The organism is Pseudoalteromonas sp. P1-25, from assembly GCF_001401805.1.
Classification (GTDB): domain Bacteria; phylum Pseudomonadota; class Gammaproteobacteria; order Enterobacterales; family Alteromonadaceae; genus Pseudoalteromonas.
Window position 1 is genome coordinate 1 of sequence record NZ_LKDW01000018.1, and the last position, 57,671, is coordinate 57,671.

The following is a 57,671-nucleotide window of genomic DNA, read 5'->3' on the forward strand; positions in this document are numbered from 1 at the left end:
GGAGAGATAGGGATTTGAACCCTAGATAGGCTACAAACCTATGCCGGTTTTCAAGACCGGTGCATTCGACCACTCTGCCATCTCTCCGTGACGCAGAATAATACTTAGGTGATACCGTTGTGTAAATAGCAAATAAACTGTTTGCTTAAAAAGTAGACGTAATTGCGGTTTTTTTTGTAAATAGAGGGAAATTAGAAGGATTTAAACTAAAAATTAAAGGGTGGCAGTAAACTAAGGGAGCTAAAGAAGTGCTTTCAATAGTGGTTAGTTGTTTACTGCCCCTGCTTAATAATCATAACAAGGTTGATTATTTGTATTGCGCGGCACTGTTTAATGCTAATTTTTTGCCCATACGGTTTAATTTAGCCAGCATTTTAGCTTTACGGTTAGTTGGTTTTACGCCAACGTGGGCTGCTGCATTTTGGTTTAGGGTGTTTATTGGGTTCATGTCTTTGCTCCAAGGTGTATGTGTTTAAATCGCGAGCATTTTGACTCTTTTTTGTTTAAAAATACAACAATATAAACTAAGGCTTAGCTATTAGTTATTTTTATCTGAAATTGTTTTGTTTTGTTTTTATTTAAAGCTGATAAGAGGCGGATTTGCATAGTTATTTAACCGCGGGGTTTAATCTGTGAGTTGTTTTATAAGTGTTTTTTGTTTTTATAAAAGTTTGTAATAAATTTTTACTCACTATTGTGATTAATTATTCAGATAAATTAATTTTAACTTAATTTTTATTTACACTGGCGTGCCGACTAAAAGGGGATAAATTACTTGCAGTTGTTAATAATAGTTAAACCGAGCGTAAAAAAAGCGGTGTTAGAACACCTCGATTGGCTTAAAAAAACATGTCAGAAGAAAAATATTCTTTATATCACGGTCAAAACAACAGGTAATTATGAGTACGACTTAGCAAGCATTAAAGCGAATGCACAAAAAAGCCAAATAGCAGTGGCTATTGGTGGCGACGGTACGCTTAATTTGGCACTTAATGGCGTGATTAACAGTACCTGCAGTTTGGCAATATTACCTTGTGGTACGGGTAACGATTTTGCGCGAAGCTTTCATTGCACGGCTAAACAGTGGCAAAACGCTATTTTTAATGCCCCTACACACTTAATTGACATAGGTAAAATTAATACCCGTTACTTTATTAATGTGGCTGGTGTTGGTTTTGATGCTCATGTAATTAAGCAGTTAGGTCATTTACAAAGCATGCCTGCTTGGCGTTATAAGTGGACGAGTTTTAAGTCGCTCTTTACTTATAAAGCAAGCACACTACAGGGAGTATTTTTAAATAAACAAAGTGAGTACCCAAATTTAATAACTGTATTTGCGAACTCTCAGTATTTTGGCGGCGGAATTAAAATAGCACCTAGAGCTGAAATTGATGATGGCCTGCTTGATTGCTACCAAATGCAAGCGAGTAGTGTTGTTAATCACTTATTTAGCTTTATTAAACTTCTTTTTAAGCGCCATCACACCCTAAAAAGGCTCACTTATAGCCAATTAAAAGAAGCGCATATTACAACTAAAAATTTATTCGTTGAGGCGGATGGCGAGCTGGTAGGCGTCACGCCCGCGATTATTGCTATACATAAGCAGGCCATTAATTTTCATATACCAATAAAAAAGCGCCTACAGTAAAGTAGGCGCTTTTGTGTTAGTGCGTTAAAAACGCCTCTAACTGGGGACGGAACCATTTTTAGCAACGCAGCGGCTTGCTAAAAAGGCGTTAATTCTTTTTGTGGGGGTAAGTACAATTGCATTACCCAGTAGTACTAAACTAAAACCGGCAAAGGTGTTTGCGTGCCATTCAAAGCCTTCAAAAAAGCTACTTAATGTGACTGCCACCAACGGAAACAAAACGATGGCGTAACTTGCTTTTTCGGGGCCAATGTTTTTTAACAAAGCAAAATAGCAGCCAAACGCAATCACAGTGCCAAAAACTGATAAATACAACAGCGACAGCCAATAGCTGGTAGGGGCACTAAAACTGACCGTTATACCATTTATTAATACATAAACGGCTAAACCAACTGCGCTATATAACATGCCCCATGCGTTACCCTGCAATACACCTATTTGCCGATTAGAATTGCGTACACTGATCATATTGCCCAATGAAGCCACAAAGGTGCCCCCAAGGGCAAGTAGTAACCCGACCAACGCCCCATTACTCAAGTCGAATTGCTTTAAATGCGGCCAAAATAGACAAATAATACCTATCACACCGATTAGCGCGCCGCAGTAAATTCGTTTGGCTATAGGTTTTGCAAAAAATAAACGGGTGTTGATTATGTTCATTATTAATAGCATCGAAAAAGCAATAGAGGCCATTGCCGAAGAAAGGTAGTTTTGAGCCCAATACAAAAGCAAATAATTTAAGCCAAAGTTGCAAATGGCCAATAAAGCAAAAAAACCATGATCGACTAATGAAAATCGCATATTAGGTTTTTTGTAGGCCGCAAATAGCCACATACATACAGCTGCTATGGCAAAACGATAAAGCAAAGAAAGCTCCACAGCGATATCGCCTAGCTGAAATGAAATCGCCAGCCACGTAGAGCCCCAAATTAACACTGTTGTGAGATATAGCGCTGCGCTTTTCATGGCACACCTCTAAAAAACTGATTGAGTGGTTATTTTAAGGCCTATCTGTATACTTACCATATACAGAAAAGTATAAATGTAACCTATACAGATTTGAGCGAGATATGCAGCCAACAGCCAGTAAGCAAAAAGCCGAGTTTTTATATCAACAAGTTATTGAGCTAATCAAGGATATGCAAACGCAGAAGGTATTATTACCAGGGGAAAAACTTCCATCACTTCGTAAAATGGCCAATAACTTAAATATTAGCGTTCCAACTGTTAAGCAAGCGTATCAAGCGTTAGAAGATCAAGGAGTAGTGGAGGCGCGTGAAAAATCGGGCTACTTTTTAACGGTGCTTAATACGGTTTATAGTTTACCTAAGCGCGTAAAATTAAGCCGTGAACCTGTCACTGTAAATAAACAAGCGTTAATAGAGCAAGTATATAGTGCTATTCATCAGCCTAATATTATAGCTTTTGGTATCGCGAATCCCGTTGCTGCTGCCCCTACCGATAAAGCACTTGCGAGAAATATGCGCCGAGTTATGACAATTGCTGGACCGAGTGTTATAAATTATGGCCCTATTGATGGTTTTGGTGCGCTTAAAAAGCAATTAGTGCATAGATACTTAGGCTTTGGTATTGGCGTAAATATAGATGAACTGGTGATCACTAATGGTGCGCAAGAGGCGCTGGCTATCGCACTTAAGTGTGTTACTAAGCCCGGCGATGTAGTGGCTATTGAAACCCCGTGCTATCACGGCATTATTGAATTAATAGAGAGCTTAGGCTTAAAAGCGCTTGAAATCCCGCTATGCCCCGACAACGGTATTTGGCTTAATGACCTAGCTCAAGCGCTTGAGCAACATGATATAAAAGCATGCTTATTTTCGACCGCAATCAATAACCCGGTTGGCAGCTTTATGAGCGATGAAAGCCGTAAGCAAATGGTGGACTTAATAGAGTCACATAATGTTGTTCTTATAGAAGATGATGTGTACGGCGATTTGCACTTTACTGCCAAGCGCGGCACGCCCGCTTTAGCGTATTCAAAAAAGGGGCTTGTGATCAGCTGCGCCTCGTTTTCAAAAACGGCGGCACCCAGTTATCGAGTAGGTTGGTTAATAGCAGGCAAGTTTGCTGGTCAAGCGCGCCGGCATAAGCGTGCATTAAGTTGCTCTGCCTCACTTATAAATCAGTGGACGCTTTCTGAGTTTATAGCCAGTGGTGAATATGACCGTAATTTAAAAGTACTTAGGCAGCGCTTACGTAATAACAAAGAGCGCATGCGGTGGTGCTTATTAAACGCAATGCCTAAAAATACACGTATTAGTGACCCTAAAGGTGGGTGTGTTATTTGGCTAGATTTAGGCCAAGGGGTAGACAGTCAAAAGTTATTTTTACTGGCTTTAGAAGCTGGTATTAGCATAACCCCAGGTCTTATTTTTTCAGCAAGTAATAAATATAAAAGCTGTATTAGGTTAAGCTACGGGGTGCAGTGGAGCGAAAAAATTGAGCAGGCTATTACCACGTTAGGTGCGCTGGCTCACACGCTAAAAGAATGAAAAAAGCAGCACCTAATATACAAGTGCTGCTAAAGGGATGTTAAATACGGTTTTGTGTATTAGTTTTGTTTAATGGTAAATAACTCGTAACCTTTTAGTTGCGGTAACTGCGCTACTAATTGCTCTTCTTGCTGTGCAATGCTGGCAAAGCTGTCGCATAAAGAGTTAGCACGCTTTTCAAGTGCACTGGCATGTAGCTCTACTTTTTCTTCTATTTGCGCGCCCATATTTTCCATGCGTTGCTCAAATGCATCCATATCACCACCCGAACCAAGTAGCTCAGAGCCTAAAGCAACTAAAATACTGCCCATTGATTGCATAACGGCAGACTCAACCACGGTTTCTATTTGCTCCTCAAACTGGTGTTCAAAGTTTTCACCAAATTGATTAAAGCTTTGCTGGCCCATTACAAACGTACCTTTTTGGTAAAAGCTGTTTTCTACTTCCAGTTTTATATCGTCCATTAGGCCAGACAAGTCGTCAAGCCCATCAATATTAAATGCGTTGGCTACTTCCTCTAGTGCTACACCGGCTATTTTCACTCCGTCTAGGGCAATATTAGCAACCTCCGGTAGCTGCGTACGTAAGTTATCCGAATATTGGGCAAGCGCTTGGCGCTGCTCGCTGCTAATGGATACTTGTTCGCCATTTATAGTTAATTTGCCATTGCTGTTAAAGCGCATGAATTGATTAGATGCGGTAAAAATTTCTAATTCGCTAGGCTTAATGCGTACATCGTTTTTAAACTCTACATTGCACTGTTCGTTGCTAAACGAAATACCCGCATTGTTATCGTTATGTGCCATTGCAGCGGGTGTACAAATTAAAGCGCTTACTAATAGTAAATTTTTCATGTTTATTCTCTAATAATTGTTGATGACAGTTAAGTATTAACAAGTTTGATGCCATTATTTATTTTTATTTTAAAACAATTGGTTATGAAAATTTGTGTATTTGTAATGATTTTTAATTTTGATAAATAAACTACTTTTTAGTCAAAAACACTAAAAATAAATAAATGATAAATTTTATTTGTCGAAACGATAAAAAACTCTCACTTTCCACTTTCTTAATTTAGCGCTATTTATTCACAATATTGACATGAAGGCTATTTACGATAGTCACGTGGCTTTATTTTGGTGCTAATTTGTTCGTATTTTAGCGCTAAACTTTTTTAATTTACCAAGTGCAGGAATCAACCTGAGTTGGTCTTAAGCACTTTATGGAGTGGGTTGTGGGTAAGACATTTAGTTACGATGCGCTAGATGATGATTTTGTTGAAGACGAGTACGAAATGGTCGGGCGTAATCAGCATGATAAAAAAAAGCAAAAGGTAAAAAAGAAGTTGGAAGATTACCTTGAGCAAAAACGTTTGCGTAAAAACCTAGGTGAAGACGACTTAAACGATTACATAGACTAAATTGTGCTAGTTAAAATAATGCGCCTGTTTTAAGGTTTGAATGTGCGTATACGCATGTTTGAAAGCTAAATACTGGCAATAAAGAGGCTTTATGCCTCTTTATTACTTTTATGTACTTACTTTTTAGCGAGTGCTTGTTGAATGGTGCTTTCTAACTTTTCTGGTTTTGTAAAAGGGGCATAACGTTTAATAGGCGTACCGTCGGGTGCGATTAAAAACTTAGTGAAGTTCCACTTTATTTTTCGTGTTAAAAAGCCGGGCAAGGCCGATTTTAAATACCTAAATACAGGGTGTGCGTGACGGCCATTTACATCCACCTTTGCGGCCATTAAAAAGCTTACCCCATAGTTAATTAAACAGCCTTGTTGTATTTGCGTCGCGTCGCCTGGCTCTTGCTGACCAAATTGATTACATGGAAAACCAATTATAACCAAGCCAGCTTGCGCGTATTTAGTATGTAGCGCTTGTAGAGATTCATATTGCTTTGTAAATCCACACTCACTGGCGGTATTAACAATAAGTACAACCTTTCCTTCAAAGTCGCTAAAGTTAATTGTTTTTCCGTTTAACGCAGTAGCCGTTAATTGATGAAATTCATGCATGATGGGCGCTTTTTTATTGTTGTTTGCTACATTCTACCCGCTGTAGCGCGTTACTAAAAGTATAAACTTTAGACATTGTTAATGGGTTGGCTGTTATTTAGGGCGTGTTGAACTTTGCGGATTGAAATTTGTTCAACCTAGGAGCGATCAAATCGCGGCACGAGGTTTGTAACCTAGTAGGCTAAGTAAAAACCGAGCAGAGCTTCCGCGTCCTGCTCACGCCCCTTACCTACATCCATGTAGACAACAAAGAGTTTATCGCCCCTAGGCAGAACCCAAAGGGCAGCGCATGTTTGGCATTTATGCTACGTTATCGCCTATTTATGGGGAATAACCACACTTCATAGGCTCTGCCTTGCCTAAAAACCAAACATACTGCTGTAAATTCAAACGCCAAAGGTCAACACGCCCTAATTTAAAATTAAAAATAACCCCATACTGGCAAGCGTTGTGTAATAAATATTATGTGTTTTATAGGCAACAATAATCGCAACGATAGCTGCGCTTAAATAAGGGTTGTGCCAGTTTAGGTTGATCCCCTCTTCATTTATAAAAATAATGGGTACCCAAATAGCGGTTAGTACAGCGGGTGCGCTAAAGCTTAAAAACTGCTGCATTTTAGGGCCCACCTTAAAACCAAGGCGTTGATGTAAAAATAAGTAACGAGTAAAAAAGGTAATACACGCCATTAATAATATAGTGAGCATCATAATGGGCAGTCCTTTTTTTGAGTAAGCCTTGCAGTAAAGTAGCCTGCACTCATTGCAAGTAGAGCAGCACAAACTAACCACAATTCAAATCCCGTGCTTTTTAAAAGTGTGGCGCTAATACCCGCAACAATCACTGTAACCAGCGAGGCTAAATTTTTTATGCCCGGTACCACAAGTGCAATAAATGTAGCTGCAATAGCAAAGTCGAGCCCTAAATTTGTTAAATCAGGGAGCACACTTCCTGCAACTATGCCTATGAGTGTCCAAAGGTTCCATGCAATATAAAAACTAAAACCCGCACTTAAAGCGTATATTAGGCGCGCTTTTGTTTTATAGGCTTTGCGGTGATGCGAAAAGGCAAACAGCTCGTCGGTTAGTACAAAACTGATTGGTAAGCGCCACCGTAATGGTTGTGAAATAACTTTATGGCGTACGGCTAAACCGTATAAAAAATGCCGAGAGCTAATAATAAATGTGGTAAATAGAATAGTCAGTAAAGGGGTGTTACCGGCCATTAGTTCAATGGCAACTAATTGTGCAGAACCCGCGAATACAAGTAGTGACATTGCTTGTGTTTCTAAGGCGCTAAAGCCATTTTGAATCGCTAAAGAGCCACATAATATCCCCCAAGGAACAACCGCTAAGCAAAGCGGGAGCATGTCAAAAAAACCTTTTAATACTGCGCGTTTAGTTATATTCATTAATACAAGTAGCTAATATGTGTGTGCGTTTAGTGTGCCATAAATAGGGCTTTATGTAATATCATTAATGCAGCACTAGTAAAACTTTGGAATAATAGTTTTAGTATCAAAATAATGCGCCAAAGACTGGCAACAAGTTGAGGATTTATATGCAAAGTATAAAAGTATGGGATGGCTTTATAAGAAGCTTCCATTGGTTATTAGTGATTAATATAGCTGTGCTTTACTTTAGCATTGACGAGGGCATGATTGAGCTACATTTTGTAGCTGGCTTTTTCGCAATCGCATTAATAGTGACTCGTTTAGTGTGGGGGCTGGTGGGCAGTAAAACGGCAAAATTAAGTGCGTTACTGCACTCGCCAATAGCAGTACTTAAAGAGTTTAAAAATCCTAGTAAAGGGGTGGGTCATTCGGCGCCAGGTAGCTACATGGTTTTGTTGTTTTTTGTGCTTATTATAGTGCAGTTAGTAACTGGGCTAATGAGCAGTGATGGCATTTTGACTGATGGTCCTTTGGTTGAGTACGTGTCGAGCTCAACAGTTGATTTTGCAAATTGGCTGCACCGCCTTAACTTCGATATTTTATTTTATGCTATATGCCTGCATGTTACTGCCATAGTTGTGTATAAAATAAAAGGAAAGCCACTTGTCAAAGCAATGATCACCGGTAAACAGGCTAACAGCGAGCAAGCCACTCAAACTAATGTAGATAACACCCAGGCACCTTGGTTAGCGTGGGCTATTTTTGTTGGATTACTCGTGCTACTGGCTGTTACATGGGGCAAAGAACCACTTAATTACTTGCTAAGTTAATAGCTAACAAAAAACAAAACGGCGCATAAAGCGCCGTTTTAGTGTGCGTTGTTTTAATTGTAATTAGTCTTTAAATTGCTTGTGGCAATCTTTACAGCCTTTGGCCCAAGCGCCAAATGCTTTACCAATTACCGCCTTATCGCCAGATTGAGCTGCTAAAGCTAGCTTATCTGCATTGGCAGCGAAGGCATTGGCTTTTTTAACAAAGGTTGCATTGTCTGACCATACATCAGCTAAGGCTGCTGTATCACCTTTATCTGTGCCTTCGTAAAACGCTTCCCATGGCATTTTAGAAAGGGCGGCTGCGTTATTGGCGCGCATTTTAAATTGTTCTGCCTCAAAAGGAATTTTACCTTTTAGCATTGCGCCCATATCGCTAATTTGCACTGAAATCATAGAAAATGCAGCTTGACGGTATTCAATAGCATCACTTGGTTCTTTAAATGCAGTATTTGCAGATACGCTAAGTGTACATGTTGCTAAAGCAACCCCTGCTAAAAATTGTTTAAATTTCATGTTTTGCCCCTGTAAGAAATTATATCTACTAATTAGACATCTTGAATCGATTACTTATTTTATTCAAGTGAAACTTTAATGTCTCATAGCTTGTTTTCTGAATATATCATTACACCTTGTCATTTTATTGTTAACGACTGTAAACAGTGCGTTGTTATTAAGTGCCCTGTTGTGTACCTTGAGTCATCATAAAAATAAATAACGAAGGAAGTTTATGAAGCATAATATCTTTAAAATGTCGGCGCTTTCTGCCGCAGTAGTTATGACGCTAGCAGGGTGTGGTGGTAGCGACAATGACAATAATAGCCAAGTTGCTGTAGTAACTGATGTTGCACCAAAAGCAAGCGATGTAGCCGTTGCCGGTTTAAAGCAATGGGTACCTGTAACAGCTGAGTTTAATGCAAGTGATAACGATGGCGATACACTAAGTTATACATTTACTGAAAATGGTGAAGCGGTTGAAGCACAAGATGGCGTATATACTTTTAGCCACGGCTTACTCACTGTTGAAGGCGATACCTTTACCTATGTGTCTGTTACCGGTGAAGATGCGGTAATTGATTACACCGCTAATGCAAATGGTAAATCGGCGTCTGCGCAATTAGTTATTAGTGATATTGCAACTGATCCGTTAGCTAATCAGCAATGGCATCTGCGTAACACAGGTCAAAAGTCGTACGCTCTAAGCGATGAAATGAAGCAAGGCCTAATTGATTTATATGTTAACCAATTAGGTTACAGCGAAGAAGAAGCGCAAACTATTTTTGACGAGGATTTTGCTGAATCAGAAGCAGAAGAATTGGTTGTTGGCGAGGATATGAACGTAGCAGCAGCTTATGCTCAAGGTGTTACAGGTGCTGGCGTAACGGCGGTTGTTGTTGATTCTGGTATGGAAATTCGTCACGAAGATTTAGTTGATAACGTTTTACCTAATCGCTCTCTAAACTTAGATGCAGAGGCGCTTGACCGTACCGACCCTACAAGTTCGTCAAACAGTGGTGACCACGGTACTAGTGTTGCAGGCTTAATTGCAGCAAAAGGCTGGAATGGTAAAGGCGGGCGCGGTGTTGCACCAGATGCTGGTCTCATTGGCATGAACTACCTAGGTGGCGATAAAATTGAGCAAACCGATTTACTCGCTCATGGTTTCCCTGGAAGCGGCATTAGCACATCAGAAAACATTTCTGCTTTTAACCGCAGCTACGGTATTACCTTCCCAACGTTTATTGGTTACTCAGAGCTAGATGAAGCTATCGAGTCATACCCTAACCTTAGTCTTCGTGGTGGTAAAGGTGCGCTAAACATGAAATCAAGCGGTAACTCGTTTGTAGATGGTGGCGATGAAGGGTCATTATGTGCTGATAATGGCGCAAATGAGTTAGGTCTTACTTGTTATAACGGCGCGTTTGAGCCAAGCCAGGGTCATCCATATTACTTAAGCGTTGCAGCTGTAAATGCTGATGGTACACATACAAGCTACTCAAGTGGTGGTGCTAACCTAATGGTTTCAGCCCCTGCGGGTGAATACGGGCGCTGGGCGCCTGCCATGGTAACAACTGATCAAATGACCTGTATTAACGGGTACTCAGGCTTTAATGGTAGCTCGATTACAGCATGGGCTGCAGCATATGGCGAAGACTTTGCGGCATCGCAATACCCATTCAATTACCCAGGCCATGAAGATAACGCTAGCTGTAACTATACCTCAACGTTTAATGGTACTTCTTCGGCAGCACCTAATGCGTCAGGTGTAGTATCACTGATTTTATCAGCTAATCCGGAGCTAACATGGCGCGATGTTCGTCATATCTTAGCTACTACCAGCACAGTCAACGATACAGAAGATGAAGTTATAACGCTTAGCGTTGGTGAAGGTGAATTTGTAGCGCATGACGGCTGGGTTGAAAATGCAGCAGGTTATAACTTTAATAACTTATATGGTTTTGGGCGTGTAGATGCTGGTGCTGCCGTTGAGATGGCAAAAGAGTACGACGTAGTATTAGGCGAGCAAGTTATTACAGATTGGAGTGGTGTTGGCTCTGTTGTTGAAGAAGATGCCCTTACGCTAGAAATTCCAGACAACAGTGCTGCGGGTGTTACACAGCAAATCATTGTTGAAGAAGAGTTAAACATTGAAGCTATGCAGTTCAAGTTTGATGTGAGCAACACTGAAATGGGCTTTGGTTTAGCGGATGGTACGCAAACCTCTGCTGGTACCGATTTAGCAATCGAAGTAACGTCTCCATCAGGCACGCGTAGTGTATTACTAGCGTCTAAGCAAGCTCTATTCTACCCAGCTTATAGTTTTACTAATGGTTGGAACACAGGTTATGTTTTAAAGGATGCGGTACTTATGTCTAATGCCTTCTATGGCGAGACAACAAAAGGTACGTGGACTATTCGTGTTCTTGATGCTGCAGCAGATAGTTTTGCTTTTACTGATGGTACTGACAATGGTCTTGGAGTTACTGGTATTTCAAATAACCGTGCAGCAAGCGTTTTAGAAGGCGTTTCGTTAAGAGCATTTGGTCACGCAGGTCAAGAGTAAGGAATATAGATATGAAAATGAATAAATTAGTTATTTTAGGTGCTGCTGCGTGTATTTCTCTAAGTGCAACAGCGAGTTCAGTAGCAGATAAAGAGCTGCAACTTCCAAAAAAGCCGGTAAATAGTGTGAAATACAGCAAAACCGACTTTGGCTCTTACGTTGTAGAAAAAAACTTACGTTTAGTACCAGCAAGTGTTGCTGCAGATGAGTATGTTGTTTCTACTAAAGGTGAGATGGCGGTTGTTGAATCTTCTGAGGCTTCATCGTTAGTAACAAAAGGGACGCTGGTACGTAATGTACTAACAAATAACTTAACGTCGCTTTCTGGCAATATCACTATTTTGCTTAAAGATGACATGAACGCAACAGAGGTAGCTCAGCTATCTGGCTTGAAGGTAGTGTCTGTTTTCCCAGGCACTAAAATAGCGGTATTAGCTGTTAATGATGGTCAAGATATTTTAGCTGCTGCAGAGCAGTTAAAGTCATCTGACTATACAAAAGAAGCACGAATTGAAGTGTTAGAGACTATTTATACTGCACAATAAAATTAAAATGTTGTGATAAAAGCCCGAGTAAAGCCTCGGGCTTTTTTATTGCTAATCATTAATATCAGCAAAAATCATCCCTCGGCGCATACTACGTGTGGCCAAAAATACTTCACCAAGTAACGACATAAAACCACATATTAATAAGGCCATTGCAGCCACAAAGCAGCTTGCAATGGTTACCCCTAAATTAATAGATTGAATATGCGATAAAAACAACTGCATTACCACGGCACATACTAGCAAAGCACTTAAAACGCTCATACTAAAAGCAATGTGAATACATCGCGAGCGCTTTAACAGGGCGCGTAGCTCTGTGGCCAAGGTTTTATTAAAGTCTTCATCGGTGCTTACTTTAAGTTTTCGCTCAAGTTGCCTCGCACGATCAGTAATGCGCGCTAAACGATTAGATAAAACTCCGAGTGTGGCTGCAATTCCTGTAATTAAAAAGACAGGGGCGACTGCAGTCTGAATTACTTTAGCCATGGTTAAAATATTTATAACGTCGTTACTCATTCATTTTCCATAGAGAAGTTAGGGTTTGTTTACAGTGATTTACAAATGCCGGTTAGCTAAAAACTTGTTTTTTATTAATCATTTATGATTTTTGCGAAGGGCTTTTTTTGCACCTTTGTAATCTAGTTGTAATTGAGTTGTTGCTAGCTTAAGGGCTGAAGTTCTATATTAAAATCACAATTCTAATAATATCGAATTGAGTAAATACAATAATATAAAACACACTCCAGGGGAAATAATGTCTAATATAACACTGAAAAGAACCGCTATTTCATCAGCTATAGGTTTAGCTATGATGTCATACGGCGTAGCAGCTACACCTGATTTATCTAAAGGATACGTCCCAGAAACATCAAGTGTAAAAACATACTCTCAAGATAAAACCATCTCTACTAAAGCACGCTATATTATCCAGCTTGAAGATGAGCCGCTAGCAACCTACAAAGGCGGTATCGCAGGGCTTGAAGCAACCTCTGCCGCCGTTACTGGTGATAGTAAAATTAAACTTAGTTCAGCACCCGCTTTAAAATACAGCAGTTACTTAAAAGCCAAGCAAAAAAGCGTAGCACAAGTAGCCGCGTCTGTTAGTGGGGGCGCTGTATCACACTCATTCAGCACCCTTTTTAATGGTATCGTAGTAGAGGGTGAGCAAGGACAGCGTGAAAAACTCGCTAAACTTGCGGGTGTTAAAAAAGTATTTTTAGATACTGAGTACCACACATTAATGGATGCTTCTATTGATGTAATTAGAGGCGTAGAGGCTTGGCAGGCGCTTGGTGGCCAATCTGAAGCGGGTAAAGGCGTTAAAGTTGCGATCATTGACTCGGGTATTCGCCCAGAAAACCCAATGTTTTCAGATGTGGGTTTCGCAGCTGCAGAGTTTAGTGAAGAAGAGGCTGCTTACATCGCAGAAAACCCTGATTACTGTCGTATAGAGGGCGGTGAAGCCGATTTTTGTAACAACAAATTAATTGTTGCACGTGCATTTGGCCCAACACCAAGTGATGTTCATCCTGATGAATATATTGGCTCTCCACTAGGATACGACGGTCACGGAACGCATGTTGCGGGTACCGCTGTAGGTAACCCAATTGAAATTACTTACCAAGACAATAACGTGTCAATCTCAGGTGTAGCACCAGCAGCACAATTAATGGCTTACAAAGCGCTTTGGCACACAGCCGATGGGCGAGGCAGCGGTACAACTGTAGCGCTCATGGCTGCATTAGAAGCAGCCATTAAAGATGGCGCAGACGTAATTAACAACTCGTGGGGCGGTGGTCCAGGTGGCAACCCTTCTGGTAGTGCGTATAGTGATTTATTCACCGCTGCAGAAGAAGCCGGTGTAGTGGTTGTAACCGCAGCAGGTAACGATGGTAACGGCGCCCAAACTATTGGTTGTCCTAGCTGTATAGAGTCGGGTCTCACAGTGGCCAATACGCAAACAGGGCGTTTTTTCTCTCAGCAAGTTGAAGTGGCAGGCGAAACTTATTTAAGTATTGAAGGAAGCAACGGTTTATTAACAGACCCTATCTCGCTCCCTATAATTTCTGCGCAGGTTGTAGCGCCTGATAACTTTGAAGGGTGTGAAGAGTTCGCTGAGGATATCTCATTTGCGGATTCTGTTGCACTTATCTCTCGTGGTAGCTGCGCATTTACAGCTAAAGCTGAAAATGCAGCAAAAGCAGGTGCAACAGCGGTAATTATCCACAACAATGTTGCAGGCGGTGCAATGGGCATGTCTATGGATGATGCTACAATTCCAGCCTCAGCAATCAGCCAAGAAGATGGTTTAAGCTTAGTTGAGCTTTTAACAGCAGCTGAAGAGCCGGTTATTGCATCACTCGATCCTAGTGTTAAAAGAACAATTCAAGAGAAATTTACTGATGCAGTCAATTCTTCAAGTTCGCGTGGCCCTAATGGTGAGCCTAGCTTCTTAAAACCTGATATTGCAGCACCAGGTACTGATATTTTATCTGCGTATTCGCCAGATGAAGGAAATGGCATTACCTTTAACGCTATTTCAGGTACAAGTATGGCGAGCCCACATGTTGCAGGTGCAGCAGCGCTTATGAAGCAAGCTCACCCAGAATGGAATGCGGTACAGATTAAAACCGCACTTATGAGTTCATCTAAAATGGATGGTCTACATAAAGAAGACTTAGTGACAAAAGCTGATGCCTTTGATGTAGGTGCTGGTCGATTAGATGTACCTAATGCGCTAGAAGCTGCGCTTACGTTTGAACATGGCTCTTACGCCGATCCGAGCTGTTTAAGCGTTTGTAGTTTCTCAAATACCGTGCAAAACATGACAGATACAGCTGGCGAGTGGACGGCAAAAGTAGTAACAGATATGCAAGGCGCAGAAATCTCTGTGTCTCCTAATACAGTTACACTGGGTGCACATGGTTCTACTTCTACTGATTCAGAGGGTGCTGAAACAAGCACAGACATGGCTGAGTTTAACCTAGATATTGATTCAACGTTTAATGATGTTAAAGGTTGGAACTTTGGTCACGTTGTATGGACTCATACTGAAACAGGCCAAGTCGCGCATTTACCATTTGCTATTTATGATAACGAAGCAACCAATAGCAGTGTGTTTAGCGCAACAGTCGATGCCGATTCTTTAAACTCTTCTACTCCAGCAAAAATAGGGGTGCAATTTAACAATACTTTATTTACTGAAGAACTATCTGTAAATGTAAAACTTGATGAGAATGCGGAGCTTTTAAAAGGTGCAGCGCCTGTTGTTGAAGTGACTAATGGTGCAGGCGAAGTAACATTAAGTGAAGACAACAAAGAGCTTACCTGGACGGGTACATTAGGACCAAAAGAGTTTGCTATTAACAGCAGTGATTTCTTAGGTACCTTCTCATTGGCTGATGATGACTTTGAGCCTCAAGCGTGTCCTGACGGGTGTGATGAAATAACCATTACGGTTGAAGCTGACTTTATTTTTGATGGGAAAGAGTACTCAGCATTTACCATCTCAGATAATGGCTTTATTGCTGTTGGTGCAGATGTAAACACCACTAACTCTTGGAGCCCTCAAGCAATGCCTAATGCACGTACACCTAACGGTGTTATAGCGCCGCTTTGGGCTGACTTTGATTTAGCGGGTGGTACGTCCGGTGGCGGTGAGATCTATGTTGCTAAATTTGATAGCGGTTATGTTGTTGTAGAATGGCATGATGTTGAGCTTTGGGGTAGCGCTTCAGGTGATAAGTACACGTTCCAAGTGATCTTAAAAGAAGGCACTGATGAAATACGTATGAATTACATTGATGTACCCACATTGCCTGCTCCTTACTCTGCGGGTGTAGAGTCTGCCGATGGTAACGTAGGAGCTATGCTAGACACCGTTCCAACGGGTAATGGTATTGGTAGTGGCTATTTGGTTGATCAAATTAAAGGCGGTGTGGTTGATATTCAATATCAGGCTTTTGCAAAAGATCGCAGCCATTACACAGCAGCAGATTCTGTAGAAGTTGATGAAGAGCAAACAGTGACTATTGATGTATTAGCTAATGATATGGCTGAGTCGCGTTTTGTATTTGACGCAGTAGCTTCTTCAGAAACAGAAAATGCAGAATTCTCTGCCCATAAAGGCGTAAGAATTAAAGGCAGCCTAGTCGCATCAACTGTTGAGGTGGCTTCTGCACCTGCAAATGGTTCAACTACAGTGAATGAAGATGGCACAATTGATTATACGCCAAATGCGCAGTTCTCTGGTGAAGATAGCTTCACATACACAGTGCGTGAAGCATCAGGCACGACTGCTGAAGAAACCATGGTATCAATTGTTGTTAACGATACCATTGCAGACCCTCAGCCTGTGACCCCAACTCCAGAGCCTGAAAGCAATGGTTCATCGGGCTCACTCGCTTGGTTAACGTTACTTGCTGCGCCGTTTGCATTTATGCGTCGTCGTAAACAAAAGTAATTTTATAACTACTTAGTTATTTTAAAGGGAGCCTCGGCTCCCTTTTTACATAGCTTCACAAACTAAATTACATCACGCTTTATTATTAGGTATATTTAATATCATCAATAATAAAAAACATAGAGATTTAATAATGATTCGTTCTTCATTTACGCTAGCGGCGTTATCACTCGCGGTGCTAGCAGGGTGTGATAATGCGCCAAAAAGTACACCTTCAGAGACAGCAACAACGATGCAAACTCAACAAACAGAAAAACCAGTGAGCGCCGTGGCGCCGATTGCTAAAAAAGTACCGCATGAAATGACGATTCATGGCGATACGCGTATTGATGATTACTACTGGCTACGTGATGACGAGCGTAAAGCGCCAGAAGTTATAAGTTACTTAAATGCAGAAAACGCCTATACCGATGCAATGCTTGCGCACACTAAAACGCTGCAAGATACGTTATTTGAAGAGCTAAAAGGGCGTATTAAAAAAGACGATGACTCGGTGCCAGTAAAAAGAGGTGATTATTTTTATTCATCGCAAACCCGTGGCGAAAACGAATACCCTACTTATGTTCGCAGTAGCGACTTTAAAGGCAGTGATCAGCAAGTTATTTTAGATGTAAATGCGTTGGCCAAAGATCACGACTACTTTGCTGTCAGTGGCTTATCTGTAAGCACTAACGGAAATTTAATGGCGTACGGGGAAGATACTGTTAGCCGTAGAATTTACACCATAAAGGTAAAAGATTTAACCACAGGACAGTTGCTCGAAGACACGCTTGAGGGAACAAATGGCGGCGTTATTTGGGCAAACGATAATAAAACCTTTTATTACATTAAAAAAGATGCACAAACCTTACTTGGCTATCAAGTTTACCGCCACACATTAGGTACACCGCAAAGTGATGATGAGCTTATCTACGAAGAAACTGATACAAGCTATTACACAGGTATTAGTAAGAGCAAAGATGGCTCAGAAATATATATTTGGCACAGCAGCACCAATGCCTCTGGTATGTCGGTACTCAGTGCAGATGATATTAAAGCAAAACCTAAGCGCTTAATTGAGCGTGAGGACGACCTTGAATACAGTATTTCAAAGCTTGGCAATACGTACTACATCGTTACTAACTTAAATGCGGTTAACTTTCAGCTTATGAAAGTGGATGTAGATAAAGCGCATGATAAAGCAAATTGGCAAACGGTGATTGCCCCGCGCGATGATATTAAGCTTGAAGGCGTTGATTTATTTAAAGACTACCTTGTGTACCAAGAACGAGAGCAGGGTCAGTCACGCCTTATTGTACGCCATTTAACTACTGGAGATGAGCATACGCTAAGCTTTAACGACAGTGCGTATACCATTGCAAGCTATGGCAATAACGATATAAACAGCGACAAATTACGTGTTTACTATACGAGTATGACTACGCCAGGTACCTCGTACGATATTGACCTTAAATCGGGTGATAAAACGCAACTTAAACAGCAAACTGTGTTAGGTGATTTTAACGCAGATAACTATGCCTCTGAGCGTATTTTCGTAAAGGCTCGCGACGGTATTAAAGTGCCGGTAAGCTTAGTGTACCGTAAAGATGCATTTAAAAAGGATGGCACAAACCCATTACTTCAATACGGCTATGGCTCGTACGGCGCAACAATGGACCCTACTTTTTCAAGCTCCCGCTTAAGCTTATTAGACCGTGGGTTTGTGTTTGCTATAGCGCATGTGCGTGGCTCGCAAATGTTAGGTCGCCCATGGTATGAAGATGGCAAATTATTAACTAAAAAGAACACGTTTAACGACTTTGTTGATGTAACTAAGTCATTAGTGACACAAGGTTATGGTGCAAAAGACGAAATATTTGCCTACGGAGGGAGTGCTGGTGGTTTATTAATGGGCGCGGTGGTTAACCAAGCACCTGAGTTGTATAAAGGGGTGGTTGCAGCAGTGCCTTTTGTTGATGTGGTTACCACCATGCTTGATGAAAGCATACCGCTGACAACCAATGAGTATGGCGAGTGGGGTAACCCAAATGAAAAAGAGTACTATGACTATATGCTGTCGTACTCACCGTATGACCAAGTGGCTAAACAAGCGTACCCAAATATGCTAGTGACTACGGGCTTACATGACTCGCAAGTTCAATACTTTGAACCAGCTAAGTGGGTTGCAAAGCTACGTGACTTTAAGACAGATGATAATAAACTGCTATTTAAAATAGATATGGAAGCCGGCCACGGCGGTGCGTCTGGTCGCTTTAAGCGCCTAGAAGATACAGCGCTTAATTACGCCTTTATGCTGGATTTAGCTGGTATTAAAAACTAAGTCAGCATGCCCTAATGGGAATAAAAATTAAGTAATGTTTTAAAGGTATAGCCAATGGCTATACCTTTATTTTTTGTGGCAAGTTAAAGCTAAACATGGTGCCTTTACCTAATTCGCTCTGCACGTTTATTTCGCTATCCATCAAGGCAAGTAAACCTTTACAAATAGCCAGCCCTAAACCGCCTTGTTGGCGGCCTTCGTTATTAGAATTAGATGCTTGGTAGTGTGGATTAAAAATAGCATCTAGCTCATCATGTTTTATACCTACACCTGTATCAGAAACCTGCACAAATAACTGTGCATTATCTATATGCTTAACGTGGACAGCTATATTGCCGCCGTTAGGTGTATGCCTAATGGCGTTATCAATTAAATTACTCAGCACACGCTCAAGCTTTGCAATATCCGCTACAACAGGAAAATCGCAAATAGCAGGCTCCACGCTTAACTTAATGCCTTTGCTGTCAGCAGCCAGACTAAATTTGGCAATACAATCGTAAATTAACTCCCCTAAATTAAAGGTTTCTTTGTGTATGCTTATTTCGCCGTTTTCTAAGTGAGCGAGTTCAAAAATTTGCTCAATAAGTTGTTTAAGTTGTGCGCAATTGTTGAGCGAAACGTGTAAGTACTCTTGTTGCTCATTAGCGCTTAGTTGCGAACCTGATTGATTAAGTACCTCTAAAAAGCCTTGTAAAGAAGCAAGCGGTGTACGTAGGTCGTGAGATAAATGCGTCAGTAGTTCTTTGCGTTGTTTATCGCTTTGCTCAAGTGCTTTAAATTGCTCATTAATACGGGTCACCATGGCTTGTATGCTTCGCCCTAGGCTATGCACCTCGTTACTTTTTTGGGTCGAAAAGTTACTCAGTTTTGTGTCTGTTAAGCTGTAATTGGCCGCTTCTATATTACTTACATCTTGAGCTAAACGTTGAATTGGGTTGGTAAAAAAGCGCAGTAAAATAAGCATTGCAATCAGTAAAAATGCCAAGGCCGATGTTAGCCATAATGCTGCAAGCCATAGTCGGTCGTTACTTTTTATATTATTAAGTGAAGTGTCGTAAGCTTCTCCACCAATTATGACATACAGGTATCCTTGCAATGTGTCGTTATTAAACACAGGAGCGACAGAAAATATTTTTTGTTGAGTTTGGTCGCGCGGGTTATCTCCATATATAGGGGCTGCATCAGGGTTATTAATCAATGTTTTAAGGGGCGCTAAATTAATGTGTGTACGTTTTACCTTGCCGGGCTCAGCTGAATAAGTAAGGATTTTGCCGTTTTCATCAACAAAATAAAACTCAAATGCGGGACCTAATAACATTAAAGTATGAAACAGGTTTTCAAGGGCTTTGTAATCGTAAACACCTTCTTTAATAAGTGGGTTATCTTGAACTAAGTGTTCGGCCAGTGCTAGATGTAGGTTTTGCTCGCCATGGTGTTTGGAATTCAGTTCTAGCTGTTTACTCCAGCTATAAACAAGTGCGCAAATAAAACAAAAAATAATTACCAAAGAGATAGCTAGTTTTTGATATAAAGACAAATTGAACATAAAAGTTACCCAAGTTGGCTAGGGTTGAGTTTATAGCCTACACCCCATACGGTTTCTATAAAGGGAGCTTGATGATGCTGCTCAAGCTTGGCGCGTAAACGGTTGATATGTGAGTTAACCGTGTGCTCGTAGCCACTATGTTGGTAGCCCCACACTTTATCTAAGAGTTGCTGGCGACTAAATACGTGGTTAGGGTGACGAGCAAAATACACCAACAAATCAAATTCAGTGGCGGTGAGGTTAAGGGCTTGTTCGTCTAAATAAACTTGATGTGAGCTAAATTCAATGTTGAGCGAGCCTATATTTAGTGTTTGTTCGTTGCACGGGATGTCGTTTTCATTATTTTGAATCGCCAGAAGTTGAGAGCGGTGGCGTAACTGTGTTTTTACGCGCGCTTGTAATTCGCGAGCAAAAAAGGGTTTACAAATATAATCATCTGCGCCCATTTCAAGCCCAATTACACGGTCCATATCGCTACTGAGCGCAGTAAGTAAAATAACGGAAATGGTAGGGTAGTGCTCTTTAATTTTACGGCATAGGCTTAAACCATCCATTTGTGGCAGGTTTATATCCAGTAAAATAAGCCCGTAAGGTTGTTTTGCTATTCTTTTAAGTGCAAGTTCGGCGCTTATAACATGATCAACATGTAGATTTAGCGTAGTGAGTTGAGTTGTTATTAATTGACCGATTTCTCTGTCGTCTTCTACTATCAGTATTTTTTCGTGACGCATGTATTAACCTCGTAAAAAAGGGACCTCCATGTCTCCTCACATCCCCATTACAAGCTGGTTATTACTGTGTGCGCTCAATCATTATTTTAGAGACAGGGTTATCAAATTTTTGCCCTGCACCGAGTGCAGAAGTTGATAGCCCATCTTGATTAGACACAACACCTGGATGCATTGTTATTAAATCAATAATATCGTCGCGTATTTCGTTAAACCCTTCGCCATTTGCAGCCGGGCCAGGCACAGTTTCAGCCGTTTCGGTATTTGCCTCTGTACCTGCATCATAAGCTAAGGTGGTGCGCGTTAGCGTATCGCCTACTGCGAATGTAGATACATCTACAGAACTAAGACCGGTAAAAGCATCATTTGTATTCCCAAGCATGGCAGCAAAAGACAAATTAAGTACATCTTGCGCTTCAACAGATAGCGTTACAGTCGTTGTTTCTCCAGGGCCAATAGGGCCTTCTGCTGAGGCCGAAGCGAGTGCATTTTCGTCACTAAGGTACGCTTCGTTAGCGCCGCTTTCTGCAATCATTTCTAAGCCTATGGAGGCTGTTTCACCAAATTGCCATGGTGCGGTTTCATCAAATGCAATAACAGAAAGTGGCGATAGGGGCTGTCCAGCCGTTAAGTTACTAAAGGTAATAGTAAACTCATACACTACAGGTTCCGGCTCAACCACCACCACAGGTTCTTGATCTTCAATAGGGTCGTTATTATCGTTATCGCCACATGCGGCTAGTGAGCTGGCTAACAGTAAAATAAGCGCACTTTTTTTAAAATTAGAAAGAGATGACATAATTAACTCTCCTATTTAACCGTCACAGTTAATTTTGCAACGGGGTTTAACCATCTGTGTACGGTGTTACTTAAATCACTGCTACCGGCATTTAAGTCGTCGTCACCTAAATTACCAGGATGAATATGTACATTCACATTGCTATCTGTACTGGTTAAACCTGCGCCACCTGTACCTGCATCACCCCCAGGTGCTGCTGGGATCCCCAGCGTACCAGGCGCACCTGAACCTTCAACTACTAACTCATTGTTCTGCTCAGTACCTGTATCGTAGGCATTAAGATACACTGTATAGGTACCTGCTTCGGTTGGGATTTTCCAGCTATTAAGTCCAACAAAGCCATCATTGGTAGGTAATAACATGGCAGTAAGTGAAAGGTATTCGTTAGTGTCTGCCGTCATAAGGGTGGCAGAGACAGAAGCCGTTGGGGCAAGTAACCCTTCAGCTGGGTTTGCTACCATATCACTTCCTGCCGCACTTGCTTGAGCCATTAGCTCGGCAATATTGCCGCCTTCAGCCATTGTTTGTAGCGCTGTTGAAGCCTCTGTCGCTACTTCAAACAATTTACCTTCAGCGTCGTGCGCTGTTATTAACACAGGTGTAAAGTGAATACCTTGGGTTAAATTTGTCAATTCTAAATCAAGCTCTGCAGCTTGTGTTGTTTGGCTTGCTACGGCTAAAAGAGTGGCAAGTGTAAGTGCTGATGTTTTCATTATTATTTCCTGTAAGTGATGATTCAGGTTAAGTATTGAATAACCACCTCAAGAAACTCTCACAAAGTTATCACTTTTTTATCACAGCGGGTTAGGATGTGATATTTAACAATACAGCTATGATTTATGGACACCTGCTCAATAAAAAGGCAGTATGTATTAACTAAAAAGGAGAGCGTAATGGAAGAAAATCAACAGCTTGAGCCGTTATCAAAAGACGAAAAAACATGGGCAATGCTTTGTCACTTAAGTGCTGTAGCCGGTTTTGTTATTCCGTTTGGATCGATACTTGGGCCATTAGTGGTATGGCTTATTAAAAAAGATGAAATGCCAATTGTCGATTTACACGGTAAAAAATCGTTAAACTTTCAAATCACTATGGCTATTGCCTACTTTGTGTGTTTTTTACTTGTGTTTGCTGTAATAGGCTTGGTTTTGTTGCCTCTTGTGGCTATTTTTTCGTTTGTCATGGTGGTTTTAGCCAGTATTAAAGCCAACGAAGGCAAAGAGTTTAATTACCCGCTGAGTTTAAATTTGGTAAAATAAACAGCCACTTTTTAATAAACCCAGCTGTATGCTGGGTTTTTACTTTAAGTACTTAATGCTTTATATCACCTTATTTTTTAGTGCGTTTGTGTCCGCTACTTTATTGCCAAGCTCCTCAGAGGTGGTACTTGCGACGATGATAAGCCAAGCTAAAGCTAATCTATGGCTGCTGTGGTTAGCCGCTACGTCAGGCAATGTACTTGGAAGTTGTGTTAATTATTGGCTGGGTACCCATGTGCTGCGCTTTAAGCACAAAAAGTGGTTTCCTGTCTCTGAGCAGGGAATTGTTAAAGCACAATCTCAGTTTAAAAAATATGGCGTGTACAGCTTACTGTTTGCTTGGCTACCGATTATTGGCGATCCGCTAACGGTTATTGGTGGTATATTTAAAGTACGTTTTAGTGTATTTTTATTGCTAGTAACACTTGGCAAAGGCGTGCGGTATTTAGTCGTTATTGCCCTTGCCATAGGCTTAGATAAAATAATTTAATATTATTTAACCCAATCAAGTGTAAGTGATACCGAGTCGGCAAAACGCAGTGCATGTGGTTTATCCACACGTGCTTTGGCGTAATGCACGCTGGGGTGTTTATGGCATACAGCAAGTATTTCAGCAACCAGCTTTTCAAGTAACAAAAAGTGACCTTGTTCTACTAGGTTTATCACCTCTTTGGTGATCACTTTATAATTAAGGGCTTGTTCTACTTCGTCTGTTTTACAGGCTTCATCAGCAGGATAGTGAATTTCTAAATTAATCACTACATCTTGCTTTTTTTCCCGCTCTTCAGGGTTAAAGCCAATAAACGTACGTAAGCGTAAGTTGGTTACGTTAATAATTGCGTTGGCCATTATTACCCCTTAATAAGTTGTAAAAACTCGTTACGCGTTTTAGAGTCTGATCTAAAGTTACCTAGCATTACCGAGGTACGCATGCTTGAATTTTGCTTTTCTACACCGCGCATCATCATACACATGTGTTTAGCTTCAACAATAACCCCCACGCCTTTAGCACCGGTTACTTCCTCAACGGCTTTTGCAATTTGATGTGTTAATTGCTCTTGTATCTGAAAACGGCGTGCGAACATATCAACAATACGTGCAAATTTAGATAAGCCCAGTACTTTACCATCGGGAATATAGGCAATATGACAACGACCAATAAAAGGTAATAGGTGATGCTCACACATAGAGTAAAGCTCTATATCTTGCACAAGAACCATATCGTCTGCGTCTGAGGTAAATACTGCATTATTGGTAATTTCATCGAGCGTTTGACGATACCCTTTTGTTAAATACTCCATGGCTTTAGCTGCACGTTTTGGCGTGTCGAGCAGACCTTCACGATTAGCGTCTTCACCTACAGCAGTAATTATATTTTGATAACTTTGTTTTAATTCGTCATGCATAAATTTCTCAGTTTTAATGTGTGTTTTACTTTAAATGGCGACCGCCATCCACAGGCAAAGCGCGGCCTGTGATGTAGTGGCTGCGCAGCAATAAATCAATACTATTAATAATTTCTTGGCAACCAGGCTCTATACCCATCAATGATTTTTTAAGGGTTTTGGCGCGATAAGCCTCGTCATCATGTTCGTTAAAAATAATCAACGATGGCGCTACCGAATTCACCTTTATATTTGGTGCGTACTTAGCGCTAAATGACTTGGTTAAGTTATCAAGCGCAGCCTTACTTGCGGCATAGGCAATGTGTTTTGGGCTACCTGTCTCAACAACATAATCGGTAAGGTGAATGATGTCAGCAGGAGTGCAAGCCTCGGCTTGATACGTCATTAATAGCTCTGCACAGGCATTATTAATTAAATACGGCGTTTTGGCATGAATGCGCATCATGTTGTCAAACAAGTTCGAAAAATCAGGGTTACTGGCTTCGCAGTCCCAACTGGAGGCATTGTGCACTATGGCACGTAAGGAGTGCGTATGCTGTTTAAGTATTTCAATAAAACTGGCAATACCAGCATCGCTGCTAAAGTCGGCGTGTAAGCATACAGCGCCTTGTTGTTCTAACTCATCGACTGCACGGTGGCGCGTACGATAGGTAATAATAATAGCTTGGCCTTGCGATAAAAAGTGCTTGGCAAGTGCAAGGCCAATACGTTGACCAGCACCTGTTATTAAAATAGGAGATGTCATGTAATGCAGTTTTCTCTTTGGCAGGCGTTAAAATTAACTATAAATTAGTTTTTTTCTACGTAACATTACGGCAAATAGATCAGCTAGTGCTTATGCAGCACTAGCTGTTTGAGCCGTTACAACTCATCGTAAATAGTCGGAATGGGTTGGCGCTTATGCTGAGTGCGTACATAAATCTCAGTTAGCTTTTGCTCAACCTCTGCAGCCACTGGCTTACCTTCTAAAAAGTCGTCAATTTGCTCATAGCTTAGCCCTAACGCTTCTTCATCAGTGAGGCCTGGGCGGTCACTTTCTAAATCAGCGGTAGGGGCTTTTGTTACTAATAGCTCTGGCGCACCTAAGGCAGTTGCAAGTGCACGAACTTGACGTTTTGATAAGCCAAATAATGGGGCTAAATCGCATGCGCCGTCACCAAATTTGGTATAAAAACCAGTAATGTTTTCAGCGCTGTGATCGGTACCTACCACTAAGCCTTGGCAAAAACCTGCTATTTCATACTGCGCTACCATGCGTTGGCGTGCTTTTACATTACCCTTAACAAAATCTATTTTAGCTTGGTCGGGCAAGCTTTCGCCACTACCAACAACCGCCGCCATAGCTTGTTCGTGTAATGCGTCGGCAGCAGGCTTTACGTTTACGGTCATACGTTTGCTTGGCTTAATGAAGTCAACGGCCATTTGCGCTTCGTCTTCATCTGCTTGTACACCGTATGGCAAACGAACTGCAATAAATTGGTACTTATTCGTGTTTTGTTCAGCGTTTAGTTCATCTACGGCTAATTGACATAAACGTCCACAGGTCGATGAGTCAACACCACCGCTAATGCCAAGTACTAGCGATACACTGTGGGCTGCCACCAAGCGTGCTTTTATAAAGTTAACTCGACGGGTAATTTCGGCATTTACATCAATAGTTGGCTGAACTTTCATTTCAGCCATAATTTCGGCGCGCATGGCCAGCTCCTTGTCATTTAATAAGTCGTTTTTAAATAGGCTTACATTATCTGGTTTAGTGGTGATTAATTAAAGTCCTAAATGTGCTTTTATACGGCTAAGCTCGGCTTTTAGTTCCTCAATTTCTGCAAGTAACTCGTTAATTTCATCGTTTTTAACTTCTGCGACTTCTGCAGCTGGCGCTGGGCTTGGCACTATTGCTGGGTCAGCAAAAAGGTGCATGTAGCGATTTTCTCGTTTGCCGGGCTCACGCTCAAGCTTTGTAACGTAGTCATCTTTTGCCAGTGCGCTCAGAGCTGTTTCTACTTCGCTCACGTTTGTAAACTCAGTTAGACGCGCGCTGCGCGTTCTCAGCTCTCCGGGTGTTTGTGCGCCGCGCAGTAACAGTAAACATAGTATTGCCCGTTGCTGCGAGCTTAGCTGTAAACTACTAAATTCTGTATTACAAAAACGGTGGTCGTATTTATTAACTCGCCCCGATAGCCCTTCGTCTAGCGTTACAAGGCGCTGGCTTATAAGCTCATCAAGTGTTTGTTGAACCTCACTTTCGCTCAAGTTTACAACCGGATCTCGGTTGGATTTTTGGTTACACGCATTCGTTAGTGCGTTCAACGACAGTGGATAGTGCTCGGGTGTAGTGCTTTGCTTTTCTAAAAGGCAGCCAATAACGCGCTGCTGATTTGCTGATAAATGCATGGCTTTTCTTTATTAGTAAACAGTATTTTTAGCTTACACCTTTATTGTGTACCAAGCCATTGTTGCAATTTAGGCTCTAGTGCAGCAGAGTCTAAAGGTTTGGTTAAATAATCATTCATTCCGGCATCTAGGCACTTTTCTTTGTCGCCTTGCATTGCATTTGCCGTTAACGCAATGATTGTAATATGTTTATTATGCTGGCCCGCTTTACCTTCGCGTATAGCTTGCGTGGCTTGGTAGCCATCCATCACGGGCATTTGGCAATCCATTAAAACTAACTGGTATTTTTTGTCTTGGCTGCTGTTTAGCTTATCTAGTGCATCTTGGCCGTTTTGTGCAATATCAAAGGTAAGGCCAATTTGTTTTAACAAAGCAGAGGCAACCACCTGATTTACTTTGTTATCTTCTACTAAAAGCACTTGCGCGTGCGCTGAGATTTCTTTAGGTTTTTCGGTCAACTCATTTTGCAGTTGCGCTTGGCGCTGTTGTTGCTCTATGAATTTATCGTTAGTCAGAGAATCAAATAAATCTGACGGGGTGAGCGGTTTAAATATCAGGCAATCTATATTTATACCAATGTTATTATGCTCTTGGGAGTAACTCATCGGTGCCATAACGACCAGCTTACTTTGCTTGGTTGTTACCCTGTTTTTTAATGCGTTGATTTGTAAGTGTGCAGCATGCTCAAAAAAATAATAATCGACTAGCAGTGCATCTGGCTGGGTATCGCAGTTATCAAAATAATTAATAATGTCGCTATAGTCATTTAAAATAGTAACGTGTGCGCCCCATACACGTAATTGTTTAGCGGCAATATTGGCGTTAAGTGTACAGGTATCAACAATTAAAATATGTTTGTTATTAATTAAATGGCTGGGTAAATCTTGGGCTTTAGTTAAACGCGGCTGTATTTTTATAGAAAACGAAAAAGTACTGCCCTCATTAAGCATGCTGGTTACGTTTACTTCGCCTTCCATTAGTTCACAAAGTTGCTTAACGATAGCTAGGCCAAGGCCTGTACCACCAAATTGACGAGTAGTAGAAGCGTCGGCTTGGGTGAATGAGTCAAATAAGGTCTTTTGTTTTTCTGCGTCTATGCCTATGCCGGTATCAATAATAGAGCAGTGTAAAAAGCTGCCATCAGTGGTTTCTTCTATCTGCGCAGTTACCAAAATTTGCCCATCAATCGTAAACTTAACGGCATTGCCAATCAGGTTATTTAAAATTTGACGCAATCTATTCGGATCGCTAATTATTTCGCTAATTGTAATTTGGGTGGCATCTAAAATAAGGTGGGTATTATTTTGCTCCACTTTAAGCGCAAACGACTCAACCACTTCGCCCAGTAGTTTAGGCAAGTTAAATTGCACATTTTCTATGTCGAGCTTGCCCGCTTCAATTTTAGAAAAGTCTAAAATATCGTTAATTATATTTAAAAGCGATTGTGCCGAAGATTGAGCAAGCTCAATATGGTGCTCTTGCTGCTGGTTAAGTTGGGTACGCTTGATAATATTTAGCATGCCCAATACGCCGTTCATTGGGGTTCTTATTTCGTGGCTCATACTGGCTAAAAACTCGCTTTTAGCCATAACAGCTTGCTCTGCGGCCTCTTTGGCGGTGACTAGCTGTTGTTCGGTTTCAATGCGTTGCTGGCTTGAGTGTAGGCTGCCTACTAGTGCGGCTATAGCTATTAAAAAGCTTTCTTCGTTACGTGACCACGGACGCATTGAGGCGCATTGCTCAGCGCAAACGATGCCAATGGTGCCATTTCCCGCGGGTATGATTACGCACAGCATGGCATTAATATTGAGCGGCGCTAGGTAATGCTTTTTAAGTGGTTTTAATAGCGGGTGTTTTTGAGCATCACTGGTGCTAAAAACAGCGTGTTTTTCGATGGCTTCAAAAAAATCAGGGGCCTCACTTTTAAGCCACACTGCATTATTATTGCCCATTCTGTTTTCAATATTGTGAGAGGCGATAGGGCTTAACGAGGTCTTTGAGCTATTAAAAAACCAGATACTGGCTTGCTCAATGTTTAATGCATGGCAAATAGATTCAGTAATGACTTGTTTGGATTGGCTTAGCTGGCCACTTAAAATAAGCTCGTTAGCAGTAAGCGATGCTAAAATTTCGTTATGTAGAGCTATTTTGCTGTTCTCAAGTTCAATACGTTTACGGGTATCAATATTTTGTAGTGAGCCAAATATTCTTACGCAACGTTCATTTTTTCGCTCGGCCTCACCATGAATAAGCACCCACATTTCACGCCCTTGTGAGTCGATAACTTCAAGCTCGGCTTCGTAACTTTTGCCTTCTTTAATTGCAGATTCAACCAGCTGAGTAATGCGTTCTCTGCTTTCGCCGGCTTTAAAATAATTTAAGTTTGTTGGCCATGAGGGCTCTTTATTTAGGGGGTATTTAAATATTTTTTTGGTCATATCTGACCAATACACTTGTTTGGTTTCTAAATTAAATGACCATGCCCCAATTTGCGCAAGGTCACTCATTGCCTCGAGCATTTTTTCGTTTTGTTGTTGGCGGTTTAGCATTTTTAAAAAGAATAAAAATGCCCATATTAGTAATCCGCAAATAATTATAATGGCAATTCTAAGCGGCCATATAGTTGAAGGAGCAGGGCTCCACCCCTCTTTAGGCGCTACGTATAATTGCCAGCTTCCCCCTTGAAAATTAAGCGTAAAATCCAGCGGATCTTGTGTGGTTATATTGCTATTACCGTAAAAAAACTCGCCTTTTTTGCCTAAACCATGACGCCCTTGAATGGCAATGTTGTAGTTTTTTTCAAGCTCCTTTATGCCTGAGTTTTTATAGACTTTTTCAATGTCGAGCACCACTGATAACAGCCCCCAAAAGCGGTTTTCGGGCGGAATATAAACCGGCACTCTGGCAATAAGGGCAATGTCGCCTTGAACAAGCTTAAGTGGTCCAGCCATAACAATTGTATTGGTATCACGGGCTCTAATGGCATCTTGGCGTTGGTTTTTTTGTTCTAAAAAGTTTAAGCCAATGGCTTTTTCGTTACCTTTTAGTGGGTAAGACATACGAATTATCATGTCGGGTGCGCCACCAATATGGCGTAGCTCACTGGAGGTTTTAAATAAAGGCGCGGCAATTTGTTCAAACCGTGCTTGCTGTAATTCAGGTTCAGCCGATACTGCAACTGCTAAACCACGAACTAGCTGAATGTTTGATACTAACGTTGCTTCTAGCTGTGCACGATATGTACTTACCTGGGATAAAATTTGTAAGCGGTGGGCATCTTTTGCGCGATTATAGTTAATTCTATCAAGTACAATGCTCACTACTACAATTAGCGTAAGCGATAACCAAAAGGTCAGCTTATAGTTGCTGGTAGTGTTTTTTTTGTTGTTATTTTTTGGCGGCATTGGCTAAGTCATGCTGTTATTTTAGGCAATTTAACTATAGCTAATTTATTGCATAAATAAAAACGGCGCTGATAAATAAGCGCCGTTTTATTTTTATAATTAGTAGTTTAACTATTAAGCATCCGTTACTTCACGCGCCCAGTGGTTTTGCTTAGCGACATGTAATTTACGGTAGCCATCAAGTAGAGCCGCATGCTTTTTAAAGCCTTCAAGCGATAAACCCGGGAAGGTTAAACCATTGAATAATTTACGGCCTTCTGCAATTTCAATAGCAAGCGTTACGTTGTCGTTGCCAAACATTAAACCAAGAGCTTCTTGGTAGTCAGCGTACTCACGTTCGTCATCGTACTTAATTTCAAGAATGGCTTTCAAGCAACGGAAATGGCGCATTGCCTCTTCGCTTACTTGGCCTGTGTGCAGTATCCAGTCTACCCAATCAATGGCTTCTTCGTTGCCTGCAGCTAAGCATAGGTGCGCTTTAAGCTCACCAATACGCAGTGTATGCCATGGTGTGTCGGCGTCGGTGGCAAGGCCAATAAATTCTGCAGCACGAATAATATCGCTGTGGCCTGCTTCTTCTAGGCTGTCGTAAATGTCCATCCACTGCTGCGTATCGTACTGATCAAGCGATAAGAATGCTTCACGGAATTTAGCGCCTTCGTTGTTGTTACGCCAAATTAGTTCATCAACTGGGTAAATGTCTGACATCCCTGGCACTAAAATACGACACGCATACACGTTTAAGTGTGTGTAATCCATGATGTAAATATCGTGGCCCATGCTGTGAATTAAGTCAGTACAGAAGTTGTATTCTTGCTCTGTTGTACCGCTAAAGTCCCAATGCACAAAATCAAAGTCAGGTGTTGCGCGGAAAAAATCATGCGAGATTAAACCGCTTGAATCGATAAAGTGCAGTTCAATGTTTTCAGGTGTTGCAACTTCATCGTTATCAAACGTAGCCGGTTGAAACACATCAAGTTGGTCAAGGCGACGACCTTGCAGTAGCTCTGTAACCGTACGCTCAAGGGCAACTTCAAATGACGGGTGAGCACCAAACGAGGCAAACACAGAGCCATCAACAGGGTTAATAAGCGTTACGCTCATTACAGGGTATTTACCGCCAAGTGATGCATCGGCAATACGTAAATGAAAACCATGACTGCGAAGCTCTTCACACGCTTCATGAATTTTAGGGTATTGCTTTACAACGTCTTCAGGGACAATTGGCAAACAAAGACCTTCTGTGATAATACGATTTTTAATAGCGCGCTCAAATACTTCTGATAGCCCTTGTACGCGAGCTTCAAATTTAGTGTTGCCTGCGCTCATGCCGTTAGAAACAAAAATATTACCAATCACGTTTACCGGAATGTATACGTCTTGGTTATCGCGTTGGCGTGTGTATGGCAGTGCACAAATGCCGCGCTCGTTATTACCTGAGTTAAAATCAAATAGGTGTGAGGCATTAAGCTCGCGCTCTGGGTCAAAGTAATCCCACAGGCTTTCGTCCATTATGCCCTCTGGCACTTCATTGCCTTCAACTTTAAACCACTTCTCATTTGGATAATGAGTAAAGTCACCGTTTGCAAATTCTTCACCTAAATAAAAGTCGGCAAAAAAGTAATTGCAGCTTAATCGTTCAAAGTATTCACCGAGCGCAGAGGCGATAGACGCTTTATCGGTTGCGCCTTTACCGTTGGTAAACATAACACCGCAGTCGCTGTCTTTTATATGAACTGAATAACAGTTAGCTACAGGGTTAAGCCAAAGTGCTTCTTCAATATTGATGTTTAGCGCTTTTAGCTTGTTTTGCATGGTAGAGATAGACGACTCTAGGTCGCGGTCTTTACCTTTGATAAATGTTTTTTCAGTCATATGAGTCTCAACTAGATCTGCACAAAATGTGGAATAGCTATTATCGTGGATTTTGATGTTTATTTCACCCTTTGCGAGTAAGAACATTATTATTTAATAAAACTATGGTTATTATATGTGCAACAAATAGTGTAAAGGACATATTAATGTTTAAAGTAATCAAATGGCTAGTATTGCTCATTGTGGTTTTAGGATTAGCAGGTACGGCGCTGGTTTACGGCGTATTAAGTTTAAGTATGCCCACACTGGATGGTAAAGGGCAAAGTACAGCAATTAATAAACCGGTTACTATTTCGCGTGATGCACTAGGCCAAGCAGTTATAAATGCGCAAAGCCGCAATAACGCCGCATATGGGTTAGGTTATGCGCACGGGCAAGACCGTTTTTTTCAAATGGATTTATTAAGACGTAACGCCGCAGGCGAGCTTAGTGAGTTATTTGGTAAAGCGGCCCTTGGGCTTGATAAAAAAATGCGCTTTCATCAATTACGTAAACGCAGCCGCGCTATATTAAACACCTTACCCGAAAGCGATAAACAACTATTAAATAGCTACGCCCAAGGTGTAAACGAAGGACTAGCACAAGTTGGCTTTGCAAGCTTTGAGTATTTACTAACAGGCGCAGCGCAAAAACCATGGCAAAGTGAAGACAGCCTATTAGTTATATTTAGCATGTACCTTGATTTACAAAGTGCCACCTTTGAGCGCGATAAAGCACTTATACACATTGAGCAAGCATACGGACAACACATGGTTGATTTTTTAACACAACCTAGCCAATACCAAGCAGCGCTTGATGGCAGTAAGCTCGCCCCGTTTACAGGCACCATTCCTCAGCTACCAGCGCAAGCGCAGCACACGGTTAAAAATATTCAGGTAAATCAAGAGCGTGGTAGCAATAACTGGGCAGTAACTGGTGCATATACACAAACAGGCGCAGCCATGCTCTCGGATGATATGCATTTATCGATGGCGGTGCCTGTTATTTGGTACAGGGCGCAGCTTAATTACCAACAAAATGGCGAGCAAGCTCAGATAACTGGCGTATCACTGCCTGGCGCACCCGCTATTGTGGTGGGTAGCAATAATAAAATAGCGTGGGGCTTTACTAATGGCTACATAGATACCGCCGACTGGATAGCACTAAATGATGAAAGTAAAACATGGCAAGTTAATGAGCCTATTGTAATGGCTGATGGCGAACGGGAAGATTACTCACTCACTTTAAGCGAATACGGCCCAGTAAAATATATTAATAAAAAGCCTTATGCACTTAGTTGGGCGGCGCATCAGCCTTATGCCGTTGATATGGAATTGGTAAAGCTTGAACAAGCAAATACGGTTGATGATGCATTAGCAATAGCGAGTAATGTGGGTATTCCGGTACAAAATTTAATGGTGGTAGATAGCCAAGGCAGTGCTGCATGGCAACATATTGGCGCTATACCGGCACGTAAAACACCGAGTGAGCTAAGCGTGAATGAAAATGAGTACTCACCCGACTGGAAGCAAAATGAGCATCAGCGCCCTCATGTTAAAAACCCAAAAAATGGACGATTATGGACAGGTAATTCACGCGTTGTATCGGCCACTGATAATACTCGTTTTGGTAACGGTGGTTATGCACTAGGCGCTCGTTCGAGCCAAATACGCGATAGATTATTTGAAAAACAAGCGTTTGCCGAGAGCGACTTTTACGCGTTACAGCTCGATAATCAAGCCCGTTTTTTAACGCCTTGGCACACATTTCTACTTAATCAACTTAAAAAAGACAAAACCCAAAACGCACAGTACATAAGTGCACTTGAAAACTGGCAGCAGTGTGCATGTGCAAGCTCGGTAGGTTATACCTTAGTTAAACACTACCGCAGCACATTAATAAATACTGTTTTTGCAAGCATGGAGCACACACTCAATGAGCAAGACGCCACGCTTAAATATGTAAAACGCGATTTAGAACCAGCTATATGGCAGCTTATTAAGGAGAAGCCGAGCTCATGGGTAAACCCAGAATATAAAAATTGGGACGAGCAGTTATTAGGTGCATTTAGCGATACAGTGACAGCACTTAGGGCTGAGTATGGGGATAACGTGCAAAATTGGCAGTGGGGTAAAGTAAATGCGCTTAATATTGAGCACCCGTTTGCTAAACAAATGCCCATACTGGCTAAGCTTTTAAATATGCCTGTGACGCTAGGTTTTGGCGATAGCTACATGCCCGCCGTACAAGGCAAAAGCTTTGGTGCATCGCAGCGCTTTATTGCTCAACCTGGGCATTTAGAAAACGCCATTATGGCAGTGCCTGGTGGGCAGTCGGGGCATCCGCTATCCGCGTTTTACCGTGCAGGCTTTAGTGACTATATTGAAGGTAAGCACACGCCTTTACTACCACAAACGCTAATACATCAAATAGTGATAGAGCCAGCACGATGAACTAAATGACAGTTAATCACGTTCTATATAATCATTAATAAATCAACAGAGAACTAAAATGAAAAAAATACTACCGGCATTAATAACAGGCTTATTACTTAGCAGTGCAACACATGCAGATGAAAACCCGGTAACGGCCAAAAAACTAAGTGACAGTGTGTATGTACTATTTGGTCAAGGCGGTAATATTGCGGCAAGTGTAGGGGAAGATGGTATTTACATTATTGATGATCAGTTTGCTAAGCTTTCAAACGACATTAAAAAAACCATTAGTGATTTAAAACCAGGTAGTGCAGAGTTTGTTATTAATACGCATCATCATGGTGACCACACCGGTGGCAACGAAAACTTTGCCAAAGCCGGCGCGCATGTCATTGCGCACCACAACGTTCATAAGCGATTAAAAGAAAAACACGGCGCAAACTCAGATTACCTGCCACGCATTAGCTTTGGCCACGATTTAAAGCTGCATTTTAATAACGAACACGCGCATGTAGTGCATTACGCCCATGCACATACTGATGGTGATGCGGTGATATTTTTTAATAACGATAACATAGTGCACATGGGTGACATTTACTTTAACTTTGGTAGCTTACCGTTTGTTGATGTAGATAGTGGCGGCAGTGTTGATGGAATATTAGCGGCCGTAGATGACGTTATTAAACAAATAGATGAGCGCACCATAGTGATACCCGGGCATGGGCCGGTAAGTGACCGTTCAGGGCTGGTAACGTATGCTAAACTTGTTAAAAAAGCCAAAGATTTAATGCTAAAAGCAATGCAAAATGGCGCAAGTTTAGAGCAAGTACTAAAAGCCGATCCGTTAGCCACGCTTAATCTTAAGTACGCAGGTTGGCTGCCAAAAGGGAAAGTGACTACACTTTTTTATCGCAGTTTAAAGTAGTACGTGTAACGTAAAAAACATGATACAAAGCTGAGTGTACTTAAGCCTACATTCGGCTTTTATTTTCTTATGCCCAAAGGAGTTGTGTATGTCGGCAGAAAAAACCCACCTAGAAATTTGTAACTTAACAAAAGAGCAGTATCCGCAAATTAAGACCTTAATGGATCAGGCTTACCCTGATTTAGGTGGCGCGTGGCCAAGCCATACTATTTTTAGATTGATAGATCAGTTTCCTGAAGGGCAAATAGGCATAGTGGATGATGGCGTGCTGGTGGGCATAGCACTGAGCGTGCAAGTTGATTACACGCGTTTTTCAAACCCGCATACGTACGAAGACATAGCCGATGGCCACGACCGTGTATTTAGTGACTCCGACGGCGATGCGCTATACGGTTTAGATGTAGCCATTAGCGAAACCCACCGAGGCATGCGCTTAGGGCGCAGGTTATACGATGCTCGTAAAGAATTGTGCCGCCAATATAACCTACGGGCAATTTTAGCCGGTGGGCGTATTCCGCGTTATTACAATCACAGCAGTGAAATGACGCCAATGGAATACATTGAAAAAGTTGACCAAAAAGAGCTTTACGACCCAATTTTAAGTTTTCAACTCTCTAACGATTTTCAGGTAAAGCGGTTACTTAAAAAATACCTGCCAGAGGATCAAGAGTCTGTAGGTTACGCCACGTTACTTGAGTGGAATAACATAATGTATGAACCAACCGATACAGTACTCGAATCGACTAAATCGATTGTGCGGGTAGGTGCGGTGCAATGGCAAATGCGTTGTGTTGAGTCGGTTGAAGAGCTACTTAAACAAGTGGAATACTTTGTCGATACAGTCTCTGATTATAAAAGTGACTTTATTTTATTTCCGGAATTTTTTAATGCGCCACTTATGGGGCTTACCGAACAAAGTAATCAAACTGAGGCTATTCGCTATTTAGCTGAGTACACCGAAACGTTTAAAAACGCCATGTCGCGCATGGCAATAGAGTACAACGCTAATATTATTACTGGCTCTATGCCCCTTGCCGAAGACGATAAAATTTATAACGTCAGTTACTTATGCCACCGAAGCGGTAAAATAGACGAGCAGCGCAAAATACACATCACCCCGCATGAGCAAAATGACTGGGTGATTCAAGGCGGCGACAAAATTGCCGTGTTCGATACCGATGCTGGGCGTGTGGGTATTCAAATTTGTTATGATGTAGAGTTTCCTGAGCTTTCGCGTATTTTAGCCAAGCAGGGGCTTGATATACTTTTTGTACCATTTTGGACCGATACTAAAAATAGTTATTTACGGGTTCGTCACTGTGCGCAAGCGCGCGCAATCGAAAACGAATGTTACGTGGTTATTGCAGGTTCAGTGGGTAACTTACCTGAGGTAGAAAGCTTAGACGTACAGTACTCACAATCAGCTGTACTAACACCATCAGACTTTTCGTTTCCGCACGATGCAACATTAAATGAAGCCACACCTAATACCGAAATGTTATTATTTAGCGACCTTGATATGGATAAGCTAAAAATTCTTCATAGCGAAGGGACAGTGCGCAATTTAAAAGATCGCCGCGAAGATTTATACGACGTAATTTTGAAAAAGAGAGATGTTTAATGGCATGGGTTTATTTAGTCATTGCAGGCCTGCTTGAAATAGGCTGGCCAATTGGTTTAAAGGTATCGCAAAACCCGGATACTCGTTGGCAAGGTATTGCAATGGCAATTGCATTTATGGTGGCCAGTGGCTTTATGCTATGGCTTGCACAAAAGCAAATATCAATGGGGACGTCTTATGCCGTATGGACTGGAATAGGTGCTGCGGGGACGTTTTTAGTGGGTATATTATTTTACGGGGATGCAGCCACGTTTGGCCGCATTGCAGGTGTGCTGATGATTATTTGCGGTGTGATAACGCTAAAAATCAGCTCTTAAAAAGAGCGCTTAACACTTGCTTTAAAAGTTATAAGCAGCTTTACAGTAGCGCAGGTTTATAAGCCTGCGCTTTTTTATGTTCTCAATTTGGTAGCATCACCAAAATAGCGGCAATGGCTATTAAAATTAAGCCCGCGGTATCTTGCTTTTTAAGTGGCTGTTTTAACCAAAGTACGGCTATTAGCATGGTAAAAAATACCTCTACCTGACCAAGCGTTTTAACATACGCCACGTGCTGTAAACTCATTGCGCTAAACCAGCCAATAGAGCCTACACAACTAAAAATACTAATTGCTGTTGTAATGCCTTTATATTGCCAAAGTTTACTAAGAGTTTGTGGCTCTTTTAGTAATAAATAGCCAAGTAATATAAGCGTTTGTAGGCTTATTACAAACAGTAAAACCCATGCAGCCGAGTGCGGAAATAACAACCCTGAATTTAAACTTGCTTCGCGTACCCACAGCGATGTAAGGGCAAAGCTGGTACCACAGGCAAGGCCAAGTAATGCTGTTTTAGCATCAAAGCGTTTTACGCTGGTTATACCGCTAAGTAAAAGCACCGCAATAGCGCCTAAAAATACCCCAAGCCAACCAAGTAGGCTAAGCGCAGAGCCAAAAAACAACACTCCTAAAATAGCCGCGACTAACGCCTCACTTTTAGCAAGGCCTGCACCTATGGCGTAATTGTTCATTTTAAACAGCTTTACCATTAAACCCGTGGCGAGTATTTGCATAACGCTTGCGCCAATAATAAAACCCCAAAAGGCATTATTAAAGGTAGGCATGGTCGTGTCTTGATATTGATATAAGCCATACAAATACACTGCAGCAATAGGGCCGGCTAAAATAAAACGCGAAAGGGTTACGCCAGCTACACTTGCATGTGTGCTTAATTTACTTTGCAGGGCATTTCGCCATGCTTGCATAAAGGCGGCTAAAAAAGTGAAAAAGATCCAGGTCATGGGGGTCGTCGGTAAAAAAATAAGGTCTATAAATTAACAATCTTTAGTTATTAAAGCGATGCATTAAGGGTGATAGTGAATATTCCTCACCTGCGACATTATGCCGCACTGCTTTATAGGTAAACTTAGCTATAGTAAGAGTGATGTTATTGTTTAGCCGCCTGCGTATGTCATAAAACGTATAGGCGGCTTTTTTGTGTATGTGTGTTATATGTATTGGTTAAATAACTAGGTTCTAAAATAAGAGAATACATTATGACGACATTAGTAGTATGCGCATTACTTGCTGTATTAATGCCTTATTTTGCAAAAATACCTGTAGCCGTTGCGATGGCAAAGCTCGGTCGGTATGACAATAAACATCCGCGTTCGCAACAAGCAAAACTAACAGGCTTTGGTGCGCGGGCGCTCGCGGCACATCAAAATTGTTTTGAATCACTTGCAGTGTTTGCCGTTGCTATTGCGGTGGTATTGGAAACTAACTCGGTAAATGCCGTAACCGAAACCTTGGCGGTGACCCATATAGTTTCGCGTACTTTATATTGCATTTTTTATTGGCTGAACCTAGATATTATACGTTCACTCGTATGGTTTATTGGTTTAGGCACTGCCATTGCCATGATTGTAATGAGTATCTAATTTTATTGTTAAAACCACAAAGCAAGCGGCCTAAAAGGGCGCTTGCTTTGTGCTCTTGTATTACTCAATAGCATTAATGGGATACTTTAATTCGCTCTATTAAATCAGTATTAGCAACCTTGTTGTTTATGGCAAAATCGAGCTGTACAAGTACATCATTAAACCCTGCCTCAGAGATTTTATATTCCCACTTCGCCAGCGCTTCTTTAGCTGATTTATCAAAAATGCCCGATGGCTTTGATTGAATGACACTAATATTTTTTGTTCTGCCATTGGCAGCAATATCGTATTTTAACACCACTGAGCCACTAATACCTTGTTGGGCGGCTTTAGTAGGGTAGCGTGGCTCAATGCGAATTATGGGTGAAATATGATCTTGTTTGGCACCTTGTGCTTGCGGTTGCTTTGCAATAGCGAGGGCACTTAACATAGTTGCGGCCACAAGCAGTATGCCACCTTTGGCAAGGCGAGAGTGAGTGCCACTGTGCTTTATATTGGTAAGTCGTTGTAACATGGTTTTTTTATCTCCGTAGTGTGAATAAGCCATTAGACCAGCGGGCGTTGTTGCCGCGCAGTTAACTAAGGCTTTGCTGTATAAAATGTGTTGGTGTGTGGTTTTATTCGCAAGTACCCGTTCATCACAAGTCAGCTCTTGTAAGCGCCTACAACTTGCGTACGCCATCCAAGCGAGCGGATTAAACCATAATAAAATAGTAGCCAGTAACAGCAGGGCATTTATTAAGTTATCTTTGCGTTTTATGTGCACAGTTTCATGCTCTAAAATAAGCGCTAAAGAGGCTTTATCAAATTGGGTCTTGTAATTGCTGGGCAGTACAAGCTTACTTTTAAATATACCCACCACCATTGGTGTGGCTGCATATTGACTGGCATAGGTTTTAATACCAGTGGCAAGACTGTGCTCTAGGTGCGTTAGTTCAGTTAGCTGCAGGCTTTTAACAAAACGTGTATGTGTAATAAAACTGGCTATTAATAACCCCATAGTAATAAGTACATACATGAGTGCCCAGCTAATCCCCATTTCATGAGAAAAGGGCTGGTTAGGGGTAATTAAGTAATGGCTAATATTGCTATTTTGCAGTGGTTTTATCGCATTGGGTAAATTAGCAATAACTAATCCTGCAGGTACTAACCACGCTAACTTGTATACAAACCGCGCGCCAAGGGTTTTTAAACCAAATCGCTCGAGTAAAATAAATCCACAAAACAAAATACTTAATAATAGTTGCTGTTCAATCAACCAATTAAATCCAGTTTGAATAACCATGTTAATCCCTTACTTTTGGTTTTTTTCCCACTCATCAATGACTTTTTTAAGCTCATTTATGTCTTGCTGAGAAAGCTGCTCCGATTTAGCAAACCCGCTTACCAGCGGCGCTATGCGGCCACTAAAAAAGCGCTCTATAAAGTTTTGGCTTTCTTTTAGGGTGTAGTCGGCGCGCTCCATACAGGGAGTATAAATATATTGGCGACCGTCCTTTTCAAAGGTCAGTGCGCCTTTTTTAACTAATCGACCTAGAAGGGTTTTAATGGTTTTTTCGTGCCATTGTTTGTCATCGCTTAAACGCTCAATAATTTGGCTGGCGGTTGCTGGGTAATTAATCCAAAGTGCATCAAGCACGTCGAATTCTGCTTTTGATAACTCAATCATTTTTATTGCCTACAAATGTAATCTTTAAGTTAAGACTACACCTGTAATCTGTTTTTGCAAGGTTATTTTTTAACTTTTTATAGGTAATTAAGCGACTAGGTATTAGATATTTGAAATATCTGTTTTATTAATTTGTATGTAGTGGTTTTCAGGTAGGTTTAGGTTTGAGAGGGCGAGTTCGCTAAATTGCACTCTAAATAAATCAATCACTTTAAAGCCGCAGTAATGCGCCATTTTACGTATTTGCCTGTTAAGGCCTTGTTTTAAAATAATACTAAATTGGTTGTCAGCTATTTTAGTGACTTCACACGGTAAGGTTACTTGTTTATCGATAGGGATTCCTGCGGCCATTTTTTCACAAAACGCGTTATCAATAGGCTTATCTACCGTGACTAAATAACGTTTAGGCTGGTGGAAGTCTGGGTGAATAAGTTGATTACAAAAACCACCGTCGTTGGTCAAAACCAGCAAGCCACGAGAGTCTTTATCTAATCGGCCAATGGGGTAAACCCGGGTGAGGGTGGGTAAATGGTGAATTAGGCTGGCAGGGTCATTTTCATTTAATTTGCAGTCAATACCTACAGGTTTGTGGTACGCAAAATAAACCAAACCGGCTGGCCCTTTAACTGCTTGGCCATTAACTACTACGTCGTCTTGCTCATTAACGTGATCTATGTGATTAGCAGGGCGATTATTGACCATTACTACCCCGTCATCTATTAAGCGCGATGCTTGTTTTCGTGAGCACACACCAGCGTGAGCAATGTATTTAGCGAGTCGAATTTTATTGCTCATAAGCTTAAAAGGCAGTGATGTAATAATTTGATCGCGATTATAGCAAAGGTGCGTATCTATAAGGTTACTTTTTATTAAAAGGCGATTGTTATGGGTATGAAATTTTCTGAGCTAAAAAAGCACGAACCATTACAAAAAGTGGTGGCGCACTCCCTTGAAATGGCGCTCTATCAGGTGTCTGTCATTGTAAATAACGTAGAGTATTACGTTACTGAAGAGAATGGCGAATTTGTAAAAGCGCTCAGTCCGCTGCATATTCAAAAGCGGTTTGAAAACATAGCTTACGCCGAAATGGTGCTGCGACACACTAGTGCCTACGATGAAATGTGCGGCCAACCCGAAAAAACAACAAGTAATTTGCTTGAAGTACCTTATGGAAAAAACAACCTGTTTTGATAGAGCTAGTTTGCTAGTATCTGCTCTTTTAAGGGCGGTACATGTATCAATTACAAGCAGATAATACCGATGCGTTAAATTCAGCGCTTCGCACAAAAATAGTTGAGTTTAACGGGCAACATTTTGACGCCCCTAAAGTGCCATTAGGCTATAAATTTTTAGATGAAAAAGGCTGTTTAATTGCCGGCGTGAGTGGTTCCGTGTTTGGTAATTGGCTAATGATTAACTGGCTTTGGTGTAGCGATACTGCTCGGGGCAAGGGGTTAGCTGGCAAGCTTTTAAATGCGCTTGAACTTGCAGCTATTGAGCTTGGTGCCAACATTGCACAGCTCGACACGCTTGATTTTCAGGCCAAGCCATTTTATGAAAAACGCGGATATGTGGTTAAGTATCAGCTTAACAACTACCCGCATTCTGGTACGCGTTATTTTATGGAAAAAACGCTTTAATTGAGCTGTTTATATTACTTTGCTTTTAGCGGCTCACAATCAAAGCTCAGCCCTAAAAATGGCGTCGTTTCTGGCGCTAACATAAATGTACGAATGTTCATGTGGTCATCGCCTTTAGGGTTTTGTAGTACGTCCTCGCGGTAAAACTTACCAAAACAATCTAAGGTATTTTGTTTGCTTAAATCGTTTAATTTAGCAAATGCAAAAATTTTGCAAGACCCGTTGTTTTCACTTGCTGAGCTAAGTAAGCCGTGGTTATTAAATCCACACGCAGTAAAATCGTAATTAGCTTCTATCACCGCCATGGTATCGCTAAATTGTATGCTTTTAGGGTTGCCTGCAAGTTGCTGTAAAAAGTCGTTTAATAACATGATTGCCCTTTTTTAACAGAAGATTCAAGGAGAAAAATTAATAGTCGTTGCTTGTAAGCTCTGCGCTTAAAAGCTTTCCGTCATAAATATAAAAATAACCGTCCCAGTGTTCAGAGGTAAACTCTGCTGAGTCAAAAAACTCGTCGTAATCGCCTAACTTAGCAAGGTTTGAAACGGGGTCGTTGTAATTTATGCCTGTTAGGCTCCACTGTTTACTTTGGTTAATATAGCCAGCTAATGCAGCGAGTTTAATATTTGCGGTTGAAAAAGGCTCTACAAGCTTTAATTTAGAAATGTAGCCGTTGCCTTCATATATAAACTCATAACAAGGAGTAATAATTATATTGTCATGATCTTCATTAACCACTTTAAGCGTTTTACTACTTTCGTGTTTTTTTAAGTATTCATCGGCCAACATGGAGCCGTTATAGCATTGGGTCGTGTTCTCTATGTTCTTAATTATCTCGCCGTGAGATATACCGACAACTCTTTGCTCTGACTTGTCAATTGACACCTTGTAAGATGCAGTTTCTATTTCATCAAAACTGTTTTTTAATTTATTTATGGCCTGTTGAGTTAAATTTGTATCAAGAGAAATAGTCTGCTCTGTGCCGGTACTTATTTGTAGCTTTTCATTTGCTAGAGAAAGCTCATTATTTATCACCATAGGTAGTAGCATTTCATGGAACTGGTAACCTATAAATACATTATTTTTAAAGTGAAAGGCATGATTTCTTCCATATACAAGTATTGCATTATTTTTATCGCTTAGCGATAAACTAGCGAGTCCCAGAGTCGCTAATACTTGCTCATAGCTACTGCCAAGTTGAAGGCCAAAAAAGTTGGTTGGGGTGATAAGGGGATTGTTAAATTGAGTAAACTTAGGGGCGTTGTTTATGTCTAAAGTGACTTCCATTGCATTCCCCTCAATGGTAGTTGATAAGCTGCGCTTGTGCATGCCTGAAATAAATAGCTCGCTAGTCATAGCGACTTGCTGATTACAGTTTTTTGAAGGGGTGAGCTTAATAAGGTAGTGTAATTTTTTTTGGGCTCTACTTATTGTGGGGGTTTCAGCAGAGTGGCTGCTTTGGGTAGTAAAGTATTCCTCAACATATAGTTGTTCATGTTGTTGTTTATACTGTGCGGTATATTTATTGAGTGCTTTTTGTCTAAGGTTTTGTCTTTTTCTTTGATGGTTATCTAAATCTCTCAGTGTAGCGCTAAGGCTTATTTCTATTTCGGGTGAAATAGCCTCACAACTTTTGTCTTGTACAAAATAATTTGTTGCCTGAGCAGTACATTGCCAAAAACAAAGTAGTGTACATAGTAGAGTACGCATAAACTTCCTTTTATTATTTTTTGTTTATTTAGCACTCAACTCTAACTCATCTGTTTGCTGATTTATATTAAATTTATATCTAGATAAAAAGTTCATTCCCAACAAACCTTGGCCGCGGATGTTTTCAATACCGAGCACTTCAAAACCGTAAATAATTTGCATCCCTACTTTAAACGACTCAATTTGGTAGCGCTTTACGCTAATTTGCCCATTCGCCGTGTTTACGGTTACATCGCCTAAATAAAGTGGCCTGGGTGAAAGCTGCTCGATTATGTCGCTTGATAGCGAGGTAACACTTGCGCCAGTATCTAGCATTAGTTCTGTTTGGATTGATTCATTTAGCTCGGTGTTAATTGTGTAATGTGCGCCGTAGGGGGTAAGCGTAATAAAGTCATCTTGTGATTGAGCTTTATCTATCATTGCTTGTAAATCAGCGACTTCGTTTTGTAAAGGGTGTTGTGATGGCATACGCTCAATAGTTGTTAAGGCGCTAATAAAGTCTTCGAGCTGATAATAAGCATGCGCGAGTGCGTATAAAAAATGACTGTTATCGTTTTGATAGTCGAGCCAAATTTGAGTTTGTTCAATAATTGTTTGCCAGTTTTGTTGCTCACTTAAACTATGGAGCTCGTTTTTAGTCAGATTTTCCAACTGCGCATTTGCAGCGCTTTGCTGTTGCTCACTTAACAACGGGTATAGTTCAAATAAGGCAATAATTGCATTTTGTATTTGCCCTCTATTTATTAAGTAATCGACCTGCAATGTAAGTAGCTCTGTATTGTAAGGGTCTTGATCTAATAGTGCGTTTAACAATGGCTCGCTAAGAAATAAGTTAGTATTTAGCCATGTTTTTAATTGCAAGAGCCACGAAGCGTAAAGAGTGCGAGCTAGGGTGGGCGAGTGTTGCTTTAGTTGCTGATATGTCTTTAGCGCATCGCCAAATTTGTGTAGCTTAAATTGCTGTTGAGCTTGATTGAGTAGATTACTTTTTGGCGTTTTAACTAGGTCTGCAGGTTTGGTATTTTGTGCGCTTACCGTGGGCTGTTTTTCTGGCCACAATAAATAAGCGTTTAGGCTAATAGAGCCTATTAATAGCAAGGTGATTAGCTTGGTATATTGGCTCATTGCAACCTCTTAGTTGTATTTAGGCTATTTGATAAAATGCGCTAAGGCATGAATATTCGCAATTTCAACATCGGCAAGGCCTTTGTAGTTATAATTCGCGCCTTGGTCGTTTAACCAAACCGATTGGCAGCCAGCATTATTAGCACCTTGTACGTCGGTATCTAGGCTATCGCCAATGTGTAAAATTTCACTTTTAGCCACGTTTAAGTGCACGGCGGCTTTATCAAACAGTGTAGCGTGGGGCTTGGCTTTACCGTGCATGCCGGCTTGCAATACTAGCGCAAATTTATCGCGTAAATTAAAGCGTTCTATTTCCACATTACCATTGGTTATTGCAACCAGCGTAAAGTGCTGGGCTAAGTTATCTAGCAGCTTTAGTACGTCGTCGGTTACCACTATTTTGCTGCGGGCATCGGCAAAGGCGTTATAGGCTGCATCGGCATGATGCTCTACTTCTTGATCGCTTAAATCTAGCTTTGAAAGGGCTAGGCGTAGCGTATGTTGGCGCCATTTAGTTACATTATCAGCAAGCTCTGGTAACTGTATTACGGCCTCGTTGCGACATTGTTGCCAGTATTTTGGGCCTTGTTTTAAGTAGCTAGGAAGCGCGTTTAAATAATCTTGCTGCGCTTTAACTGCGGCTTTTATTATTGGGTGGTTGTTATATAGGGTGTCGTCTAAATCAAAGCTCATAACAGAAAAAGGGCGAAGAGCACGATTAAATCGAATCATAATTACATTCCTAATCGGTTTGTTTTTTAGCGCGCGGATGGGTGTTGTCGTACACTTTGGCTAAATGCTGAAAATCTAAATGTGTATACACTTGCGTAGCCGACAAACTACTGTGCCCTAATAGTTCTTGTACAGCGCGTAAATCGCCAGATGATTCTAAAATATGAGAGGCAAACGAGTGGCGAAGTTTATGCGGGTGCACTTGTGAGCTAATACCTTGTTTTATTCCCCACTCTTGCATGCGTAAGCGAACTTGGCGAACCGAAATACGGTTTTTTTTACTGCTTAAAAACACCGCCATTTCGTCAGGCTTTGCAAATTGCCCCCGTATATTGAGCCAATTTTTTAACGCTTTGAGCGCTTTACTACCTACGGGGATGAGGCGTTCTTTGTTACCTTTACCTTTGACTAATATTTCACCATTGGCAGTGTTTATATCGTGTAAGTTGGTGCCAACTAACTCGCTGATGCGTAACCCTGATGAATACATAAGCTCCATCATGGCCTTATCTCGTATGGCTAATGGGTCGTCATCGCTAATCTCCAGTAGGCTTGCCATCTGATCAACGTCGAGATTTTTAGGTAAAGGCTTCGAAAATTTAGGGCCTTTAATACCCTGCGCTGGGTTATGATAATGCGCGTGGTGCGCAACGTTTTTGGCTTTTAAAAATTTATACAAACTACGAATGCAGCTTAATTTTAAACTAATGGTGCGTCCGCTTAATTGCTTTGTGCGAAGTGCCATGCTGTAGCGGCGAATATGCTCCCCTTGTACGCCAAACCAGTCGTCACATAATTTACTAAAATACAGGGCGGCAAAGTTTAGTTGGCTAACATACTGATTTACAGTGTGCTCTGAGTACTGTCTTTCGTACTTTAAATAGTCACTAAATAAATGAATGGGGTTACGCCAATGCTCACTTAATTGTTCAGTGTTAGGCGTCTCGTCGCTCATGCCAATTCCAATAGCCTAAGTTGCAATGCATGCACAAAATCAAGCACAAACAGGTTATCTTGTGCAGGCTCAAAATGGTTTTCATCATGGCTGCCAAAGGCCAATATAGCAACGGGTTTTTCAACGCAGCCAATTAAGTAAATAGCAGAAGATTGCGTGTTTTCGCAAAATAATAGCTCACGCTCTTGCTGATTAACGCGTCCTAAGTAGTGCCCAAACTGGCTAAGGCGGTGCTCAATAAGTTCATCAAAAGTGTTGTTATATTTAACCAACCTACACTCGCTAATGTGTGGGCTGGTACAAATAATATTGCGCAAATTTGCGGCAAGCGTATTAAAGTCGTAATTTGTCCACAGTTGACGATGGCACTGGCTAAACAAGCGATACACTAGCTCATTTTGCGTCGCGTGTTGGCTCATACTCTGTATTTGATTTTTTAACTGAGTATTGTGCTCGCGTAACTGGCGCTGTTGTATATGTACAAGCGAGGTAGCCCCTTGCGCTTTGTGGTGTAACTCAAGCTGTGCAAGCAGCTCTGGCTGCTCTAATAAAAAATCAGGGTGGCGCGCTAAATACTCAGCAACGCGTTCTTTTGTTAGTTCGCTCATAAAGCAACTTGCCCATCGAATACATGCTCGGCAGGGCCGGTCATACGAACAGGGTGCCCTTCGCCGCTCCAACGCACTTGTAATGTGCCACCGGGTAAATCAACTTGTACTGTGGTGTTAAGTTTGCTCTGAATGTGACCAATGACCATTGCTGCGCAGGCGCCCGTACCACACGCTAAGGTTTCACTAACGCCGCGCTCCCAGACTCTTAACTTAATATGATCTTGCGAGACCACTTGCATAAAGCCAATATTGGCACGATTTGGAAAGCGTTCGTGGTTTTCAAGTAGTGGGCCAAGCACCTCAACTTGTGCGGTTGCTATATCGTCAACTTCTAGCACGCAATGTGGGTTACCCATAGACACGGCGCCACTAAACACAGTGTGTTCTTGCGCTCTTATTATATAAGTGAGTTCTCGCTTGCTGGCTTTAAGCGGGATTTTAGCAGGCTCAAAATTAGGGTGGCCCATGTTAACCGTCACTTGGCCGTCTTTTTCTATGTATAGCGTAAGGTTGCCTGACTTGGTCGAAACACTAATTTTGTGCTTGTTAGTTAAGCCTTTCATACGCACAAAACGGGCAAAACAGCGTGCGCCATTTCCGCATTGTTCTACTTCATTGCCATCGGCATTAAATATACGGTAATGGAAGTCGAGATCAGGGGAATAAGGGGCTTCAACCATAAGTAATTGGTCAAAGCCAATACCAAAGTGGCGATCAGCCAGTTTTTTTATTTGATCGCGAGACAAAAATACATTTTGTGTAATGTTATCAATTACAACAAAGTCGTTGCCTAAGCCGTGCATTTTGGAAAAATTAACTAACATAGCGCTCTAATTCGGGTTTGCTCTGCGCTAATCATGCCACAGAGCAGCGCCTTAACAAAAACGTTTATGGTAAAATTTTCTCACCTTGATAAAGGCTCTCGATGGTTTCGCGTTGGCGAATAAGGTGGTGTTGCTCACCATCTACCATTATTTCGGCCACACGTGGGCGAGAGTTGTAGTTTGAACTCATGGTAAAACCATAGGCACCGGCACTTCGTTGTGCTAATAAGTCGCCTTGTTTGAGCGCTAAGTCACGATTTTTCCCTAAAAAGTCGCCGGTTTCGCACACAGGACCCACAATATCAAAGTTGCGTGTTGGGGTATCGTCGTTGCGCACTGAGATAGGAATAATTTTTTGCCATGCCTGATAAAGCGAAGGGCGAAGCATGTCGTTCATACCCGCATCGACAATGGCAAAAAATTTATCTTGGTTTTGTTTAATAAACTCAACCTGCGTTACTAAAATTCCAGCGTTAGCGGCTATAGCGCGTCCTGGCTCAAAAATAAGTTCAAGATGTTTGTAATTTGCTAGACGCTCGGTAACTTGCGCTGCATATTCGCTAGGGTGAGGCGGTTGCTCATTATTATAAGGCACGCCCAATCCGCCACCAATATCTAAATGGGTAAGCTCAATTCCTTTTTCCTTGAGTTCATCTATTAAAGCAATTAGTTTATCAAGTGCTTCTAAAAAAGGTTTAACCTCAGTTAATTGCGACCCTATGTGGCAATCTACGCCGGTTACCTTTAAACCAGGTAAAGACGCCGCATGCTGATAAACGCTCACAGCCGTTTGAATATCGATACCAAACTTGTTTTCTTTCAAACCGGTAGAAATATACGGATGTGTTTTTGCATCTATATCAGGGTTTACGCGAATAGAAATAGGTGCTTCCAAATTTAATTCGCACGCAACTTCTGAAATACGCTCAAGCTCTGAGACCGACTCGACATTAAAACATTTAATACCTAATTTTAGTGCATAAGCAATTTCGTCGGCGGTTTTAGCTACACCTGAAAACACCACTTTACTGGCATCACCGCCAGCTTTTATTACACGTGCCAGTTCGCCCTTCGATACGATGTCAAACCCTGAGCCTAAACGCGCTAATATATTTAATACTGCAATATTAGAATTGGCTTTGACTGCATAGCACACTAGGCTTTTATGGTTTTTAGTGGCATTTGCAAAAGCTAAAAAATGGCGCTCAAATGTAGCACGCGAGTAAACATAACAAGGCGTACCGTATTGCTGAGCAATAGCGGCGACACTGACGTCTTCTGCAAATAATTGGTTGTTTTGGTAGTTAAAGTAATCCATTTATTGCTCCTGCGCTTGCTCTGTATTGGTTTTTTTTACAGGCGTTGACTGTGCCGTATTAGGGGGTGTGTTTTGCTCAGTTTGCTGCTCTGGTAAATACAAAGGCCCACTTTGGCCGCAGCCAGCTAATGCACTTAGCAGTAAAGTACTTATAAATAGTCGTTTTAATTGTAAGGTATGTGTCGCTTTCATTAGATTAATACGGTTGCTGGCTTTATAATCGCAGAGTAACAGAATATCTAAAAAATGCAGCTATTCGCGGATGATTTTATTCCTGTTACACTAGCTGTATATAAACCGTACCCAATATTACGCAGCTCGCCTGCAAAGGAAAATTACAATGACTGAAAGTGAATATCACCAATTAGCCGAAGCGCTTATGTACACAATTGAAGAGCAAGTTGATGATTGTGAAGCAGATTTAGATTACGAGTCGGCAGAAGGTATTTTAGAAATAATTTTCCCTGATAAAAGTAAAATTGTAATTAATAAACAGGCGCCTTTGCATCAAGTATGGGTTGCAACTAAATTTAATGGCCACCATTTTGAAATGCGTGATGGGCAATGGATTGATAACCGCTCAGGTGCAGAGTTTTGGAAGTTTATGAACCAAGCGTCTACTCGCCAAGCTGGCCAAGAGATTAAGTGGCAATCAAGCTTATGAGTTTAGAGTTTGCACAATACCCAGCGCAAGGTGAGCACAAAGCCACTGTGATTTGGTTACATGGTTTAGGTGACTCTGGCGATGGCTTTGCTCCGGTTGCACCGCAACTTAATCTACCCAGTGAGCTTGGCATACGATTTATTTTTCCGCATGCGCCTATTCAACCGGTCACCATAAATGGTGGCATGGAAATGCGCTCGTGGTACGACATTAAATCTATAGAATTAGACAAACGTGCCGATGAACAAGGCGTGAGAGATTCAGCCGAAAAAGTGCAAGCCCTGATCAATCAAGAAATAGAAAATGGTATACCTGCCAATAAAATTATTTTGGCGGGCTTTTCGCAAGGGGGCGTGGTGTCTTTACATTTAGCGCCGCGATTTGAGCATAAATTGGCAGGTGTTATGGCGCTGTCTACTTATATGTGCGTGCCTGAAAAGCTAGCGCAAGAAGCAAAGCATACTGATTTAAATGTATTTATGGCGCATGGTAGTCAAGATAATGTAGTGCCGCATAGTGCGGGTAGAAGTGCGTTTGAAGTATTAACAGCACATAACATGGATGTAAGCTGGCAAGAATACCCTATGGCTCATCAGGTTTGCGCAGAAGAACTGCAAGCTATTCGCCAATGGTTAATTGCCCGTTTAAGCTAATTTGGAACCGCTGAGGTCAATATGAGTCAAAAAATAGTTATTAAAGCAAATGTAAAACGCGAACCACAAAATAGTGTACCTAATGTAAGCTACGAGTGGCATTGGCGTCGTATTGCGAGTGTTTCTATGTTGGTAGCAATGACCTCGGCAGCGGTTGTGTATGGCTTAACGAGTTCGGTAAATGCCGATCAGGGCGAGCAGCCGAAAGAGCAATCGCCTTATTTACATTTAAGCGAAGGCGCCGCAGATAATGTTGAGCCTGCTGTGCGTGTAAATGATGAGCAAATGCACCCAAACGAGCCTACATTAGCGAATGATATAGCAGATGTTGCGCCAGCGGTGCTTGAGGATGAAAGCGTTAATAATGATACTTTATTAGCGCAAAGCAATCACGAGCAAACGGATATAGAGCCAATTGCTAACGTTCAAAGCAATCAAGTTTCTGTTATTGAGCAATCAGATACCGAACTCGCTGAGCCTATCGCTAATCGGCCGCTTACAAACACCCAGTTAAGCGCATCACCCAATGAACAGCTCCCAGATATTAAAAACGACGACGGCTCGCTAACTAGCAGTGAAGGTTTTTCATCTACGGCGCACATTGCAAGCGTTGCGTTAGGTGCACAAATTGATACAGGTAAAATTAGCCGTGCAGTACTTACTCGCAAAGTAAGTAAGCGCGAGCCCACTAATGTATTTGCTGCAGATATCCGTTTAAATCAGTTTGAAGAGTCGCTCTCGTTTTTTAGTGAGCTTAAAAACCTACAAGGCCAACAAGTAAAGCATGTATGGTCTTATGAGGGTGAAACCATGGCTGAGATTTCGCTTAATGTTACCTCGCCGCGCTACAGAACGTACTCGACCAAAAATATTATGAATACACAAACAGGCCATTGGCGTGTAGATGTTGTTGATGAGCAAGGTAATTTAATTGCTCAAAAAGAATTTAGAATTTTAGCTAATTAAGCGTGGCTATTAGCTGTAACTATTTGGATACCCCTATGACAGAAAAAACAAAGTTAGTACGCATTGCAACTCGTAAAAGTGCTTTAGCGCTTTGGCAGGCTGAATTTGTAAAAGCACAGCTTGAGCATTTTCATGCTGATGTACGCGTAGAATTAGTCCCTATGTCTACCCAAGGGGATATTATTTTAGATACACCGCTTGCTAAGATTGGTGGTAAAGGCTTGTTTGTTAAAGAGCTTGAGCAAGCCATGTTAGATGGCCGTGCCGATATTGCTGTCCATTCAATGAAAGATGTACCCGTTGAGTTTCCAGAAGGTTTAGCACTGCACACAATTTGTGAGCGTGAAGACCCGCGCGACGCGTTTGTATCAAATAACTATATTAATTTAAGCGAATTACCCCAAGGTGCTGTGGTGGGGACTTCTAGCCTTCGTCGCCAGTGCCAAATTAGAGCTCTGCGCCCTGATTTAGTCATTAAAGACTTACGTGGTAATGTAAATACCCGTTTAGCAAAACTAGATGATGGCCAGTATGATGCAATTATTTTAGCCGCAGCTGGGCTGCTTCGTTTAAAAATGGATGACCGTATTGCTGATTATATTGAGCCTGAGGTGTCGCTTCCTGCTAACGGACAAGGTGCTGTGGGTATTGAGTGTCGTATTGATGATGAAGTAACAAAAGCCTTACTTGCCCCGCTTGAGCATACCCAAACACGTATACGTGTAAATGCAGAGCGCGCGATGAACCGCCATTTAGAAGGTGGCTGCCAGGTACCAATTGGCGCGTATGCATTAGTTGATGGTGACCAAGTGCATTTACGCGGACTAGTTGGTGCAGTAGATGGTAGTGAAATTTTGCATGACGAAGTAACCGGTCATATAAATGATGCAGAAGCAATTGGTGTTGAGCTTGCTAAAAGGTTATTAGCGCAAGGCGCCGACAAAATATTAGCAGAAGTATATAGAGACGCATAAATGACACATATCCTGATAACTCGGCCCGAAGGAAAAGGCGCAGCCCTTGCTCAGCAACTTGAGCAAGCGGGTTATCAGGCGTCATTGTTTCCTGTTTTAAAAATATCCTACCTTACGCCTTCCTCTACCGAGCTAAGCCCGTTAATTAATGCCGATAAAATTATTTTTATCTCTCAAGATGCCGTTACTGCATTAGCGCAATTAAAGCCTACAATAAATACTAAAGCACAATATTATGCAGTAGGGCAGCAAACTGCTGATACTGTTTATGAAGTGTTTGGTGTACGAGCTGCACTACCCAAGCAGCATGACTCAGAAGGGCTATTAGCGCTTAAGTCTTTAGCTGAGGTGGAAGGCAGTAATATTGTATTAGTAAAAGGCCAAGCAGGGCGCCCAGATATTGCCAAAACCTTAAAGGAGCGTGGGGCTTTTTTAAATAACTGTGTGGTATACAAACGTGAGCCAATAAGCGCTGAAAAAACCAACTGGACAGACCACTGGCAAAGCCTGAAAGTACAAGGTATAGTCATAACCAGTAATGCAGCAGTAGATGCAATATTTAATAACCTAACTGAACAACAATTACAGTGGTTACAACAGTGCCGATTTTATGTTGCTAGCGAGCGTATAGCCGCTTATTTACAACAGCAACAGGTAAGCTCGGCTAATATACACATTGCCGCAGGGGCAAGCGATACCGCTATGTTTTCCTGCATAAAACAGCAAGGTAGCAAGATGAGCGAACAGTCAAAGCCAGTTACGGCAGATAATAAAACCCCAGCTAAAACAGCTGCGCCTTCAAATAAAAAAGAGCCTGCACATGCAACGGGTACGACCAATAAAAAGCAAAAAATAAGTAAAATAGCGGTTCTTGCGCTTGTTATTTCTCTTATTGTTGCCTGTGGTGTGGGGTATGAGTTTTACCAAAAACTCAATGCAGGTAAAGCCCAAAATGTAGCTGTTAATGAACTAAAAGAAGAAAACGCGTTATTGTCACAAGAGTTACAGGCGCTCAAGTCTGCGCAATCTAATCTTCAGCAAGCATTGTTCAATAGTGAGCAAAAAGTGGCAGCTGCGCTTAATGAAAGTGCAGAGAGTAACCAGCAACAATTAAAAGCTGCATTGCAACAAGCTCAGCAGCAAGGCGCTTCACTAAACCCGCAAGAAGTAACCAGCTTACAACGTATGGCTGAGTTTAAACTGTGGGCTGAAAAAGATTACCAAGGTGCTAGCGCTGTACTTAAACGCTTAGATGCCTTATTGAGTGAACACCCAGGTACTGTTGCAGTTCGCCAAGCAATAACACAAGACATTCAAACACTAGATAGCTTAAAACCTATCCCAACAGAAGCCATTTACTTAAAACTTAATAGCGTGTTATCAAACATAGATAACCTTGCATTTAATGCTGTTAACATACCGCAAGAAGCAACAGAAATTGAAAAAAATGCCTTGAGTGAAGATGTAAGCGATTGGCAGCAAAACCTAAGTAATAGCTGGAATAAGCTAGTTGATAGCTTTATTACTATTCGTCAGCACGAAGGGGTTGCTATAGAGCCACTGCTAACAGATCAGGAGCGCCACTTAATTAATCAACGTATTAAATTAAATGTGACGCAAGCTCAAGATGCATTAATGAGCAAGCAGGCGAGCATTTATTTTAGTGCCATAAGTGAGGCAAAGCGCCTTGTTAATGAGTACTTTAAGCAAGATGACGAGGCAACAAAAGTGGTTATAAACGCACTAACTAGCCTAGAAAAAGAGCCATTAAACTTTAACCCTGAAGTAAACTTACAAAGTACACAGCAGGTTAAGGAGTGGGCGCAATGATAGGGCTTATAGTATTAATTGTTGCGATTGTTTTAGTTTTAGCGATTACGCCATTTGTACTGGATGAAAAAGGCTATGTGCTGATCTCGTTTAACAACACCACGATTGAAGGCACGATTGTATCGTTTTGTATTATGGCGGTAATTAGTGCAACTATTTTGTTTTTAACTTACAAATTAGTGCGCTATTTATTGTCGATTTATCATAATACTAAACATGGTTTTTTTGCGCGTAGCGAAGAGCGAAAGCAAGCAGCTATAGAGCAAGCCTTATGGAGTGCAATAAACGATGATTACGAGCTTGTAGAGCAAACGTTATCAGGTAATAGTGTACCCAGTAAGTTTGAAGATATTCGCTTAGCGCTATTAGCAAAGGCGGCGCTTGCTAATAATGAAGCCGATAAAGCATTAGAGCGCTTATTTGAAATTAGCCCAGAGCAGCAGCTTAACGTAGCTAAACTTTGGATAGCCAGTGGCGATAGCAGTGCAATAGAATCGCAAATGCGCGCTAACGCAGATTCAAAAAAAGCGACACCACTTGAGCTTAAACTATACGCCGAAATACTCGTACAACAACAGCACTTTAGTGCGCTTGAAGACTTTTTACCGCGTTTACTTCGCAAAAAAGTCCTTAACGATACGCAGTGGACGCAGCTGTTTAATGCCTATTTTAATGCACAAGCTAGCGATAAAATCACTGAAAAATATAAGCAACTTCCTAAAAAGCTACAAGCTCATGCTAATACAGCTTATTTAATGCAAATGGCTAAAGTAAGCCAGTTAAGTGCGATTGAAAGTGACTTAATTAAAATGGTGAAGCATGACGAGCAGCATGCCTTACTTGCCAATATATTAAGTAACGCCACCTCGGCAGAGGCTGTAAAGCTTCAAAGTAGTATTCAAGAGCGCCTGAAAAAAGATGGTGCAAACAACGCATTATTACTCTCGCTTGCGTGTTTAGCTAATGCCCAAGGCGATTATGAGTTAGCCGCAAAAGTTTTTGATAAAGCCTTGAATATCGAAAACAAAAAGCAATTTGCTCAGCAAGCAGCGCTTAGCTATAAAAATACCGCACAAGCCAATAAAGCACTCGTTTTGTATCAATAAAGGCTACACTTATACTTTTGCAGCTTTGATATTCGGGAGCATTGGGTTGAAACACTTTTTCATTGTCACTGTAAGTTTAGCGTGCGCTTACTTTTTTACCGGATATTTTAGCAACTTATTATTGGCAATCGATGGTTATGCCGTAGCTGTGTGGCCGCCTTCGGGAATTGCGCTTGCTGGCTTTTTAATTTGGGGCAGAAAGAGCTTACTAGGTATTGTTTTAGGGGCTTTTTTCACTAACCTCATTCATTTAGAAAACGCCTCAGCGATATTTCAGTTAAGTGTATTTATGCATGCTGCGGCTGTTACCTTTGCCTCTACTATACAAGCTTGGGTTGGTAGCCTGTTGGTCACTAAAGTGATTAAAGCACCGCTTGATTTATCTTCTTTAAAACATTGTATTCAAAGCCTCGTTGTTGCAGGCCCATTATGCTGTGTTATAGCTGCAGGTGTAGGCACCAGCTTATTAATTTTTAATGGCGTTATTGTGTCTCAAGCGGGTTGGGATACGTTTATAGCGTGGTGGATAGGCGACAGTATTGGAGTGCTTGTTTTTACTCCGCTTATGCTAGCTGCATTTAACTATTCACAAGTAAATTATCGCCTACAAGTTATACTGCCCTCACTGTTAATTTATATGGTTATAAGTATTAGCTTTTATGGCGCGGCCAGTGTAAAAAAAGAAAAAAACATTCAAAAAGAAGAGCTTAAAATATTAGCCACGCAAGATGCTATCAACAATAAAATTAACGAAATAACAGCACACCTCGCCTTACTGGCAACCTTTTTTTCTAGTAGTGACGATGTGAGCTTTACTGAATTTAAGCAATTTACGTCTAAGCAGCTTAGTTACAGCGAAGAAATTTTAGCATTTGAGTGGGTGCCCTACTTACCAAGTGAAAACCTAGCTCAGTATATAGAGGCTAATAACAATACAGAGCTTGCTAAATACAACTTGAAAGAAAGAGCAAAAGATGGCAGTTGGCAGGCCGCTCGCCCACGAGATTTTTACTACCCCGTACAATACGCACACCCTTTATCGGGAAATGAAGATGTAATTGGCTTTGATCTTGCCTCAAATGAGGTAAGGCGATCTGCATTAATAAAAGCAAAAGTGTTAAATGAGTTGGTGATTAGTGAGCCAATAAATTTAGTGCAAAACGAAGCTGAGCGCGGCGTGTTGTTTTTTCATCCGGTGTTTGGCAACAATATTACCGAAGACGATTTTAAAGGTTTTGTGGTCGCCGTGGTTAGTTTAGAGAGACTATCAAACGCGGTGTTATTTGATCAAAACAACGGTGTTGCAGTGAGCTTTACAGACACCACAACAGAAGATAATGCACAACCTATATTTATTGCTGAGCACCAGCAACTATTGCCGTTAAAAGACTACAAGTTATTGGTAGGTAAGCGAGTATGGCAGGTGGAACTGCATCAGCCAATGCAACGCGAGTCATGGCTAGTTTACTGGCTTGCGCAAATAGCCGGCATGTTATTTGTTTGGCTGCTTATTACCTTTTTAATATCGGTAACGGGAACCAATATTCGAATACGTGAGCAAGTTGCAAAGCAGACTAAAATTTTACGCTTAGAAAAGCAAAAGGCCGATGAAGCCAATGAAATAAAAAGCCAGTTTTTAGCGAATATGAGCCACGAAGTTCGCACGCCTATTAATGGCATTAAAGGGTTGCATTATTTAGCCCTACAACAAAATGATTGGCAGCAAGCACGCAGTTATATAGAGCAAGCAGATGGGGCACTGGGCGTATTGCTAAGAGTACTTAATGATGTACTTGATTTTTCAAAAAT

General features: G+C 41.4%; 56 protein-coding genes and 1 tRNA gene (1 of these 57 running past the window's edge). 24 read left to right on the forward strand and 33 right to left on the reverse strand.

Features of this window, described 5'->3' with window-relative positions; all coding sequences use genetic code 11:
- Both AN393_RS11990 and AN393_RS20465 read right to left on the reverse strand, forming a co-directional pair.
- Positions 1 to 87 (reverse strand) — tRNA-Ser (locus AN393_RS11990).
- 220 nt (positions 88 to 307) lie between these two features.
- Positions 308 to 448: a hypothetical protein gene (locus AN393_RS20465; RefSeq protein WP_004589025.1), complete on the reverse strand. Its 141-nt coding sequence runs from the start codon at positions 446 to 448 to the stop codon at positions 308 to 310.
- Positions 449 to 775: 327 nt separating this feature from the next.
- Between AN393_RS20465 and AN393_RS11995 the strand changes: the two genes are divergently transcribed.
- Complete coding sequence (locus AN393_RS11995) at positions 776 to 1,648, forward strand: diacylglycerol kinase family protein (RefSeq protein ID WP_055015843.1); 873 nt, start codon at positions 776 to 778, stop codon at positions 1,646 to 1,648.
- A 36-nt stretch (positions 1,649 to 1,684) separates the two neighbouring features.
- Here the strand turns inward: AN393_RS11995 and AN393_RS12000 are convergent, their stop codons facing one another.
- Entirely contained in the window at positions 1,685 to 2,614 is a 930-nt protein-coding gene (locus AN393_RS12000; RefSeq protein WP_055018189.1) for a DMT family transporter, read from the reverse strand.
- A gap of 104 nt (positions 2,615 to 2,718) precedes the next feature.
- Here AN393_RS12000 and AN393_RS12005 point away from each other — a divergent pair, with 104 nt between their 5' ends.
- Positions 2,719 to 4,161 (forward strand): PLP-dependent aminotransferase family protein, encoded by a 1,443-nt coding sequence (locus tag AN393_RS12005; RefSeq protein WP_055015845.1) that lies wholly within the window; start codon positions 2,719 to 2,721, stop codon positions 4,159 to 4,161.
- Between the two features lie 59 nt (positions 4,162 to 4,220).
- On the opposite strand, the gene AN393_RS12010 is transcribed toward AN393_RS12005, so the two are convergent.
- Entirely contained in the window at positions 4,221 to 5,015 is a 795-nt protein-coding gene (locus AN393_RS12010; protein WP_055018190.1) for a YggN family protein, read from the reverse strand.
- A gap of 380 nt (positions 5,016 to 5,395) precedes the next feature.
- On the opposite strand from AN393_RS12010, the gene AN393_RS12015 reads away from it, so the two are divergent.
- Positions 5,396 to 5,581 carry a PA3496 family putative envelope integrity protein gene (locus AN393_RS12015; RefSeq protein ID WP_004589020.1) on the forward strand — a complete coding sequence of 62 codons (186 nt, stop codon included), beginning with the start codon at positions 5,396 to 5,398 and terminating at the stop codon, positions 5,579 to 5,581.
- Between the two features lie 116 nt (positions 5,582 to 5,697).
- On the opposite strand, the gene AN393_RS12020 is transcribed toward AN393_RS12015, so the two are convergent.
- From AN393_RS12020 to AN393_RS12030, 3 genes are all read right to left on the reverse strand, one after another.
- Complete coding sequence (locus tag AN393_RS12020; RefSeq protein ID WP_055015847.1) at positions 5,698 to 6,183, reverse strand: glutathione peroxidase; 486 nt, start codon at positions 6,181 to 6,183, stop codon at positions 5,698 to 5,700.
- Positions 6,184 to 6,593: 410 nt separating this feature from the next.
- Positions 6,594 to 6,893, reverse strand: a complete 300-nt coding sequence (locus AN393_RS12025; RefSeq protein ID WP_055015848.1) for an AzlD domain-containing protein — start codon at positions 6,891 to 6,893, stop codon at positions 6,594 to 6,596.
- Positions 6,890 to 7,594 (reverse strand): AzlC family ABC transporter permease, encoded by a 705-nt coding sequence (locus tag AN393_RS12030; protein ID WP_055015849.1) that lies wholly within the window; start codon positions 7,592 to 7,594, stop codon positions 6,890 to 6,892. The genes AN393_RS12025 and AN393_RS12030 overlap by 4 nt, the downstream gene beginning before the upstream one ends.
- Positions 7,595 to 7,743: 149 nt before the next feature.
- Here AN393_RS12030 and AN393_RS12035 point away from each other — a divergent pair, with 149 nt between their 5' ends.
- Positions 7,744 to 8,406 carry a cytochrome b/b6 domain-containing protein gene (locus tag AN393_RS12035; protein WP_055018191.1) on the forward strand — a complete coding sequence of 221 codons (663 nt, stop codon included), beginning with the start codon at positions 7,744 to 7,746 and terminating at the stop codon, positions 8,404 to 8,406.
- Positions 8,407 to 8,469: 63 nt separating this feature from the next.
- On the opposite strand, the gene AN393_RS12040 is transcribed toward AN393_RS12035, so the two are convergent.
- Complete coding sequence (locus AN393_RS12040; RefSeq protein ID WP_055018192.1) at positions 8,470 to 8,922, reverse strand: cytochrome c; 453 nt, start codon at positions 8,920 to 8,922, stop codon at positions 8,470 to 8,472.
- 214 nt (positions 8,923 to 9,136) lie between these two features.
- Here AN393_RS12040 and AN393_RS12045 point away from each other — a divergent pair, with 214 nt between their 5' ends.
- On the forward strand, positions 9,137 to 11,470 hold the full coding sequence (locus tag AN393_RS12045; RefSeq protein WP_055018193.1) for a S8 family serine peptidase: 2,334 nt from the start codon (positions 9,137 to 9,139) through the stop codon (positions 11,468 to 11,470).
- 11 nt (positions 11,471 to 11,481) lie between these two features.
- On the forward strand, positions 11,482 to 12,015 hold the full coding sequence (locus tag AN393_RS12050; RefSeq protein WP_055015853.1) for a S8 family serine peptidase: 534 nt from the start codon (positions 11,482 to 11,484) through the stop codon (positions 12,013 to 12,015).
- Between the two features lie 51 nt (positions 12,016 to 12,066).
- Here the strand turns inward: AN393_RS12050 and AN393_RS12055 are convergent, their stop codons facing one another.
- On the reverse strand, positions 12,067 to 12,531 hold the full coding sequence (locus tag AN393_RS12055; RefSeq protein WP_055015854.1) for a DUF2721 domain-containing protein: 465 nt from the start codon (positions 12,529 to 12,531) through the stop codon (positions 12,067 to 12,069).
- A 238-nt stretch (positions 12,532 to 12,769) separates the two neighbouring features.
- Here AN393_RS12055 and AN393_RS12060 point away from each other — a divergent pair, with 238 nt between their 5' ends.
- Both AN393_RS12060 and AN393_RS12065 read left to right on the forward strand, forming a co-directional pair.
- Entirely contained in the window at positions 12,770 to 16,477 is a 3,708-nt protein-coding gene (locus tag AN393_RS12060; RefSeq protein WP_055015855.1) for a S8 family serine peptidase, read from the forward strand.
- A gap of 133 nt (positions 16,478 to 16,610) precedes the next feature.
- Positions 16,611 to 18,797, forward strand: a complete 2,187-nt coding sequence (locus AN393_RS12065) for a S9 family peptidase (protein ID WP_055015856.1) — start codon at positions 16,611 to 16,613, stop codon at positions 18,795 to 18,797.
- Positions 18,798 to 18,855: 58 nt separating this feature from the next.
- Here the strand turns inward: AN393_RS12065 and AN393_RS12070 are convergent, their stop codons facing one another.
- The 4 genes from AN393_RS12070 to AN393_RS12085 form a co-directional block, all read right to left on the reverse strand.
- Complete coding sequence (locus AN393_RS12070; RefSeq protein WP_055018194.1) at positions 18,856 to 20,343, reverse strand: cell wall metabolism sensor histidine kinase WalK; 1,488 nt, start codon at positions 20,341 to 20,343, stop codon at positions 18,856 to 18,858.
- 5 nt (positions 20,344 to 20,348) lie between these two features.
- A complete protein-coding gene (locus AN393_RS12075; RefSeq protein WP_055018195.1) occupies positions 20,349 to 21,074 on the reverse strand; it encodes a response regulator transcription factor in 726 nt (241 codons plus the stop codon).
- Between the two features lie 61 nt (positions 21,075 to 21,135).
- The gene (locus AN393_RS12080; RefSeq protein ID WP_055018196.1) at positions 21,136 to 21,870 is read right to left on the reverse strand and encodes a spondin domain-containing protein; all 735 of its coding nucleotides are present in this window, start codon (positions 21,868 to 21,870) and stop codon (positions 21,136 to 21,138) included.
- Positions 21,871 to 21,881: 11 nt separating this feature from the next.
- Positions 21,882 to 22,583 (reverse strand): spondin domain-containing protein, encoded by a 702-nt coding sequence (locus AN393_RS12085; protein ID WP_055018197.1) that lies wholly within the window; start codon positions 22,581 to 22,583, stop codon positions 21,882 to 21,884.
- A gap of 180 nt (positions 22,584 to 22,763) precedes the next feature.
- Between AN393_RS12085 and AN393_RS12090 the strand changes: the two genes are divergently transcribed.
- Together AN393_RS12090 and AN393_RS12095 are read left to right on the forward strand one after the other, a co-directional pair.
- Positions 22,764 to 23,129, forward strand: coding sequence for a DUF4870 domain-containing protein (locus AN393_RS12090; protein ID WP_055015861.1), 366 nt, complete (start codon positions 22,764 to 22,766; stop codon positions 23,127 to 23,129).
- Between the two features lie 55 nt (positions 23,130 to 23,184).
- Positions 23,185 to 23,619 (forward strand): YqaA family protein, encoded by a 435-nt coding sequence (locus AN393_RS12095; RefSeq protein ID WP_055015909.1) that lies wholly within the window; start codon positions 23,185 to 23,187, stop codon positions 23,617 to 23,619.
- 2 nt (positions 23,620 to 23,621) lie between these two features.
- Here AN393_RS12095 and folX read toward each other — a convergent pair whose 3' ends face one another.
- From folX to ycaO, 7 genes are all read right to left on the reverse strand, one after another.
- Positions 23,622 to 23,978, reverse strand: a complete 357-nt coding sequence (gene folX / locus AN393_RS12100) for a dihydroneopterin triphosphate 2'-epimerase (protein ID WP_055015862.1) — start codon at positions 23,976 to 23,978, stop codon at positions 23,622 to 23,624.
- 2 nt (positions 23,979 to 23,980) lie between these two features.
- Positions 23,981 to 24,535, reverse strand: a complete 555-nt coding sequence (folE, locus tag AN393_RS12105) for a GTP cyclohydrolase I FolE (protein ID WP_055015863.1) — start codon at positions 24,533 to 24,535, stop codon at positions 23,981 to 23,983.
- A 25-nt stretch (positions 24,536 to 24,560) separates the two neighbouring features.
- Complete coding sequence (gene folM, locus AN393_RS12110) at positions 24,561 to 25,280, reverse strand: dihydromonapterin reductase (RefSeq protein ID WP_055015864.1); 720 nt, start codon at positions 25,278 to 25,280, stop codon at positions 24,561 to 24,563.
- Positions 25,281 to 25,396: 116 nt separating this feature from the next.
- Positions 25,397 to 26,233: an ammonia-dependent NAD(+) synthetase gene (gene nadE, locus AN393_RS12115; protein WP_055015865.1), complete on the reverse strand. Its 837-nt coding sequence runs from the start codon at positions 26,231 to 26,233 to the stop codon at positions 25,397 to 25,399.
- 69 nt (positions 26,234 to 26,302) lie between these two features.
- Positions 26,303 to 26,929, reverse strand: coding sequence for a YceH family protein (locus AN393_RS12120; RefSeq protein WP_055018198.1), 627 nt, complete (start codon positions 26,927 to 26,929; stop codon positions 26,303 to 26,305).
- Between the two features lie 41 nt (positions 26,930 to 26,970).
- Complete coding sequence (locus AN393_RS12125) at positions 26,971 to 30,333, reverse strand: ATP-binding protein (protein ID WP_055018199.1); 3,363 nt, start codon at positions 30,331 to 30,333, stop codon at positions 26,971 to 26,973.
- Positions 30,334 to 30,447: 114 nt separating this feature from the next.
- Positions 30,448 to 32,208 carry a 30S ribosomal protein S12 methylthiotransferase accessory factor YcaO gene (gene ycaO / locus AN393_RS12130; protein ID WP_055018200.1) on the reverse strand — a complete coding sequence of 587 codons (1,761 nt, stop codon included), beginning with the start codon at positions 32,206 to 32,208 and terminating at the stop codon, positions 30,448 to 30,450.
- 146 nt (positions 32,209 to 32,354) lie between these two features.
- On the opposite strand from ycaO, the gene AN393_RS12135 reads away from it, so the two are divergent.
- The 4 genes from AN393_RS12135 to AN393_RS12150 all read left to right on the forward strand — a co-directional run bounded on the left by AN393_RS12135 (position 32,355) and on the right by AN393_RS12150 (position 37,485).
- Entirely contained in the window at positions 32,355 to 34,640 is a 2,286-nt protein-coding gene (locus AN393_RS12135; protein ID WP_055018201.1) for a penicillin acylase family protein, read from the forward strand.
- 58 nt (positions 34,641 to 34,698) lie between these two features.
- Positions 34,699 to 35,547, forward strand: coding sequence for an MBL fold metallo-hydrolase (locus tag AN393_RS12140; protein WP_055018202.1), 849 nt, complete (start codon positions 34,699 to 34,701; stop codon positions 35,545 to 35,547).
- Positions 35,548 to 35,635: 88 nt separating this feature from the next.
- Entirely contained in the window at positions 35,636 to 37,168 is a 1,533-nt protein-coding gene (locus AN393_RS12145; RefSeq protein WP_055015871.1) for a bifunctional GNAT family N-acetyltransferase/carbon-nitrogen hydrolase family protein, read from the forward strand.
- Positions 37,168 to 37,485, forward strand: a complete 318-nt coding sequence (locus AN393_RS12150; RefSeq protein WP_055015872.1) for a multidrug efflux SMR transporter — start codon at positions 37,168 to 37,170, stop codon at positions 37,483 to 37,485. The genes AN393_RS12145 and AN393_RS12150 overlap by 1 nt, the downstream gene beginning before the upstream one ends.
- A gap of 82 nt (positions 37,486 to 37,567) precedes the next feature.
- Here the strand turns inward: AN393_RS12150 and AN393_RS12155 are convergent, their stop codons facing one another.
- Positions 37,568 to 38,446: a DMT family transporter gene (locus AN393_RS12155; RefSeq protein ID WP_200909042.1), complete on the reverse strand. Its 879-nt coding sequence runs from the start codon at positions 38,444 to 38,446 to the stop codon at positions 37,568 to 37,570.
- 255 nt (positions 38,447 to 38,701) lie between these two features.
- Here AN393_RS12155 and AN393_RS12160 point away from each other — a divergent pair, with 255 nt between their 5' ends.
- Positions 38,702 to 39,085: an MAPEG family protein gene (locus tag AN393_RS12160; protein ID WP_055015874.1), complete on the forward strand. Its 384-nt coding sequence runs from the start codon at positions 38,702 to 38,704 to the stop codon at positions 39,083 to 39,085.
- A gap of 73 nt (positions 39,086 to 39,158) precedes the next feature.
- Here the strand turns inward: AN393_RS12160 and AN393_RS12165 are convergent, their stop codons facing one another.
- From AN393_RS12165 to AN393_RS12175, 3 genes are all read right to left on the reverse strand, one after another.
- Positions 39,159 to 40,370, reverse strand: a complete 1,212-nt coding sequence (locus tag AN393_RS12165; RefSeq protein ID WP_055015875.1) for a TonB family protein — start codon at positions 40,368 to 40,370, stop codon at positions 39,159 to 39,161.
- A gap of 9 nt (positions 40,371 to 40,379) precedes the next feature.
- Positions 40,380 to 40,754: a BlaI/MecI/CopY family transcriptional regulator gene (locus AN393_RS12170; RefSeq protein WP_055015876.1), complete on the reverse strand. Its 375-nt coding sequence runs from the start codon at positions 40,752 to 40,754 to the stop codon at positions 40,380 to 40,382.
- A 102-nt stretch (positions 40,755 to 40,856) separates the two neighbouring features.
- Positions 40,857 to 41,549, reverse strand: a complete 693-nt coding sequence (locus tag AN393_RS12175; RefSeq protein ID WP_055018203.1) for a pseudouridine synthase — start codon at positions 41,547 to 41,549, stop codon at positions 40,857 to 40,859.
- Positions 41,550 to 41,639: 90 nt separating this feature from the next.
- On the opposite strand from AN393_RS12175, the gene AN393_RS12180 reads away from it, so the two are divergent.
- Together AN393_RS12180 and AN393_RS12185 are read left to right on the forward strand one after the other, a co-directional pair.
- Positions 41,640 to 41,945 (forward strand): DUF6482 family protein, encoded by a 306-nt coding sequence (locus AN393_RS12180; RefSeq protein WP_055015878.1) that lies wholly within the window; start codon positions 41,640 to 41,642, stop codon positions 41,943 to 41,945.
- A 41-nt stretch (positions 41,946 to 41,986) separates the two neighbouring features.
- Positions 41,987 to 42,394, forward strand: coding sequence for an N-acetyltransferase (locus AN393_RS12185; protein ID WP_055018204.1), 408 nt, complete (start codon positions 41,987 to 41,989; stop codon positions 42,392 to 42,394).
- Between the two features lie 14 nt (positions 42,395 to 42,408).
- Here the strand turns inward: AN393_RS12185 and AN393_RS12190 are convergent, their stop codons facing one another.
- The 9 genes from AN393_RS12190 to lptM form a co-directional block, all read right to left on the reverse strand.
- On the reverse strand, positions 42,409 to 42,765 hold the full coding sequence (locus tag AN393_RS12190; RefSeq protein ID WP_055018205.1) for a HopJ type III effector protein: 357 nt from the start codon (positions 42,763 to 42,765) through the stop codon (positions 42,409 to 42,411).
- A gap of 37 nt (positions 42,766 to 42,802) precedes the next feature.
- Positions 42,803 to 44,104: a hypothetical protein gene (locus AN393_RS12195; RefSeq protein ID WP_055018206.1), complete on the reverse strand. Its 1,302-nt coding sequence runs from the start codon at positions 44,102 to 44,104 to the stop codon at positions 42,803 to 42,805.
- Positions 44,105 to 44,128: 24 nt separating this feature from the next.
- Entirely contained in the window at positions 44,129 to 45,229 is a 1,101-nt protein-coding gene (locus AN393_RS12200) for a retroviral-like aspartic protease family protein (protein WP_055018207.1), read from the reverse strand.
- A 24-nt stretch (positions 45,230 to 45,253) separates the two neighbouring features.
- On the reverse strand, positions 45,254 to 45,961 hold the full coding sequence (locus AN393_RS12205) for an HAD-IA family hydrolase (protein WP_055015882.1): 708 nt from the start codon (positions 45,959 to 45,961) through the stop codon (positions 45,254 to 45,256).
- 10 nt (positions 45,962 to 45,971) lie between these two features.
- Positions 45,972 to 46,916, reverse strand: coding sequence for a tyrosine recombinase XerC (locus AN393_RS12210; RefSeq protein ID WP_055015883.1), 945 nt, complete (start codon positions 46,914 to 46,916; stop codon positions 45,972 to 45,974).
- Positions 46,913 to 47,524 (reverse strand): DUF484 family protein, encoded by a 612-nt coding sequence (locus AN393_RS12215; RefSeq protein WP_055015884.1) that lies wholly within the window; start codon positions 47,522 to 47,524, stop codon positions 46,913 to 46,915. Before AN393_RS12215 ends, AN393_RS12210 begins: the two co-directional genes overlap by 4 nt.
- Positions 47,521 to 48,351: a diaminopimelate epimerase gene (dapF, locus tag AN393_RS12220; protein WP_004588980.1), complete on the reverse strand. Its 831-nt coding sequence runs from the start codon at positions 48,349 to 48,351 to the stop codon at positions 47,521 to 47,523. The genes AN393_RS12215 and dapF overlap by 4 nt, the downstream gene beginning before the upstream one ends.
- 64 nt (positions 48,352 to 48,415) lie before the next feature.
- Positions 48,416 to 49,669: a diaminopimelate decarboxylase gene (gene lysA, locus AN393_RS12225; protein ID WP_055018208.1), complete on the reverse strand. Its 1,254-nt coding sequence runs from the start codon at positions 49,667 to 49,669 to the stop codon at positions 48,416 to 48,418.
- Positions 49,670 to 49,861, reverse strand: a complete 192-nt coding sequence (lptM, locus tag AN393_RS12230; protein ID WP_055015886.1) for an LPS translocon maturation chaperone LptM — start codon at positions 49,859 to 49,861, stop codon at positions 49,670 to 49,672.
- Positions 49,862 to 50,009: 148 nt separating this feature from the next.
- Between lptM and cyaY the strand changes: the two genes are divergently transcribed.
- The 7 genes in view from cyaY to AN393_RS12265 are tightly spaced (at most 46 nt apart) and all read left to right on the forward strand, a layout consistent with a single transcriptional unit that may run on beyond the window.
- On the forward strand, positions 50,010 to 50,333 hold the full coding sequence (cyaY, locus tag AN393_RS12235; protein WP_055018209.1) for an iron donor protein CyaY: 324 nt from the start codon (positions 50,010 to 50,012) through the stop codon (positions 50,331 to 50,333).
- Positions 50,330 to 50,986, forward strand: a complete 657-nt coding sequence (locus tag AN393_RS12240; protein WP_004588976.1) for an alpha/beta hydrolase — start codon at positions 50,330 to 50,332, stop codon at positions 50,984 to 50,986. Before cyaY ends, AN393_RS12240 begins: the two co-directional genes overlap by 4 nt.
- Positions 50,987 to 51,007: 21 nt before the next feature.
- Positions 51,008 to 51,952 (forward strand): DUF2914 domain-containing protein, encoded by a 945-nt coding sequence (locus AN393_RS12245; RefSeq protein WP_055018210.1) that lies wholly within the window; start codon positions 51,008 to 51,010, stop codon positions 51,950 to 51,952.
- A gap of 35 nt (positions 51,953 to 51,987) precedes the next feature.
- Complete coding sequence (gene hemC, locus AN393_RS12250; protein ID WP_055018211.1) at positions 51,988 to 52,926, forward strand: hydroxymethylbilane synthase; 939 nt, start codon at positions 51,988 to 51,990, stop codon at positions 52,924 to 52,926.
- A complete protein-coding gene (locus tag AN393_RS12255) occupies positions 52,927 to 54,756 on the forward strand; it encodes a uroporphyrinogen-III synthase (RefSeq protein ID WP_055015889.1) in 1,830 nt (609 codons plus the stop codon).
- On the forward strand, positions 54,753 to 55,862 hold the full coding sequence (locus AN393_RS12260) for a heme biosynthesis HemY N-terminal domain-containing protein (RefSeq protein ID WP_055018212.1): 1,110 nt from the start codon (positions 54,753 to 54,755) through the stop codon (positions 55,860 to 55,862). The genes AN393_RS12255 and AN393_RS12260 overlap by 4 nt, the downstream gene beginning before the upstream one ends.
- 46 nt (positions 55,863 to 55,908) lie before the next feature.
- On the forward strand, positions 55,909 to 57,671 hold the 5' portion of the coding sequence (locus tag AN393_RS12265; protein WP_055018213.1) for a CHASE domain-containing protein. It continues 928 nt past the right edge of the window; the window shows 1,763 of its 2,691 coding nt (coding positions 1–1,763); it begins with the start codon at positions 55,909 to 55,911; its stop codon lies beyond the right edge, outside the window.

Bases quoted from the DNA above. Each gene is read 5' to 3' on its own strand.
- AN393_RS20465 (WP_004589025.1), bottom strand. From the start codon at position 448: ATGAACCCAATAAACACCCTAAACCAAAATGCAGCAGCCCACGTTGGC.
- AN393_RS12000 (WP_055018189.1), bottom strand. From the start codon at position 2,614: ATGAAAAGCGCAGCGCTATATCTCACAACAGTGTTAATTTGGGGCTCT.
- AN393_RS12005 (WP_055015845.1), top strand. From the start codon at position 2,719: ATGCAGCCAACAGCCAGTAAGCAAAAAGCCGAGTTTTTATATCAACAA.
- AN393_RS12010 (WP_055018190.1), bottom strand. From the start codon at position 5,015: ATGAAAAATTTACTATTAGTAAGCGCTTTAATTTGTACACCCGCTGCA.
- AN393_RS12020 (WP_055015847.1), bottom strand. From the start codon at position 6,183: ATGCATGAATTTCATCAATTAACGGCTACTGCGTTAAACGGAAAAACA.
- AN393_RS12025 (WP_055015848.1), bottom strand. From the start codon at position 6,893: ATGATGCTCACTATATTATTAATGGCGTGTATTACCTTTTTTACTCGT.
- AN393_RS12030 (WP_055015849.1), bottom strand. From the start codon at position 7,594: ATGAATATAACTAAACGCGCAGTATTAAAAGGTTTTTTTGACATGCTC.
- AN393_RS12035 (WP_055018191.1), top strand. From the start codon at position 7,744: ATGCAAAGTATAAAAGTATGGGATGGCTTTATAAGAAGCTTCCATTGG.
- AN393_RS12040 (WP_055018192.1), bottom strand. From the start codon at position 8,922: ATGAAATTTAAACAATTTTTAGCAGGGGTTGCTTTAGCAACATGTACA.
- AN393_RS12045 (WP_055018193.1), top strand. From the start codon at position 9,137: ATGAAGCATAATATCTTTAAAATGTCGGCGCTTTCTGCCGCAGTAGTT.
- AN393_RS12050 (WP_055015853.1), top strand. From the start codon at position 11,482: ATGAAAATGAATAAATTAGTTATTTTAGGTGCTGCTGCGTGTATTTCT.
- AN393_RS12055 (WP_055015854.1), bottom strand. From the start codon at position 12,531: ATGAGTAACGACGTTATAAATATTTTAACCATGGCTAAAGTAATTCAG.
- AN393_RS12060 (WP_055015855.1), top strand. From the start codon at position 12,770: ATGTCTAATATAACACTGAAAAGAACCGCTATTTCATCAGCTATAGGT.
- AN393_RS12065 (WP_055015856.1), top strand. From the start codon at position 16,611: ATGATTCGTTCTTCATTTACGCTAGCGGCGTTATCACTCGCGGTGCTA.
- AN393_RS12070 (WP_055018194.1), bottom strand. From the start codon at position 20,343: ATGTTCAATTTGTCTTTATATCAAAAACTAGCTATCTCTTTGGTAATT.
- AN393_RS12075 (WP_055018195.1), bottom strand. From the start codon at position 21,074: ATGCGTCACGAAAAAATACTGATAGTAGAAGACGACAGAGAAATCGGT.
- AN393_RS12080 (WP_055018196.1), bottom strand. From the start codon at position 21,870: ATGTCATCTCTTTCTAATTTTAAAAAAAGTGCGCTTATTTTACTGTTA.
- AN393_RS12085 (WP_055018197.1), bottom strand. From the start codon at position 22,583: ATGAAAACATCAGCACTTACACTTGCCACTCTTTTAGCCGTAGCAAGC.
- AN393_RS12090 (WP_055015861.1), top strand. From the start codon at position 22,764: ATGGAAGAAAATCAACAGCTTGAGCCGTTATCAAAAGACGAAAAAACA.
- AN393_RS12095 (WP_055015909.1), top strand. From the start codon at position 23,185: ATGCTTTATATCACCTTATTTTTTAGTGCGTTTGTGTCCGCTACTTTA.
- folX (WP_055015862.1), bottom strand. From the start codon at position 23,978: ATGGCCAACGCAATTATTAACGTAACCAACTTACGCTTACGTACGTTT.
- folE (WP_055015863.1), bottom strand. From the start codon at position 24,535: ATGCATGACGAATTAAAACAAAGTTATCAAAATATAATTACTGCTGTA.
- folM (WP_055015864.1), bottom strand. From the start codon at position 25,280: ATGACATCTCCTATTTTAATAACAGGTGCTGGTCAACGTATTGGCCTT.
- nadE (WP_055015865.1), bottom strand. From the start codon at position 26,233: ATGCGCGCCGAAATTATGGCTGAAATGAAAGTTCAGCCAACTATTGAT.
- AN393_RS12120 (WP_055018198.1), bottom strand. From the start codon at position 26,929: ATGCATTTATCAGCAAATCAGCAGCGCGTTATTGGCTGCCTTTTAGAA.
- AN393_RS12125 (WP_055018199.1), bottom strand. From the start codon at position 30,333: ATGCCGCCAAAAAATAACAACAAAAAAAACACTACCAGCAACTATAAG.
- ycaO (WP_055018200.1), bottom strand. From the start codon at position 32,208: ATGACTGAAAAAACATTTATCAAAGGTAAAGACCGCGACCTAGAGTCG.
- AN393_RS12135 (WP_055018201.1), top strand. From the start codon at position 32,355: ATGTTTAAAGTAATCAAATGGCTAGTATTGCTCATTGTGGTTTTAGGA.
- AN393_RS12140 (WP_055018202.1), top strand. From the start codon at position 34,699: ATGAAAAAAATACTACCGGCATTAATAACAGGCTTATTACTTAGCAGT.
- AN393_RS12145 (WP_055015871.1), top strand. From the start codon at position 35,636: ATGTCGGCAGAAAAAACCCACCTAGAAATTTGTAACTTAACAAAAGAG.
- AN393_RS12150 (WP_055015872.1), top strand. From the start codon at position 37,168: ATGGCATGGGTTTATTTAGTCATTGCAGGCCTGCTTGAAATAGGCTGG.
- AN393_RS12155 (WP_200909042.1), bottom strand. From the start codon at position 38,446: ATGACCTGGATCTTTTTCACTTTTTTAGCCGCCTTTATGCAAGCATGG.
- AN393_RS12160 (WP_055015874.1), top strand. From the start codon at position 38,702: ATGACGACATTAGTAGTATGCGCATTACTTGCTGTATTAATGCCTTAT.
- AN393_RS12165 (WP_055015875.1), bottom strand. From the start codon at position 40,370: ATGGTTATTCAAACTGGATTTAATTGGTTGATTGAACAGCAACTATTA.
- AN393_RS12170 (WP_055015876.1), bottom strand. From the start codon at position 40,754: ATGATTGAGTTATCAAAAGCAGAATTCGACGTGCTTGATGCACTTTGG.
- AN393_RS12175 (WP_055018203.1), bottom strand. From the start codon at position 41,549: ATGAGCAATAAAATTCGACTCGCTAAATACATTGCTCACGCTGGTGTG.
- AN393_RS12180 (WP_055015878.1), top strand. From the start codon at position 41,640: ATGGGTATGAAATTTTCTGAGCTAAAAAAGCACGAACCATTACAAAAA.
- AN393_RS12185 (WP_055018204.1), top strand. From the start codon at position 41,987: ATGTATCAATTACAAGCAGATAATACCGATGCGTTAAATTCAGCGCTT.
- AN393_RS12190 (WP_055018205.1), bottom strand. From the start codon at position 42,765: ATGTTATTAAACGACTTTTTACAGCAACTTGCAGGCAACCCTAAAAGC.
- AN393_RS12195 (WP_055018206.1), bottom strand. From the start codon at position 44,104: ATGCGTACTCTACTATGTACACTACTTTGTTTTTGGCAATGTACTGCT.
- AN393_RS12200 (WP_055018207.1), bottom strand. From the start codon at position 45,229: ATGAGCCAATATACCAAGCTAATCACCTTGCTATTAATAGGCTCTATT.
- AN393_RS12205 (WP_055015882.1), bottom strand. From the start codon at position 45,961: ATGATTCGATTTAATCGTGCTCTTCGCCCTTTTTCTGTTATGAGCTTT.
- AN393_RS12210 (WP_055015883.1), bottom strand. From the start codon at position 46,916: ATGAGCGACGAGACGCCTAACACTGAACAATTAAGTGAGCATTGGCGT.
- AN393_RS12215 (WP_055015884.1), bottom strand. From the start codon at position 47,524: ATGAGCGAACTAACAAAAGAACGCGTTGCTGAGTATTTAGCGCGCCAC.
- dapF (WP_004588980.1), bottom strand. From the start codon at position 48,351: ATGTTAGTTAATTTTTCCAAAATGCACGGCTTAGGCAACGACTTTGTT.
- lysA (WP_055018208.1), bottom strand. From the start codon at position 49,669: ATGGATTACTTTAACTACCAAAACAACCAATTATTTGCAGAAGACGTC.
- lptM (WP_055015886.1), bottom strand. From the start codon at position 49,861: ATGAAAGCGACACATACCTTACAATTAAAACGACTATTTATAAGTACT.
- cyaY (WP_055018209.1), top strand. From the start codon at position 50,010: ATGACTGAAAGTGAATATCACCAATTAGCCGAAGCGCTTATGTACACA.
- AN393_RS12240 (WP_004588976.1), top strand. From the start codon at position 50,330: ATGAGTTTAGAGTTTGCACAATACCCAGCGCAAGGTGAGCACAAAGCC.
- AN393_RS12245 (WP_055018210.1), top strand. From the start codon at position 51,008: ATGAGTCAAAAAATAGTTATTAAAGCAAATGTAAAACGCGAACCACAA.
- hemC (WP_055018211.1), top strand. From the start codon at position 51,988: ATGACAGAAAAAACAAAGTTAGTACGCATTGCAACTCGTAAAAGTGCT.
- AN393_RS12255 (WP_055015889.1), top strand. From the start codon at position 52,927: ATGACACATATCCTGATAACTCGGCCCGAAGGAAAAGGCGCAGCCCTT.
- AN393_RS12260 (WP_055018212.1), top strand. From the start codon at position 54,753: ATGATAGGGCTTATAGTATTAATTGTTGCGATTGTTTTAGTTTTAGCG.